Here is a 57,671-nt window from a genome sequence, read left to right as displayed (position 1 = left end):
ATTAATTTGACATTACGTCATTGATAAGGGGACTTTTTTTTGTCTTTTAGCACCTTCAGTTTTACCTGGGCGCTGTCTTTTCGCGTGTTGATTGGCAAACATAGAAACTCCTTCTCTTGGTTGCTCCTAGATTAACAGCAGATTTGCTGCATTGTTCGTGCCACTCTTTGAGCTCAAAGTAACGATAGTATAGTTGAGATATTCAATATTTACTATGTGATAAGTTTTATATGAATGCTTCATGTTTTTATGTTCGCATTATTAATTTGATTGAGTTTAGACTTCTAGACTGCTACTTTGCTTATCATGATTGAATTTAGTAAAGTAGTTGGACTGTTCACCTATAAGGATGCATCTCATGTACGAAATTCCACAATTGAACTTAAAAGACAAGGTTTCCGATGTCGAGTGGCAGACGCGAGTTGAGTTAGCGGCAGCCTATCGTTTATTCGTGATGCACGGTTGGGATGACCTGATCCATACCCATATTTCAGCTCGTATTCCTGGTACAGAAGAACTACTAATCAATGCGTTTGGGCTGGCGTTTGATGAAGTCACTGCCTCAAATCTAGTTAAAATAGATATCGATGGGAATGTCATTGATCCCGATTGCCCATTTACTATTAACCCTGCGGGATTCACTATTCACAGTGCAGTACATGAAGCTCGTCCAGAAGATCAGTGTGCCCTCCATGTTCACAGTAATGATACTGCTGCAGTTGCTAGCTTAAAAGAAGGGCTTTTGCCTTTGAGCCAATATTCAATGTTTGCGTTAGCTTCACTGAGTTACCATGATTATGAAGGTTTGGCGGTCAATCACGAAGAAAAACTGCGTTTGCAGAATGATTTAGGTAACACTAACTTTATGCTGCTAAGAAATCACGGCGCTTTGACTATGGGTAAGACTATCGGCGATGCATTTATGCACATGTACGACCTTACACGCGCCTGCCAAATTCAATTGCAAATTCAAGCAACAGGCCAGCCAGCTCAACTGGTCGATCAGTCAATTGTCGATGGAATCAAAGCTCAAGCAAATATTGTCCATTCAGGTAATACTGGCGGACAGACAGCTTGGCCTGCAATGATGAGAAAAGTGAAGCGCGCATACCCAGATTTTGATCAATAAGATAATAAATTAATACTAAAACCAGAAAGTAGGTTAGCCTCAAAATGAAAATAACTGAGATAGAAATTTTTGATATTCACTGTCCGAAAAGGCCGCCGTGGAATCCAGTGTTTGTACGCATTCATACCGATGAAGGCATATCTGGAGTTGGCGAAGCTGGCTTAGCATACGATTGGGGGCATAGTGCTGCTGCGGCGATGGTGAAAGAAATAGCGGAAGCTGTATTGATTGGCTTCGACCCTTTTAATACGGAACAACTATGGTCACGAATGCTTCGTGAGAGCTTTTGGGGCTTAGGTGGTGGACCAGTACTTTATTCTGCTATGAGTGCGATTGATACCGCACTTTGGGATATAAAAGGTAAAGCACTAGGCTTGCCTGTCTATCAGCTGCTTGGTGGTAAGACAAACGATAAACTTCGTACTTATGCGAGCCAACTGCAGTTTGATTGGGATAAAGAGTGCAAGAAGCTAATCGAACCTGAAGAGTATGCTGAAGCGGCGCTAAAGGCAGTTGCTGAAGGCTACGATGCGGTAAAAGTGGATCCGATTGTTTACGACCATAATGGTGAGTCTTCTTTTGACCGAACTAAGCTGTTTACTCAGCCCCAAATGCGTCTATTTGGAAATCGCTTGAGAGCTATTCGTGATGCTGTTGGAGAAGATGTCGATATTATATTTGAATCTCATTCTTTAATGGGTGCAGCATCAGCGATCCAGATGGGTGAAGTTATCGAGGAAGTGGGCTGCATGATGTATGAAGAGCCAGTTAACTATCTCAACTCGGCTATTCATAAGAAAGTTTCTGATAATGTGAACGTGCCTATTGCTGGTGGTGAACGTCTCTACCATCGCTGGGATGCAAGGCCGTATTTTGAAGATCAAAGTATTGACGTATTACAGCCAGACGTTGGTTTGTGTGGTGGTTTCACTGAAGCGAAAAAAGTGTGCGATTATGCGGATGTTTATGATATTCGAGTTCAAGCGCACGTATGCGGTGGGCCAGTGGCGACAGCGGCGTCATTGCATTTGGAGACTGCGATTCCAAACTTTTTGATTCATGAGCATCACACCTATGCGATTAAAGATTGGAACAGAGAGTTATGCATTCAAGATCCGCAACCAGAAAATGGCTTCTTCCAAGCCCCAGATACTCCAGGGATTGGAATCGAGTTGAATGATGAAGTGGTTAAGCGTTCACCACATGTATCGGTGAAATAAGGCTAAAACTTGTACCAGTGTAAGGCGTTGTCATGAAACAACGCCTTAATTTTATCGAAACTAAGTTCGTTAAACTGTTGCCAGTATTTCTCGTAGTTGGTTGAGAATAGGCACAATGGAAAGTTGCTCGCTAGCATGACTCGATGCTCGCCAAAAGCTGACACGCACTCGTTTATCACCGCATTTACCCATTTTGCATCATAATTACGGGCCCCCATTTCCCAACCCGAACATTTTACAGCAAGGTTACTGTTATTCGCTAGAGCGTTTAGGTTTTGTTTCCAGATCTCCCAGTCCTTATCATCCAGCTGTGGTGGAAAACCAGCGTGATTCAAAATGACAATTAATTCTGGAAGTTGTTCGATGTTTGTGAGTAAAGCATTAACGGCTTCAGTGTCAGTCAAAAACATCTGCAAATCGAATGAAAGGCCGTTCTTTGATAAATAGCTGAGATTTTCGATCACGTGTGAATTGGACAGCAACTCGTAGGCTTGTTTGTCGAAAATATGCCGTATACCGACCACAGATTCATATTCGGCGATCTTTTCTAAATCTTGCTGAAATTGACAAGGGGGCTGGGTTAGATCAGCGCTTGCGATTGCTCGAAAAGGCAGAGTTGCATTTTCTTCTAGCCATTCTATCTCTTTCCACCACTGATCATTGTCAAAACCTGCTTCGATATGGACATAGCCAGCTAACGCTTTATTAGAGCCTAAACACAAATCTTTTTCGTGAAAGTTGCGGCAAATCTTGTGCTTGTCTGGCCATGTTGGCGGATTATTAGGTTTTAACCACTGATAGTCACCTTTATCGATATCAAAAAAGTGTAAGTGAGGGTCTATGATTTTTAACATCGAGCTGCCTATCGAGTTGTATATCCGCCATCAATAACTTGGGTGCTACCAGTAATGAAGGTGGCTTTCTCGCTAGCAAGGAATAGAGCATATTGAGCCACTTCTTCTGGCTGACCAATTCTACCTAGCGGTTGCAGCTCTGCTTCACTTTTATGTTCTTCGTTAATATCGGCTCCAGAACGAGCACAATAATTCTCAACTGCCCTATGATAGAGAGGAGTTTCGATAGTACCTGGGCAAAGGGCATTCGCGCGAATATTGTATTTTGCGTAATCAATTGCTGTCGTTTTCGCCATTGAAGCAAGCGCGACTTTACTCAGGTTGTAAGCAAATGAGTTGGGTTTTGCGACCAAGGCTTGTTCTGACGATAAGATAATGATTGACCCAGAGTGTTGTTTCTTCATTGAAGGTAAAACAGCCTGTACAGCGGAATAGGTGCCTTTCACATTGATATCAAAAATACGCTGTAGCTCTGCCTCTGACGTATTTTCGATTGTGGCCGAGTAGTGTATTCCCGCACAAGTAACCAATACATCAATAGTGTGTTTTTGTGCAATGTCATAAATGTGCTTTTGCACAGCTTCATGATTGGTGATGTCGCAGTGCAGATAGTTTCCACCTTCACTTTCGTTTAAATCAAGGTTGAATACTAGGTAGTTGTTTTGCAGGAATAGCTCAACAATTGCGCGACCAATACCGGAGCTTCCACCAGTAACAATGCAGGTTTTTTTCATAGTTTTATTAGTGTTCTAGTTTCGGAAAGAAAATCATAACCGAAGTTAATCGTTAGTGATATAACGGAGTGTGAAAACATTCTAGGTAGAGGCCGCTAAAGACTATTGCCGTAGGAAATATATGATATGTAAGCAACAGCACGTATATTGGTAATAGGCAAATCATACTGAGTAAATGCAAGATAAGATTGTTTACTATTTTTCTCAAATAAACAAGGTTATAACTGGCGGGACTCCATGCTAGAATGCTTATCCAAGCTGATCTCGTCACAAAAATTTCATTGATGTAGTTGTTGTGTCGTTGACAAGCTGCGTTTATTTGCGAGTATGGATTACATGTATCAAATATCAATTAGTGATAACTGCGATCTCCTTTGTATAAATCGTATAGTCAACTTATTAACATACACCGGTGCATTAAAGGAGTAGCGCATGACTCAACCTCTGTTTAAACAATCATTTTTGCTCGATTCTCTCGATCTCTCTCAAGACATTTTGCCTCAACAAGAGAGTGTTGCTGGAGGCGTGACTCTAAAGCTACACCAACAGGGTGTGCTTGAAGTTATTCCAGCCTCTTTGGATGAAAATACCAAGCATATCGTCATTTCATGTGGTGTACATGGTGATGAAACCGCTCCTATGGAGTTAGTAGATAAAATCGTAAATGATATCTCCAGCGGGTTTCAAAAGGTTCAGCAGCGTTGCCTATTTATCATTGCGCATCCAGAAGCAACCAACATTCACAAGCGTTTTGTCGAGGAAAATTTAAATCGCTTGTTTGACATGAAAGAGCTTCCTCTTAGTCAACGTACGTCAATTACAAAAGAGAGAGTCATCGCTGAAACGTTGAAATCTTTAGTGAAAGAGTTTTATCAAAACACCGAGCAACATCAGCGCTGGCACTTGGATTTACACTGTGCAATACGATTATCTAAACACTACTCTTTTGCAGTCAGTCCGAAGTCTAGGCACCCAGTGCGAAGCAGGGCATTAGTTGAGTTTATTGAAAATAGTCATGTAGAGGCGATTTTGCTTTCGAATGCGCCATCAGGCACATTTAGCTGGTATAGTGCAGAAAATTATGCAGCTCAAGCGGTTACGCTAGAATTAGGCAGAGTGGCTAAAATTGGTGAGAACGACCTTAATAAGTTGGTAGCCTTTGATCTGGCGCTGCGTGATTTAATATCCGACAGCGTGTCAGAACACCACCCTAAGAAGCCGATTATTTATCGTGTAAGCAGAACCGTGGTTCGCTTAAATGAAGATTTTGATTTTCTATTCTCGGATGATGTCGAAAACTTCACTTCATTCAAGCATGGCGAAGTTTTTGGTCACGATGGAGATAAGCCTCTCATGGCGAAAAATGAAGGGGAAGCGGTCGTTTTTCCAAATCGACATGTTGAGGTTGGTCAAAGAGCTGCTTTGATGGTCTGTAAAGTAAAAACTCGATATGAAGATGATCAATTAGTATACGATTGATTTTCAGCTACGATCGTATGCAGAAGTCCGCTTTTTAGCAATGATATGGCTTAACCTTAAGAGTTAAGCCATTCTTATTTTTAGGCAACAGACCCTAGTATTCAGAAATTAAGTCGCGATGGATTATAGTCAGCTCATTCGTTTCAGAACCAGTCAATGGCGCAGAGCGATATTGATATTGTGTGTTCTACTGCTTTTGGCAAGTATTGCCTATGTTTCAGTAGGACAAATTTTTATTTCCCCGTTCAATCACTTAAGTCAAATCGATAAGACTCTTCTTATTGAGTTGAGGTTGCCTAGGTTGGTCGCAACGATACTTATTGGAGCTTCGTTAGCGATATCGGGTGCGGTATTACAAGTCTTGTTAGGCAACGTTTTGGCAGAACCGGGAGTTTTGGGAATATCCGGTGGAGCAAGCTTAATGATGGTTGTCGTACTGTTTTTATTGCCTTTCTGGGCAACACCAATAGGTCTGATGCTTGCCGCTATTTCAGGAGCACTGGTCTTCACTAGTGTACTCGTGTCTATGGCAAAGTTAATGCGGTTGACAACAGCAAGGCTACTATTGGTTGGCGTTGCTCTGGGTATACTGACGAGCGCGGCTATTACTTGGGCATTTTACTTTAGTGACAACATGAATCTTCGTCAGCTATTGTATTGGCTCATGGGCAGTGTGTCGGGGATGAGTTGGAGTCAACTTAGCCTCGGATTTGTGATATTGCCGTTTGTTGCTTGGTTGTGTGTGCAAGGAAACGTGCTTGATAAGTTGATGCTTGGCGAGATTCATGCCAAACAACTTGGAGTCAATGTTCATAGGATTCGGTGGAAGTTAATTTTGGCTATTTCCGTAGTTGTTGGCTGTGCGGTAGCATTAGGAGGTGTCATCGGGTTTGTGGGCCTTGTTGTGCCTCATTTAGTGCGTTTAGCTCTTGGAACAGAAAACAAGTATTTGCTTCCCTGCTCAGCTATTTCGGGTGCGCTTCTGTTGGTTTTAGCGGATTTGATAGCTCGAACTTCGATGACTGCTGGTGAGTTGCCTTTGGGTGTTGTGACAACCACGATAGGTGCGCCAGTTTTTATATGGATGCTAATTCGTAATTATGATTCAAATTAAATCAGTGAGCGTAAGCTCTAGATTATTACCCATGTCATTCGAATGTGAACAAGGAGAAGTGGTTCATCTAATAGGACCAAACGGTAGCGGAAAGAGTACGTTGTTGTCTGCTATTGCTGGAGTAGAGCCATTTTCCGGTCAAGTATTCATTGATGATATTGAGGCGAGTACATGCTCGCTCGAAGATTTAGCAATAGTAAGAGCCTATTTAAGTCAAAGCGAACGCCCAGCTTTCAATATTCCAGTTTTTCGCTACTTGGCTCTTTCAATCCCACCTAGATGCGCTGTTACTGAAGCAAAAGTGAGCGAGGCTATTAGAGAGCTTGCACGTGAAGTTCAGATAGCAGACAAGTTACACCGTCCTATCCATCAATTGTCCGGAGGGGAGTGGCAAAGAGTGCGTTTAGCGGGCATTTGTTTGCAGGTTTGGCCGTCAATAAACTCACGTGCCAAGCTACTTTTGTTAGATGAGCCAGCTGCATCACTCGATATTGGGCAAGAAAGGCTTCTTTATCAACTTATTCAAAAGGTCGCAGAAAAAGGCATTACTGTGATTATGGCAAATCACGATCTAAATAGAAGTTTAAAGCATGCAGACAAAGCTATTTTGCTCGATGGTGGTGTAGTGGTTGAGTCGGGGACAGTTTACGACGTTCTTAAACCAGACGTAATTAGTAGAGTATTCAAAACAACCGTAAGTTTAGAGCAGGCGAATGGCTCTAATGTACTGATTTTTGAATGATTATAGTGCGTAGTGCACTATATTTGGGCCTGGCTAACACAAATGAGAATATCACAAACCCTAATAAACTCTATATAAAACAAATAGATAAAAGGTGTTTATGAAGTTGGTATAAGTTTTGTATTGCATATACTTGTACATTCTCGTTCTTGTTAGACTTTGTGTCCTTTAAGTTCTAACGCGTTTTTAGCCACCTTAGTATTAAGGTGGCTCTTTTTTTGCCTTAAGCCGTAAGAGGTTCAAGATTGGCCGGACGATAGTATACTGATTTCAGTACTTTACCTTGCCTGATCGTTTTGCCTTCTGCGATGAAGTCTTCAGCGCACTTCGCAATGATGTATTCGCCTTTCTCTACCGACATCAGCTTCACGCCTTGTTTTGCGTAATGTGCTTCCGTATCAGCGTATTCCTTTGCATTACGACATACTTTGCTCATGTTGCTAGAGTGAACTTCATCCCAGCAAGGGATAAACTCGATACCAACATTTTTAGCTACATTAAGAAGCAAATCGATCAAGTAGCTAATAGCTAGGTTGTCGTCGATGTTTTTATGTCCTAGATGGACTAGGCGGCCCATTAGTACATAAACCGTATCGACAATGGCATCTGCTTTTTCAGTTTTGCTATCTGCATCGGCAAGCTCGGTCAACTCTTCAATTGCGAGTGACGTATGCAGAGTATCAGCCTGTTCATCGAGGGTATCTGGCGCGTTGACTGGAAGATCAAATGTACTGCGAAATTCCAAAATGTCTTGGTACAAATGATTAAAAATAGGCTGGGTAAGTTGGGATAAGCGCATTATTTGAGTCCGATAATAAAAAACGAATTAATCTTAACAAAGCCTATTTGGCCGTGCCACATTGAAGTGTTCAAAATGTTTGGATGTTCGACCGTTTTGTATACGATGAGACCAAGCTCATTGATATAAGTTGATGACTAGTCTTTAATATCAGTAATAACCGAAAGAATTGATCATGGACGAAAGGTCTTTAGGGGATTTATGTCAGTCATAAATGAAAGTGAAGAGCTAATTAGACGAATTTATCAAATCACCAACGATTACCAAAAGGGTTTCGATATTCAAATTAGTCAGTTACTTATTTTAGGTTTGGAACGATTTAATCTTGATATTGGTATCTTATCTAAAATAGAAGGGAACAAGTATACCGTTCTCAACTGTGTAACCCCAGAGGAAGTGCCTTTAAATGCTGGAGATGAGTTTGAATACGCCTCCACCTATTGCGAAATTACTTGCACTGCATTTGGCCCTGTCGCAATTGAACACATGGGAACTCATAATAAATACGCTTCTCACCCAGCCTATGCGGCTTTTGGTTTAGAATCTTATATCGGTATCCCGATCTTTGTTGATGATGAAGTAGTAGGTACGTTGAATTTTTCGTCAGCTAGACCTTACGAGAGAAAATTCGAAAGCACAGATATCGACGCATTGAAGCTCATGGCTTCTTGGATTGAAGTGGAAATGATTCGACGCAAGCAAGAAGAGCAGTTACAAATTCTAAATCAAAAGCTTGAATTTCAGGCTTTAAATGACCCACTGACAAAAATTCCTAACCGACGCTGTATGTTTAAAACTCTCCACGCTGATATTGAGCGCATGAAGTCTGCGGGTGGAAAGGGAACATTAGCCTTGATCGATATTGATCATTTCAAACGTGTTAATGACACTTATGGTCATCAAGTTGGTGACGAGGTACTGGTGAAAATTACTGACGAACTAAAAAAAGTAGCAGGTTCAACTGATTATTTGGCGCGTTTTGGTGGCGAAGAGTTTGTGGTTTGGATACCCGAGCGTGCAATCCGTGAACGTGAAGTAGTACTGCAGCAGCTTCATGATTGTGTGAAAGAAGTTAAGGTCAAAGGAAACTCAATCACCGTCTCAATCGGCGCATGTCATTTCGCATTTGATAATATAAATACAGAATGCCAAAAAACTGTTTTGGATGACTTTATTTCTCAAGCGGACGAATGCTTATATGAAGCCAAAAGCCAAGGAAGAAATTGTGTCGTCGCAAAACAGTTTTCTACGGTCTCTGCGTGTTAGCGATTATCAGGTAGTCGATTTTTTAGATATGGAAATAGCTGCTTGATTTGTTCTTTGGATAACTCGCGAACAGTTTCTATATTCGTTTCTGGAATGGATTCCGGATCAGGAAAGTGCTTTAACGCTTTTTCTAGGCTATCTTCTCGAATTAAGTGGAAAATTGGATAGGGTGAACGGTTAGTTAAGTTGTCCGTATCATTAGGTTGGTTACCCGCGAAACAATAATCAGGATGAAATGTAGCGACTTGAAAAATTCCTTCCAATTGCTGTTGTTTTAGTAGTGCGTCAACCCAATCCAGAAACAAATTATAGTCGTCGAACGAGCTCAACATATTTGGCGTGACGACTAAGGTCGTTTCAAGCTCGGATTCTGGCTTAGATTGGAGTTGGTTCAGCTCTTGTAATATGTCTTCAAGTAGTGGCTCTTCTCTGCTCGCTTCGCTAACTACGATTCTTATTTGTTTATTTCTTTGGGGCTTCGCTGCAAACGGACACAGATTAAGGCCGATAACAACTTTTTCTAACCAACGTTCAACTTCTTCTAAAATCGAAGTAACGTCATTTGATTTGATATCCAACACAGGCTCTCTTAGTGATTGCTTTTCGCAAGTGTACTCTTAATATGAGTGTTAGTTTCTTGCTTAAGAAGTGTTATGGCAAGCAATAATATTATTGCGACTAAAATGCCACCCCCAATCAAGACACCAAACCAAGACATTTCTTGCCAGCAATACAAGAGAAAGAATCCACCTAAGCTGCCGCCAATGTAGTAATGCACCAAGTACAATGCTGTCGCTGTAGCTTTAGCTTCTGCGACGTTCTGGCTTACCCAAGAGTATGCGAGAGAGTGAGTAAAAAAGCCGCCGAGACTAATTAATATTAAGCTTATTATCATGGCTGGGATTGTATCGAAATAGGCGATACTAAGTCCTAGCAGACAAATGATTGCGCCAAGAATAATGCCTCGAATAGGATGTCTCATCGCACTCCATTTACCAGAAAAAGTAGAGCTTATGGTGCCACCTAGGTAGCACAAGAATATTAGTGAAGCGAGGCCAATGGGCATATTGTGCGGAGAGGCGACTAACCTGAACCCCATTACAGTATAAACATTAACGAACAGAGCAAAGTTGGCAGCTCCGATAAGCATCGCAAACCAAATTTTCCGGTTTTTTAAATGTTTTATCACTGCTCGATTATGATAGAAAAATAAGCCTCTTTGCGGCTTAAATTGCTTTTGCGCTGGCAACAGCCCTAGTACAGCGATAGCTCCAACCAACGTTAAAATCGCAATATACAGCACCGCTTGCTTCCAACCAAAAAGCTCGGTTAATGTGCCTCCAAGAATTCTTCCAGCAATTCCTCCTAGAGAGTTGGCTGCAATATAAATTCCAATAGCATGTGAAAAGGCAGATGAGGTGAGCTCTTCCACCATATATGCAACGGCTACAGATGCAAAAGCAGCGATAGCAACCCCCATCATTGCGCGTCCAAGAATTAAAGCGTAGAAGCTATCGCTGGCAATAAAACTGATACCAATTATTGGCATAGAGAATAGGCCGAACAACATAATTTTTCGTCTGCCATGCGATTCAGACAAAATAGCCCACGGGACAAGACATATAGATAGTGCCAGCGTTGACGCTGCAAATATCCAATTTATCATTGTTTCTGAAATTACGAACGACTGCGAGAGCAGAGGAAGAATTGGCTGAAAGTAGTATAAATTACAAAATATTAGGAATGACCCTAAAGCTAAGCTGATGATCACTCTTTTATATTCAGGGGTGTTATGCTCAATCATTTTTCATCCCATTGACGTTGATGTGACCACGCTATCATTGTCTGTTTTATAAATGAAATATATTTAAAATATCAAGTCGATATATTTTATATATTATGGAAATCCGCCAATTAAAACATTTTATCGCCGTTTCTGAATATGGGCACTTCACCCTTGCAGCGAGATCGTTAAACATCGCTCAACCAGCGCTGAGTATCTCAATTAAAAAATTTGAGCAACAATTAGGAGTCGAGCTATTTAGTCGTACGGATAGAAAAATCGAATTGACCCAAGAAGGTCGAGTACTAATGGTTCATGCAAAAAGAATTTTGCAGCAGGTTGATGATGCAAAACTTGCGATTGATGAACTGATTGGTTTAGAGAAAGGTGAAGTAAGACTTGGGGCGCCTAGCATGATGGGCTCGTATTTTTTTCCTGAAATCATCATGGCGTTTAAGTCTCAATATCCACAGCTAAAATTGGTGCTGGTCGATGAAGGAACTCAGTCAATTCGACAAATGCTACTGAACGGTGAGTTAGATATTGGAGTGATTTTAGCGAAAGATGTCCCTGATGAACTAGAAACGGATCATTTGCTCAGCACAGAAATGCTGGCTGTTTTTGGTGAGCAGCATCCGTTAGCAAGCCAAGATTCCGTTTCTTTCTCTGAATTTTTCTCACAGGATTTAGTTATGTTTAAGAAAGGGTACTTTCATCGTGACTATATCGACAAAGCCTCCGAGAAATATGATTTGCCTTTAAAGTTGTCTTACGAAACTAACTTGCTGACTATGATTTTAAATATCGTTAAAAGAGAGTTTGCGGTAACAGCTTTGCTTGAGCTAGTGACCCAACATGAACAAGGAATTAAAGGCGTACCATTTCAAGATAGAATTTATTTAGATTTAGCGTTGGCATGGAGAAAAGAAGGCTATCAATCAAAGGCAGATAGGGCATTTATTGAATTTGTTAAGCGGTATGTTTGAAGTTGCTAAAAGTGATTTGTTATTTAGCTTTCAACCCCATAAATTGAGCATGATGCGTTTTTAGTTTTACAGAGTTTAACTTCCAGTCTTGTTTCAAATGGAGGCGAAACTGGTCGATTTCTTCTGGCTCCAAATAATCGCCCAATGGCTGACTGTCGAGTAAAAATTCCAAGTCGTGTTTCACACCTTTGAATGGTGTAGCTTTCGATTCCTTTGAATACAATATCTTGAAATTTAGAGAGGTAAGCTGGCTTTCAAACTCTTTAAACCTTAACTTGGAATAGGAAAAATTATCTATCATTCTCTCTGTGTATTCTTCAAGCTTTTTGTGCAGATACCTTTTTATATCCAACGCATTTTCAGCTAGAGAAAACCTAAGTGCTAGAACGCCTAAGGGGTTGAGTATTTGGTAACACTGAGAAAGTAACAGTTCGATATCGTTATGCCCTAGCCAATGAAAAGCAGCATTTGAAAATATGACATCATAGGATTCTTGTTCACATCTGTTAAGCCAACTGGCTATTTCTGAGCAAATGATGGTTACCTGATCGGTATTATAGTTACTATGAAAAGTTTCTAACATAGACTCATCTCGATCGATACAAGTAACAAGGGTTGAGGTTAACTTAGCGAGCTCAATCGACAGCTTACCGTTGCCGCAACCAAGATCCACCTCGCTTTTGGTATGTAATTGACAAAAATCAGCTAATTTATCGAGAAATACTTTTCCATATTGATACTGATAGTGTTTTTGAAAGCAATCATATCGTTTACCATGCCAGCCCATTGTCCTCTCCTTTAGAGGCTATAAAGTTGTATCCCATATAGGATTTTATCTACTTCACCAATTTAGTGGTTAAAAAAGCTTTATGATTGTTCTTTATTTTGTAGCTGAGCAAGTTTATCTAGTAATTTAAGTGATTCTGGGCGAACTCCATAGGAATTGTGGAAGTTAATAATCTTTGCTTTTGCTTTGTCGTATTGCTTCATATCTATCGCGATGCGACAGGAATGTATTAACGATACAATTCTATTTGGTTCATAAGCGAGTGCTTTCTCAAAGTTTGTATTGGCTTTTGAACTATCCCCTGACTTTAGATGGCATAATCCAGCGTTTTCATAGATTCCAGCTATGTGGATATAAGAAGAGGCTACTGCGGCTTGGAAGTAATCCAGTGCTTGTAAATATTGATTTTGTTTGCAGAGGAAAGCGGCATAATTATTTAATACGTGGCCATCGTTTGGAAAGTGTTTCACTGCTTTTTTATAAGTAGTGTCTGCTAGTTTTAGTTCGCGGACGCTATCGTAGTAGTGAGCTAATGCCAATAGAACAAATAGACTGTTCGGTGCAATCTGGTTCGCTTTTATAAGGTTTTCTCTCGCTTTGGTATTGTCCCCATGTTGCATGTACGAGAGCCCTAGCTGAGCTCTAGTTACCGCAGACTCTTCGAGAGTAAAACCATGTGAAGGCGTGTTTGATTGAGTTGAAACAGAACAGGCTGTTAGGAATAAACAAATAGACAGTAAATGAATCTTCATAGGCTCTATTAGGGTCTATAGACCCTACTTGTAAGGTTTGCCTATATTAATCGAGTGGACGATTATATTAAGAGTCATTAACGATCATTACGATCACATATACAAAGCAAATTGTTGTCTAAGTACTAAGTTTCAATAATTACTCGTCTACAGTAAATTTCTCTTCACTAAACTGCGCGAGGTCATAAGGTGTTTGTTGATAAACACAGTAATTTAGCCAATTAGAAAAGAGTAGGTGACCATGACTTCTCCAGCTTGCTTTTGGAGTGCTGTTAACGTCATTGTTTGGGTAGTAATTTACTGGAATGGCAGGGTCTATTCCTTCCTGCATGTCTCGAGTATATTCAGTATGTAGGCTTAACGCGTCGTATTCTGGGTGCCCTGTTACAAACACATTTCGTTTATCTTTTGTTGCAGCGAGGTAAACGCCAGCGATATCAGAAGTCGCTAAGATATCTAGGTCCGTATTTTCCTCTATAAACGCAGGAGAGAAATCAGCATACCGAGAGTGAGGAGCTAAGAACGTATCGTCAAACCCACGTAGAATAGAGTGATAAGGTTGGTGAATTTCGTGCAAGTATACTCCGGAAAGCTTTGCTTTTCGGGTTCGCTTAGGCAAGTTGTACAATAGCTTTAACCCCGCTTGGGCGGCCCAGCAGACATAAAGAGTGGAGGTGACGTGGTCACGTGCCCAATTCATGATACTTTGTAAATGCTCCCAATAGATCACATCTTCAAATTGCACTAAACCTAATGGCGCTCCAGTAATAATGAGTCCATCGTAATTCTGGTTTTTGATCGTTTCAAATTGGCGATAAAAGTTGTCTAGGTGCTCTGTCGGGGTATTTTTACTAGGTCTGTTGTCGATGCGAAGAAGTTCAACGTCTACTTGAAGCGGGCTGTTTGATAGCAATCTGAGGAATTGAGTTTCCGTCTCTATTTTTTTTGGCATCAAGTTTAAAATGAGAACCCGTAATGGTCTAATTTCTTGGCTTGAAGCTCGAGTCTCAGACATAACAAAAATATTCTCCTGCCTCAATACGTCTGATGCAGGCAACTGATCGGGAATTTTTATTGGCACGGCAGCCTTCCTTTTATTATGGACGTCTATACTTCTAAAGCTAACTCAAATGTGCAGAGTTGTCGATAGTTCCTGAATGTTTTTTAATGTAGATTAGCGGCATTGGAAAATTCGGGAATAGGGCATGCCTTCGAGATTAAAACTGATATTGATTAGAGGGTTACCGGGAACTGGTAAATCAACCTTAGCTAAAACATATAAAATCAACCATTTTGAAGCTGATATGTATTTCGTTAATGAATTTGGTGACTATGTTTTTGACGGCACTAAGCTAAAACAAGCTCATGCGTGGTGCCAATTTAAATTAGGGCAAGCACTAGCAAAAGGTGAAAGTGTCGTTGTCTCCAACACCTTTGTACGGTTGTGGGAGATAAAGCCGTATGAAAAGCTAGCAATGAAATACGATGCAGAGCTAGAAATAGTGGAATGCCATCAAATATATTCCAATATTCATGGAGTACCCACTTCTACTATTAATCGCATGAGAAGGCAGTGGCAAAGTTTAACTGAAAGCTGAAAACGTAATGCATTGGCTAGGTAGACTTAAGCAGCGTTATTCTTTTATTAATTATTATTTGATATTTTGCAGGTGCATGGTTTAGCTGGAGTTCAATATTCTCATCTATGGCGTTATTAACCGACATGCCATTGAATGGATGAGCTCCACCTATCACACAGCTAATGATAGCGATTGAAACCCAGTCATCCATTTTTGTTGATGGGTAAACGGTTTTTTTTGGTAACCCAGAAAAGCTGGGTGTGACACCTTTTGTCAGGTGCTCTGAATACAAAGTTCCTAACTTGCAATGAGTAGCAAAATCGATAAGGCATAAAGTTTGGTCAGGGCGCACTATAATGTTCGATGGTTTTATGTCGCCATGGATGTATCCAAGAGCATGTAAGCTGCTTGCTAGTTTCTCTAATTCCGCCAAATTAAACTGGGTTAGGGGTAGGCCCTCACGCTTAAGTTTTTTTGCTAAGCTTTCCCCCTCAATATATCTAAGTAGCAAAATATCTAGCGAACGAAACGAGCTGTAATCCAATAACTGTGGCCAGTTGTTGGATGGGTGCTTGTGGAGGAACTCAGCTTCACTTTTAAGAGCCATCTTTTGGATAGTTGAGTGAGCAAATTTGTAAATCACTTGCCCATATTCTGGATGAGTAGCCAGATAAACATTTGAGCTTAAATTATTTATAAACTTAACTTTTAGTTTACTCAAATATTCAATGGCGCACGTGAGTACGCCATTATTTTTGTTGGTAGGGACATTAGATTGCACTTGGCAGACTAAATGCGGAAAAGAACCCTGGGACGAACGGGTTTTCCCGGCCCTGAGTTTTTATTGCTAATCTAACTTTGTCTTTCCCATAGTCAAATTCAACTTGCGTATCTTGCGCTGTTGTGTCTTTCACTCTTGGCTCAATGAGACGGAACCAATTCCAATTGCCTTCATAGCTTTCTTTGGCAATTGTTGTCGTTTGAGCACTCACATCAATACTTAACAAGTCTTGGAGTTGCGATTCTCCTTGCCAAGACTGTTGGCTCCACAGAGTTGGCCCATGCCTATAAGTAAAGATAGGCTTATCAGTAGATATAGAGAACTCTGTAATGCCTGGGCTCATATCAATAGCTTTCATCTGGAATTGAATGGATACGTTATTAGGATCAGACAAAAACAGAGCTTTTCGAATATCTGTCGATTTATCTATCATGGTCCAAAGTTTTGGAGATAGAGCTAGTCCTGAATTTGGTAGTAGCCCAGGTAAAAATGGTGTTTTTCCTGACTCAAAGGTGAAGTTTTTCAACGTCGTACTATAGAACTTGTTTAGTATTCCTTCTGTACCAAAAAACGCTTTAACGTCCGCAACGCTCGCATCAAGCTTTGACTTCTTATCGAATGGGTAGAAAGGCTTAATTGTTTGTTGATAAGGTCGGTATACCATCGCATTCCAGCTAGAGTTTAAATAATCATGTGCCAGTGACATCACCATATCGTTGCTTTGTTGAGTTACATCTGTGAGTAAAGCATCTACCATTGGAGGTTGACTGGTTGCCTCTTTAGCAAGAATACTAATTGGATTTTCAACTTTTAACGTCGCTGACAAAGTTTGAAATGCTAGCTTTTCTGGCTCTTCGCTACTGTAAAATTTGTCTAACCAGGTTTTTGTACTAGTAATTGATTTCATTAGGCTATCAATAGGGCGAATATTCTGCGCATTTTCATTCATTATCTTGTGATAATTGCGGAAATTGATTGTAATTTGCCTTGCTGCTCGTTTGGATTCTTGATCTTGCTGCAATGCCTCTTTCGCCTCTTGTTTTTGATCAGCGGTTTTTTGTGCTTCAGGCATAACAAGCTCAACGGATGTATATTTGTTGATAACGCTTAGCAACTTAGTTAACGGGTTATCAGAGGTATCTGCAAGTAAGTTAATTGCGTTATTCAACTCACTAGGGTTGGTAATTGGTTTCGCTTTTACGTTATTGATAAAGTTGCGCCAGTAATTGATATAGTCGTTCTGATACATTTGTCTTAAGTCACGACTAATGCGGAACATTTCTAACGCGCTTGGTGCAGAGCCAGCGACCCCTTCATAAGCTTTTAGAGCGTTCTGAATGGCTGGTGAGTCAACAGATAAATCAAGGTCATTAAATCCGGTTGGAGTGTATAAGTAGGGGACGAAATAACCAACATAATTGGATGAAAATGAGAAAAGCTGGTCGAAGTTAGTTCCTAATTCTTTACGAATATCGATTCGGGTAGAGTATTTTGGCGAGTGAATGATATGGTCATAAAGCAAGGTCTCAATGCCGGTTTGATTGATGACTTTTTTCGCCAACTTTTCCAAATCCATATTTGGCTTTTTAGGTACAAGATCATTTGCAAACACATCATCTAACAACGCGCGTAATTGAGCGACGCTAACGGTATCCGAGTCGCCTTGATCTTGTAAAGCAGTAATAAAGTAGGATTTTAATTCTTGGATATTGGTTCGTTCAGGATTAAATAACAAACGATAGTCATTGAGTAACGCTAGAGTTTTCGATTGATCTTCTAAATTAACATAGACGAACAAGTCTTTTTCTAGCATGTTCTCCATAGATGGTAACAATACCGCTTGTAATTCACTGAAGTACGCTTTTTCAACTTCTTCCTTGATACTAGGGCCTAAAATCAAAGGAACCGCATACCAAGGCTCAGGTTGTCTATATAGCTCATAAATGCGATAGAGAGAGTATAAGTTAGGAATGTTTTCGTCTAGATTTTCAATGTCATAAGGCGAAGCTGCAATTGCTTCTTTATACCTTTCTAACATCATATCTGCGCGAGAGTCACGTTGGCTTTGAAAGTCAAAATCTAATTTGATCGTTGTTAATACTCCGACTAGTAGCAACAGCCAAAAAACTGTGTAGAACACCTGACTTAAGATAAGGGTGTTTTCTTTGCGTTTGTTTACCCCAGTTAATTCGTGCTCATTCAGAACAACATGACTCATTATCCGTTGGGCAAACAAGGTTTGATGAATAGGCATTTGCTGGTGTTGGGTAAAAGTCTCATTGCCCAAAGAGTGGTTGACTGTACTTGCTAGTACATCATCTTGTGGGTGTTCTTGACCGTTGTGGGTAAAGTAAAACCCTCTAAACAATAAGCCGTTGCTAAGTTGCTCACCTCGATACAAGCGCTGCAAGAATGCCCATAAGTTTTGCTTCAGTAAACCAAACTGAAATGGAGCGCTAGCAATGGAGTTTCTAAACTCTTGGTTCAATTGCCCAGAAAGAGCGTTGCTCATACTAGCGATTAATTGGCTAATTAAATGATCATATTCGTCATTAAACCAGTTGGCATCGATGCCACCATTTTTTTGAAATGGGAACGTTGCGCCAAATACATCATCACGTTTTGATTCGTCAAACGCAGAAAAAAACTGGCAGAAATCACTAATGCTGCCCATATTCGTGATGACATTATAAACAGGTAAATCTAAACCAAATGAATAGTTATAAGTTTTTATTTGAGATTTTAACTCGTCTGCTGCATGTGTGATTGTTTCGCTATTTTCAAGTAAAAATGAAGCTTCAGTGGTGACAAGTATTCCGTTGACCGCCTGTCTAGGACGCCACCTATTTAAGCATTTACAAAGTGTTTTCAGATACTCTTGTTTTTGATCTTCTTCGAGGCTGATTGATATAAGGGTTGAGTGTTCACCTAACCAGAAAAGGATAGGAAACTCTATATCGTTACCGAAGTCGTCGACTTTGTAGGCCTCGTAGCCCATTTGAGTGATGATATTCCTATCTTGGTTCGGGCTTGAGCTCAATAGCAAATATATTGGATGATCATATTTGCTTTGGAACCTTCTTTTCCTCTGCTGAAGACGTTGCATTCGGTTGAAGTGAGCAATGAGCTGTTTGCGCCTTTTGTTAATAACGGCTGCTTCATTGGACTTCTCTTGTTGATTTTTACCTTTAAACTTGTTGTAAAGCAGGTATGCCAAAAAACCAAATACTAAAGAAAACGCCAAATTGATCAAAAGCATCATGATCAAATTAGATTTCAAGGATGTTAGCATAACCGCTGCGGTGCCAGCTGTATAAAAGAACACAGATGTTAGGGCAGCGAAACCTAATGCTTTACGTCGATTGCTTTTTGAAGACTTGTCATCTGCCATAATTACTTAGACTCTTCCTTGCTATTTGTTGGAGCATCACCCCGAACTAGAATTGGTTTGATATTGGTATTATCTTGATACCAAGTTTTAATCGTACGAGCGTCATCTGAGCCGTTAGTCCTAACGATTACACGGTAATAGTTTTTATACGGGAGGATTTCGGTTTTGTAGCTTGAAGGAGCAAGCTTAGATACAAATTTCTGAGCATTTTGTTTGGTTGAAAAAGTAGCCAGTTGAACAAACCATACCGATTTACTGGTTGCAAGAGATTTAGGTGGCTCTTTAGATACGAGTTCCACCTTACTTGCTCTTTTAGGTGCAGTCGCTAGATCGTCGTCATCACTGATAAATACAATATCTTTTACTTGTCCCGACAGTACATAACGCTCGCTAAATTGAGGTAAGTAGGTAAAGTCTCGGGCGCGCTGAGGCAACGTTTTCGTATACCAAAACTTAGTGAGTCCAATACAAGTTGCTATTAAGCAGATAAAAAATAGTGAAGTTACTAGATAGCGTTTTCGTCGAGTGGGTTTACGTACTTTAGGTAACGAGACTTTAGTATGGCAGTAAATTCCACTTGTCTGCCTATATTGACTGATAATTTGCTCAAGTTGATGAACAAAGCTTTTTAGCTGCTCACTTCCAGTTTCTCGATATTGTCCTTTGAAGCCAATATTAATAAACAGATAAATTATTTCGATCAGGTCAATGAGTTTATGTGGTTGGCGAATAGCCTTTTCCGCGACCGTAAAAAATAATTCACCACCATTTCTCATTCCAAATAAGTCGCTGAGTAGTGTTTTGTTTTCCCAGCCACGTTTTTCTCCCCATTCTGTATAAATGATGAACTCATCGACGACTACTGCGTATAAAAAACAAAGTTTGTCGATTACAGCTACGGGGTAGGTGAGGCTTGCGCCCTTAGCTTTAATAGCGTTGATATCTTCAACGAGTCGACCTCTTAGTGAAGCTAAGTCATCAGGTTCAGGTAGAGTTGATATTTTTAAAATCGTTGCCAATAGCTCACTACTAATATTGATTAGTTGGTTTTCTGCTTTGTCAAAATGGCGCAGAAATTCTACCTGTGTGCTGGAGACTTTTACTCTTGCCTTTGTCGATGAGTCTATGCTTTGTTCTTGTTCGGCAAAGTCATTCTCTTTGTCATCCCAGACAAGGGTTGCTTCATCTAAGTAATCCATAACTCTATCTCAATGCGTAAAGAACAACTTCTAGTTCGGAAATCCGTGCGTCAACGTGTAGCGCTAGTGCATCTCTTGTTTCTAACATATCCAACCAATTCCGGTCTGCTGCATCTACCTCAAAATAAGCAACTCCTTGCATTGGTTTTAATTCATTCGGAGCTAATGGTAGTGGTGTTAGCGATATACCTGAGAGAGAGTTTCTAACGAGTTCCACAATTCTTGAGTTACTACTCAACTTCGCTGAAATAGGAAAAAGTTCATTTAGCTCTGTGCTACTCACATTCGACTTAACACTGAGTACAAAACGGCGATTAGCCACACTACTAGGGTCTTTGATTATTGTACGTAGTAGACGGCGTTTTTCGAATAATGCGGTATCCCAATGAAACTCAATAACGGAATCTTGTTGGACCAAGGTAAGCATGTTGCGTAAGCTTGAAAACAATGGGTTGAAGCTATTGTACAAATGGTGATATTGCAAAGGAGAACAGCTATCCGGAGTCGCAGGTGTCAATGCCATGACTTGAGCCTCAAACTGCTTTAACTTACCGTAAAGTTCATGGGTCTGTAACTTTGGGTTTGCGATAGTGAGATCAAACCAAGGAAGCCAAGTGTTTAAGGTCTGCAACCAAAGATAATCTTGCATCATTGACTGCGCACTCTTTTGCCCTTGGCCGGCACGGATCCTTTGTAATAGGTTTTGAGCTCGGTTGCTTGTTAAAGCGTGTATCTCTTTCAATCTTTCGGTTAAAAGCTGTGAAGCTCCATAGTGTAGGCAAGCTGGGATAAAGGCTCGATCTAATATCACGTCACCGGTATCGCTACTCTCAAGGATTTTTGCCACTGGTATTAAAGTAAAACCAGAGGTGTCATCGTTTTCCAGTTTCAGAGTCGTATTAAGTTGCGCAACATCGATTGCGATACTAGCGTTGGCTGATGTTGAGGCATCAAACACGTTGATAGAACGTGTTAAATAACGACTTTGGTCAGATTCATTTTCACTGTAGTCATTATTACCTTGCAATGAAATAGGGAGTGCTAAGTATGCGACGGTTTCAATCGTCCCTTGAGGAATATCGATCGCTACTTCGTGGGATAGCTCAAAATGGGTTCCATCAGGAAATAAGCCTGCACAAGATGAGATCGAGAGCTTACCTATCCTTAGTAAATCATGGTTTATAGTCAGCTCGGTAATACCATAAAAGGGAGAAAATCCAGCCAACGTTTCAACATTTTGACGGATATAGTTTTGAACATATCTGTCTTGTTGCTGAAAATGCTGGGGGGCAATGAACATACCTTCTTGCCAAACAACTTTTTTATACGCGTCCACGTTAATTTCCTATGTTCTTTGCCTAAGCCGATTAGGCTAAAAAATTTGCCACCAACTAGACTTTGGCGTCATAACTTTCAATGTCGACTTATTGCCAGTCAGGTCAAGCTCTAAATACTGATTAGACTTGGTTGGTAAAATGGTGACGGCTTTGGGCTCGCTATCTTGATAATTTGCAAACTCTACTAATGTCGCTATGTACTGAGTGTTTTTGTTGACGTCAATTTCCATATCCTTTTTAGTGTTTGGTAAGACGATGGGCAATACCTGCTTTGAAACCAAACTCGCCCCGAGTAACTGAACGTCATTACTGTACAGATCGATGAATGCTAGTTGTTTGAATACCTGTTGGTCAGTAAGCTGATAAAGCCTGACCACGACTGGGTTTGCTACCTTGTTTTGATACTGATTAATACTAGCATCAGCATTCACCACCAGTTTGTATTTTGTTATCGCTGGCGTTGGATCTGATGAGCAGCCGTAAAGAAATACTGAAAGCAATACTAGCCACTTGGTCATTTATTTTCCTTACTTTGTTTTTGCATATTTTCCATGAATAATGCTTTAAATTGCCTTTGGAAATCTCCGTTTTCCTGACGATGTTTGAAATGCTTACGATAAATGCGCCAATACTTTTTCTCTTTATTGGAAAAAACACCTCCAATGTACTCTTTAAACTGACTTTCAAGCTGATGCGGAGAAAAATGTACCAAAAACTCTTCCACTGTTTTTTCTAATGCTTCAAATAGTGCTTCATGTTGAAGTTGTGGGTTTTGCAAATACTGTTCGTTTTTTTCTGCCATCGTAATCAGTTTGTCGATGGACTCTCTTAGATAAGTTCCCCGAGCCGCCATAGAATTTACTGGAAGGTACTCTGAATCTGACTCGGTAGGGGAGAATGGGTTACTGGAATCTACGCTATTTACATCCTCGAATGGCTCGGGTTCTATGTTTGGCTCGATTTTGCTTTTATCAATATCCTCAAATGGGTCTGCCTCAAAAGGGTCATCACTCAGTACGTGATCTTGTGAGAAACTTGACTCAGGCTGTATATCTGTATCCAACCCATCGGTATCTAAAAAATCAGTGTCGTCTTCTTGCAACTCAAGAGTAAAGTTTTGCGTAAAAGTTTCCTCTTCGACTTCCTTTGGTTTGGGCGCAGTTTTAGCGTTGACTAATGTGCTAATCAATATGGTGTAATTTTCTACTTTTAGGACATCTCCATCGTTGAGTGGATACTCTTTATCTCTCAAAAGGGGCTTGTCATTCAGCATGGAACGATTTGGACTGGTGTGCTGGACTGTGTAACCATTCTCAGTAAGTTTTATTTGCCCGTGAACGCGGGAGATTCGCTTACTTTGATCGGGCAAAGCAATATCGCAAGAAGGTGCGCGGCCAAAGTTTCCTCCACTCTCAGGCAAATAGATTACGCGGGAGGCAACAACTTCTTCTTCAGGTATGGAAATCAAGTGAACGCTAATCGACACAGCTTACCTCTCGCATTTTAAGATGGCTGAATTAAAAGCTTTCAGAAAGCCAGGATACTTTTCTAAAAATCGTTTGGAAAAATACACGCCCATATTTTTTGACTCTAAAACTTCACGCTTAAAGTAATCAGTTGGGAGTGACGCTTGCTCGAGAGCTTCATTGAATACCAACTCATCTTCTAGAGCCACATCTATCTCACGATCTTTCAAAAGCTTAAGTAGAACTTTAGCATTGCGTGGCTGCTTAACCACGTTGTAGCCATGGCGCTTTAGCCAAAACCATTTATTGGAGCCAAATTTAGCAGAGAATTTTAAATTGATTTTTGATAGCTCAGTAATTTTGGGTTCAACGCCCGGAGCAAAATACCAGTCGAGTTTTTGTTCGGCAATCGGTAGAGATAGCGTCGCGTATTCGTCTCGCTCTTTAGTTTGAGTGGCAACGAAGAAACCATTTTGAGCACCACTGTGTACTTTAAGCTGAGCTTCTGCCCATTTGGTCATGGTAATTTGATAAGGTTGCCCCATCTCACTTAATGCACACTTTACTTTATCGAGAGCAATACCTTGCATGACGCCATTTTTGTACTCTTGATAAGGTGGCCAGTCTTGCGTGGTCAACAATAGCCTAGCAGGTCCGACACTTGCTTCGGCAAATGTTGAACCCGAAAAGCACAGCATACTTAACAAGGCCACCTTAATATGATGTTTTGACTGTATAAATTTCTTTAACATCAACGTTTATTCCCTAAAAGTTCAGAAATTTTTAATATGGATACAGGTGGGTAGTAGTCAAGTTGTTTCGCAGCCTCCATGTTTACGATATAAGAATATTGACTTAAAGAATCTATTGGAATGTCGCTGACTTTTTTCTTGTTATCCAATATTTGTTCAGCTTTGTATGCAGCGAACTGTCCTGCATTATAGTATCGACTTACCACGCCAAATAAAGCGTCATATTTCCGAATTGGAGTTTCTGTTGCAGAAAACGTTGGTATATTCGCACTTTGTAGCTTTTCAACTACCGCTTTTCCATTGGCAATGATATATGAATCCGGCGGTAAGTACGCGAGATCGATATGATTGCCTTTCATTGTATCTACAATGTTGTTTAGTGAACCTAGGTTCGGCTGATTCTTTATCAACCCAAGAGGGTAAAGAAACGTATTCATATTGTACTGAGAGGACAGGCTCATCATTTTTTTCGCAGTTAAAATAGAGTTGTGCTCAAGTGGGTTGTAAATTATCCCTATTGACTTTACCCCTTTTAGTTGCGATATCGCTGTGAACTGTACTGGGAGAGGTACGATGTGGCTAACACCAGTAAAGTAGCGATCATGACCGTCCGTTTTTGTTACCAATTTAGAGCCAACAGGATCCGTCACTACATTAAATACAACAGGCACTGAGTGAGTTTGTTCGAATTTAGAAGGTTCGTCATACGTACCTAATAACTGCCTTGTAATGGTTGTACCAAACGTATATACGAGATCTGGATGGTATTGCTCAATATTGTCAATATATTCTTTTAATTTCGCCTTATCTCTATTCGCATTTAAAATAATAAACTCAACATCAACCCTGGGAGAAAGGTAATCCATAAAACCTTTTTCAGCGTTTGTTACTCCTCTCCATAAAAGCATAACAACATGCTTTTTTTCTTTTTGGTCTGGAGAGACTTGCTTAGCGACGGTTATAGTTGAGCCAAGTAAAGCAAAGATACTTACCAGGATTGGTAACCATTTTATCACTTTCATTGTGCCACCCCTAAGCTACGTTGTTTGTCTTTCTTATAAAAAATAGAGTAAAAAATCAATAAGATAAATGCGCTAAACAAAAGAGCGAATCCAAATATGACGATAGTAGCGTTGTATCCTAATACGCTTAAGGCCAAACCACCCAATAGAGGGCCAGCAACATTTCCAATTCTTTCTGTTAAGCGGAATATTCCTATGACTTTGCCTTTGTCTACGCCTTGTTCACTTAACAACTCCATGACAAGTGGAATTTGAGGTGAAACGCTTACGCCATGTGCAATACCAATTAGAATCACAATGAGTAAGATCCCGAAAGAGCCGGAGAAAAAGGTGAAATTCAACATTGCTAAGGCGGATAGAAGCCCACCAAACACAATAAATGCTATCTTGTTGCTAAATTTATCGATCATCATAGCGCTAAGTGGTGAAATGATAATGATGGCTAAGCCATAGCCCATCATTATCCTGCCAGAGACGGCGCTGCTTTCTCCTAAATACTTCAAATATACAGGAACGATGTAGTACAAGAATCCAGTCAATACAATTTTGGCTGGGATAGCGCTGAAGAAAGTAATGAGTGCGAAATACTTGTTTCCCAACAGCATTTTAAAGTCATTGAGTGTGACAGGTTTACTTGAGCTGTTAACGCTACTTTTCTCAAAAAATACCGCAACCAGCCCCGCACTAGCTAAAGCAAGCAGTGAGGCCATTAAGAATGTTTCAGAGTAGCCCAACTTATCGGCAACAATGCCACCGATAGCGGCCCCACACAGCGAACCGGAGAAAAATGCCGATAAAAAGGTTGCCATTCCTTTAGTTCGGTTGGAATTGTTGGTGGCGTCAGTGACATATCCCTGAGCAGAGATAAACACGATACCGTATCCAACAGCTGTAACTGCACGAGTGATCAGGAGTAATTCTAATGTAGAAGTGAGGGCTGTGCTAAATAAGCCAAAACTTGTAATTAGTGCACCTGCTATCAAGGAAAAGCGTCTTCCTACCTTATCTGACCAATACCCTGCAAAGGGTAGAGATATCGCCCATACCAGCATAAACAAAGAGATAGGTAAGCTTGTTACCAAGTGTTCAGGTATGAAACTATTCGAGTTATCTAGAGATGCAACGTAATTTGGAAAAAATGCTAAAGAGGATGCCTCTGCGAAGACGAGCAAAAATAGAGGTAACCGAATAAATCGGCAGTCTCTGCGATCGATTTGCTGCGTTGGGTTGTTTGGGTTTAGTGTTACTACCGCGTGATTTATTTTATTCAAGAGGCGGCCAATCTCATCTCCAGAGGTGACTTTTACAACATAATTGACAATATCTCGATTGACTGCCATCAAAGCCTTTTTGAGTTGTTGCCAAGGAGACAAAATCATAAAGTGACATAAAAACAAAATTATTTCCGCCACGACCAGACTGGAAGCGACAAGGACGGTTCCCATGTCCATAAAGCTATCTTTTAATAGCTGAACAATAATAGTATTATCAGTAACTAAGTTAAGCTTTATACCACTATCCTTACCCACGTTAACTTCATGGCCAATATCTGATGAAGTCTTTGCTTGTTGTGTTTGATATTGATATAGCGGTTTGCCATCTTTTAGTAAAGAGATAGCCACTAGATCATTATGTCCTTGAACATAATGCTTGAACTCATTGTCGAGGCCATTCAGCTCAGTAACTGGGACCCCGTGCGATAGTAGCCTATCTATCATCGTAGATAGGGAGTCACCGATTAGACTGGATTTTTGTTGTAATTGAAGCTGATAGACTTTTGAAAATTTCGTCATGGATTGGTAGGACGAGCCTAGGTTGGCGACGATAGTTAGTAGTATTACCACCCCAATGATCAGAAGGGGAAAGTGCTTGAATTTGAACTTTTTCCATTCGCCTTCTGATTTAGATACGCTTATTGCTTTATGCGCTTCATTTAACTGTTTTAAATGATCTTCATCTGTCGTATCACGTGACATTATGCCATTCGCTTTTTTTACTTTGCTTAGTAGGCCATCAAGAAGGAATTTAAGGGAAACAAAGCCAACGATAACGCACACGACAATCCAACTTACGGCATAGAGCAGTTGAATTTTTAGTAGACTGTTAACAACTCGATCCAGTCTCGAAGTAGAGTAGTAGAGGCGGATTTCACCCACATCTACCCCAAAGGTATTTTTTATAGGTATTGAAAGTAATCGCTCTCCAGTAGAGGTGTGGGTACCAGAACCAAAAAGCCGTCTACCATCAGTATCTACAACGCTCAGCTCATTGATGCCATCGACGAGCTTTGTACGTCTTTCTAGAATTGACTGAATGTTACTAATTGAGGAAAGTGGTAATCCCAAGCTGATAGCTTGGGAAATATCATTATGTGTTTCGTCTACAACGGTTTGATATATAGAATCAGAAGTTTTGGTTAAACGCTTTTCAAAATTTAAAAAATTTAGAGTCGTGTTTAACCCTACAGAAAAGAGCAAAACAGAGACTATAGCCAAAACGAGTTTGACTCGTAATGATAGTGAAAATCTAGGTGTTGTATGTATAGATACAGTATCCGTCATGCTCTTCCTTGCCCTGAAATTTTATGTATCAATTAGCTTATTTTTAATTCGAAATCTTCATTGTTTGAGGATGCAGAAACCGATACCTGAGAAATCGGTTCTTGTCGGCTCAAACGCCCGATACACTCTTCAGCTAACCGTGGCATTAAAGATCGATTGATAATTTGCTCGACAGCTCGGCCACCGGTCGTTGGGTCAGTGTTTTTATCAACGACAAATTGGACAAAAGCATCGTCCCATGTAAAGCTCGCTTGATACTGCTCTGCAATCTTTTTCTTAATACGATTTAAGGAAATCTCGGTGATTTTTCCTAGTTCATCGTCATTAAGAGGGTAGTACGGGACAATGGTTGTTCGACCAAGGAAAGCTGGTTTAAAATAGCGTTGTAAATCAGGACGTATTGCCTCAAGCAGTTCATCATTGTCTATTTTGTCTTCAGACTCCTCACAAGCATCACATATCGCTTGGTCAGCAGCATTAGAGGTCATAATAATAATAGTGTTCTTGAAGTCGACATTACGACCTTCGCTGTCTTTAATATGACCTTTATCAAATATTTGATAGAACAGGTCGTGCACACCTGGGTGAGCTTTTTCCATCTCGTCAAGTAAGAGCACCGAATATGGGTTGCGGCGAATGGCTTCTGTTAATACTCCTCCTTCGCCAAATCCAACATAACCTGCGGGAGAGCCTAGCAACATTGAGATTTTGTGTTCCTCTTTGAACTCCGTCATGTTGATGATGGTTAAGTCGTTATTTCCACCATATAACTGTTCAGCAAGAGCCATGGCTGTCTCTGTCTTGCCCACACCACTTGGACCACACATTAGGAATACACCTATGGGTTTACGAGCATCAGTTAGGCCGGCTCTAGAGATTCGGATAGCTTTTGCAAGTTCTTGTTTGGCAACATCTTGACCGATAACGCGCTTATTGAGTTCATCTTCCAATGTGAGTAGACGCGCGATTTCATCACTCATCATGTTTCCAACTGGTATACCTGTCCAGCTAGCAATGATTTGCGCGATAGTGTTGTCGTCGACCATTGCATTCACTAAAGGCTCTTCACCTTGAAGTTCATCAAGTTGATCGAGTAGGGTGTTTAGCTCATCCTGCTTCGCTTTTTCTACGTTGCCCTCTAGTTGCTGATCAGTGATTTCTTGTTGCACTGCTTTAACTTGATCGACGAGCTCTATCTCTTTTTCCCATCTTTCTTGCAGGCTTGTTAGCTTCTCGGAATTGGCTTCGAGTTCTTCTGTTATTTCTTTAATTTGCGCTGCACTGTTACCAAATAACGCTTCTTCTTTTTCAAGAGCAGCTTTTTCATTTTCTTGGTAGCGAATAGTTTGTTCAAGGCTTTCTATAACTTCTGGCTTGGCCCCTTGAGTTAGCGCGATTCTGGCACTTGCCGTATCGAGTAGGCTAATTGCCTTGTCTGGAAGTTGCCTGCTTGGTAGATAACGAATCGAAAGATTCACAGCTGCTTCAATTGCCGATTCTGCTATGAATGCTCCGTGGTGCTCTTGCAAAGAAGCCGCTATACCACGAAGCATTTGCATTGCATCTTCTGCGTTAGGCTCTTCACAGGTAACAAGTTGGAAACGACGAGTGAGGGCCGGGTCTTTCTCAAAGTATTTTTTGTATTCAGCCCAAGTTGTTGCAGCAATTGTTTTAAATTCACCACGCGCCAGAGCAGGCTTTAAAAGGTTCGCTGCGTCATTCTGTCCGGCAGCACCACCCGCACCGATAAGAGTATGTGCTTCATCTATAAACACGATAATAGGAATATCTGAATTTTTTACTTCGTTGATAACGTCTTTCAAACGATTTTCAAATTCACCCTTAACACTCGCACCAGCCTGAAGTAGCCCGAGGTCAAGTGAATGTATTTGCACGCCTTGTACCGCACCTGGTACGTCGCCAGAGGCAATTCTAAGTGCTAGGCCTTCAACGATAGCTGTTTTACCAACCCCAGGCTCACCAACAATAATAGGGTTGTTTTGTCTTTTTCTGCACAAGATATCGATGGCTTTGCGCACTTCTGCATTTCGGCCAGAGATGGGATCTATTTTGCCATCTAACGCTTGTTGAGTAAGGTTTATGGTGTATTTACTTAGTGCATCATTGCCACTTGGAGTCATGTCCGTGGAAGCGCCGGATCCACCACTTGTTGTGGCTCTAGCAATAGGAGTTTTGCTTATTAAACCTTGAAGTGACTCCAACGAGACATTTTGTAGGCTTTCAAGTGTCAGGGTATTTACTCCCATAACATTCTGTTGGATAAGAGCTTGAATTAGATGCAGGCTAACAATTTGGCCGTGGCCATAATTTACTGATGCAATCATCCATGCATCTTTGATCAGCTCTGTCAGAGCGTGGCTAAGGGTTGGTTGTCCCTCATTACCTTTTACAAGCCTAGCTATCTTTGTTGTTAATTCATTAACGACTGTATCTTGCGGAATTTTCTGTGAGTCGAAAAGTGCAGTAAGTTTTTCATCATTTTGTGAAATCAACTGCAATAACCAATGTTCTACTTCAATCGCGGCTACGCCTTGGTTCATTGCGGCACCAGCTGAAGACTCTAAGGCTTGTTTCAGCTCGGGAGATAATTTTCCGACGAGGTTTGTTAGGGTTACTTGGGTCATATTAATGCTCCTTGTAGCTCGATAAGCTGTGTTTAGATTTCAATATCTATTACTTAAGCAATATTCTTACTGTTTCATTTGGGTTTCGCTCAGGAGCCAGACAATCGACTTCTCCTAATCTTGCAGCTTTCGAAGCATCTGCTGAAAGCACAGGCCGCTCCAAATAAGAGCGCTTCACTATTAAATATATTGAAATGGGTGTGTTGTCCCTTAAGTAATGCTGAGTCAGTTCTAGCATTGATTCAGCAAGAGCGCTGTCTGCTTGAACTTCTTCAAATTCCTCTCTTGTTTTTGGTGTTATAAATAATTGAAGATGGTGATACTGAGCTAGGCAAGTATTTCCGATTAAAAATCCTTGTCCGATCTTACTGTTGTAATTTTCGGAACTACCTAAGCGAGTCAAAGAACTCAATTGCAATTGGCGTCGTTCATGATTTTTGCAGTCAACTTTTGTTTCGTAAGGGAAGTAGTCGTTGATTATTTGATTCAACACTGTAAGGCTTCGACTTGGCTTGCTTAACAGCATTGCATACTGCATAAAATCATATTTAGTATCTAAGTCTGCAATATTATCTAATAGGCTCACTAGATAAGGTGTTTGTTCTTGTTCTAATAACAACCATCGTTTTATGTTAGCTCGGTAGGTGATTTCAAAGTGGCGTTGATTAAATACGTCTAAAAAGTCCTTAAGAGCATGATCTTCTCTATGTAATGCTGCTAACAGTTCCTCGTAAATATAGTTCGGTATAACGCCTTTAACGCCAGAAAGGGCACTCATGGCAAGTCTGAGTTTTGCTGTATTATTTTTGAGCGAAAAGTATTGAATTTCTTCCGGGTTGCCAGTGGGCAAAGCTTCGGCTTTGAGCTGAAGTTCAATATTACTAGGGCTATGCTTTTTCAAGCGATAAAGTAATCTCATCGCTTGTGTGAAGTTGTACCGTTTCGGCTGTATCGCTAAATCTTTAACAAAACTCATAATATACTATCCGTAGTTGGTATCGTTTTTATTACAGAGACTGCTGGCTACCGTGCATTTTTGGGTACTCTCTTGCAATTCCATCACGTCCATAAATTTTAATTCTTAATTGGACATAACGATCGAAACTGCAAAACTGTTGGAAAAAACGGTTTAATACATCGCTGAACACAAGATAAGGGCCAGAAGTGTCCAGAGTAATTTCTATCTCTGTACCAGGAGAGAAGACGTTTTGGCCTAATATCCGTATGGCTGCCACTTGTGATTTAAACTCAATGGAGCGAATCATTTGTATTTCTGAGGCAGGCACTTGCTCACGGCTGCAGAGGCTCAGCATTTGTTTTAATGTGTCTGCTGGTTTATCTGCCTGAAGTAATGAAGAAAAATTACAATTCATTAAGCCGATAAATTGCCAATGAATATTTTGATCACGTTCTCTTTCAATTGGCGCCGAAGGTGGATAGATAGTGGAAAACTCTCCTGGTAAATCAATGTTTTCTTGACAGCTAAGCATATCGTCGATACCACATGCTTGCTTACCGTTGGTACAGAGTAGTCGTGTCCCATATAGCTTATTGAACTCCATAGAAGTTTGATTATTTAGGGAAATAGATAAGCAGAACCTACCGCTAAAATCACGGCTAGCTTGCCATGAGTCGCAGGTCTTATTTGTATGATATTTCTCTCTAAAAACTGGTGTGAGAATTTTTTCTCCAGTAGGTGTAATCTCATACACGTCAAGCACTTCTACAATCTCTATATGATTGTCGCTATGCGCGTCAGCATTGACAGGAATAGTGAGTTGCCTTTGATCATAACTGACAGGTTCACCAGTATGCTCAAATAAATTGATAGCTGGAATGACATTTAACTTAAAAACATTCTTGTCAAAAAGCCTCATAAACTCCGAAGGTAGGGAAGACATGAACAAGTTAATAGTAATATCGCTAGTATGCATTTGCTTGGTGTAATCATTAAAGCCTTTAAGCCGAAAAAACTGCCGTTTTTCTTTAAAGAAAAAAAACTCGCTAAGCAATTGATAACCTGAAAATTGATTTCCATGTTCTGGTAAAAATTTGAAACTTATATCACTGATACGGTTTTTCATTCTCTGGCTGTCTACAGAGATATGTTTATTACAGTCAACATCTGAGATTGAAATACACGTCGTATTACTTAGTAACAACTCTACCAAAGAGTCGGCATTGTTTTCGAAGCCTTGGACAAAAAGGTCTAGGTCATCTAGATCTAGATGTCTAAAAAGTAGCTCAGGATCTCCGGTAGAAAGAGATATTTGGATGACCGCAGAGCTTTGTTCGGCTTCTTTAGGGCGGTTAAAGTTAAACGGAGCACTTAAGGCTGTTACCTCGGTAATAAAATAAGGCGCTATATTTAGCTCGTCGACAGTACTAAAGATACATTCTCTTTCGTTAACAACGCCTGTGAACTGTGAGCCTGAAGGCAAAACAGCGGGTTCTATAGGTTCGTCTTCCGAATTTAATTGCAGATAGGCAACGCTAGGAACAGTTTGAATATATGAAGGGTAGAGGACGCCAAGAAGGCCCTCAATCACTTCCGGAAGCTGATCGGATAATTGTTTTACGACAGTGGCATTTAATAATGCGACACCATCGAGTAGTCGTGCAATATTTGGGTCCTCAATTTTTCCTTGATGGATGTTGAGGCTTTCTGCATGTGAAGGGTAATCGTTACCAAATTGGCCCAGAGAACGGCGAACAAATGCTAACTCTTGTTCATAGTACCTCAATAGGGGATCAGTCATAACTATCTTCCTCTAGAGTTGTCGCCAAATTGTTGAGAGAAATTTTGGACTCGAAGACCAATTCATTTTCGCCAAACTCAGAAGAAATAGTTGCTAATATGTTGAATGAAATTGCATTTTCTCCAGGCTTTCTCTCTGAAAGTTCTACGGTAATATTGCTAAGTCTAGGCTCAAATGTTGCGATTAATGTTGAAAGTCTGACGGCAAGCTGAGACGCCTCAAGGCTGGAGCTTAGTAACTGTGAATCTTCTATCCCGTAGCGATAATTTGAACGGCTAATCTCAATTAGACGATCGTCAAAATCGATAAGAGAAGCTTCGCTTTCAAATAAACAGGTTAGGTTATAGCGAATATCATCAATAACCCGAATTTCCTGAGTAGATTTTGTATCTGACAAAAAAGTATTGAAAAAACTCATTTATGTCGTCTCACTTAATTCGGTGGTGAGTACCACTTCACCGTTAAAATAATCGTATTGGTACTGCGGAGCGATTGTTAATGTGCAGGAAAAGCTACCAGGCTGATTAATAGACTCTGAGACTTTGACAGAAGCAAAACTTAAAGGGTATTTCGATAGAGTCTCTTCAGTCGCAAACGAAACGTTGCTAGAAAATTTCTCAATCCAGCGACTTAAAAAGTTCTCACACTCAGAGGCGGTATTAAAGCTACCAACCATTTCTCGCACTTGAGTTTTTAGGTAATGTGCAACTCGACAGCACATCATCGTTGTCTGCAGCTGACCCAACACCTTGTTATTATCGCTGCCATTGTTAAGCCAGATAGAGTTGTTTCCGTTAAAGTAATACTTATCTGTTAGTGGACTTTTGGTTAAAGGGATAAAGCCTTGGTCCGAATAAAATGTCGATAATTGCCCAAACAAGTTAACGCTGGCTTGGGGGGATTCCAAATATTCGCAGGTGAAGTGTTTACTCTGCAAATTAATGACTGCTCCTTGCCTTTTATCATTCCAGCGTGATTTCAAAAAACCGAACCAACTGACTCTGTGATGCTCACGCATAACAGTTGATAAAAATGGGAATACAGCTTTTCCGTACAATCCAGATCCTGCTTCATTATATAAGAAACCGACCTTGGTATTTTCATATTGACTTCGGACCAAAACATCTGGCATTGCTAAGCCAATGAATTTGGAAGAGGTTTTTGAGCGTAAATCTTGCCAAACTTTATAATCAGCACTATTTAAAATCTTTTCAATACGCTCTACGTCTGAGAGCCATTCAGCATCATGGTTAACGAAAAAGTCTTTAGCGGGGGTGAATATCATCGGGCAAAGGGTCGCTTCACCCAATTTACCGATAAGCTCAAGTGTAAATAAGTCATCAAAATCGGCATCCAAACTCATTTCTAATGATATAGAGTGGGTAAAGGCAATGCAGCCAAAAGGGTGACCACCTAATGTGTTTAATTCCTTATTACCAATTTTGTTGTATAGAGAGCTGCTGCGAGCATTGTATGCTTGGTTTACATCCGAAGAGATTTCTTCCCAGCTCATATTGAGCATCTTAAGTTGTGTTTTTTGGTAGTTAATGGGTAGGGAGGCTAAACCTTTTAACCCAAGCCAATTACGTTCTAACCGGCAAAAATCAGGATGATGCAGGATACTATCAAGTTGCACCGAAAGTAATTTATCTAGTCGCGAAATGAGCCTTGCAATAGCGGACCTAGCATGAAACGGCCCATTGAGGACATTCTCATCAAGTTCAGAGAGTAAAGAAAATGCTTCATACATAAATGAGTCATCTTTACTGTCCAGTTGAACAAAAGCTTGTAACCATAGAGTATTTAGCTTCATATAAAATACGGCCGGATTGCTCCGGCCGCGTCACTTTCAGGTATTAATTAACCGCCAGGGATTTTGGCAACCATTCGAACAGAAGTCGTAAGTTCTTCAAGTTGTAACCATGGTCTAAGGTGTGCAACTGCAGAGTAAGCGCCAGGTTTCCCTGGTTGTTCAACTACAGAGATAGCAGACTCAGCCAACGGAGTTTTGGAGCGCTGTTCATTACCTATTGCCCCAGCGTTGGTATACTGATCTATCCAAGCTTGTAGTCTCTTCTTGACATCTTCAGCTTCTAAGTTAGAACCCAGCCAATCTCTCCCCATCACTTTTAAATAATGTGCAATACGACCACTAGCCATTATATATGGGAGTCTAGCGGATATTGCTGCATTTGAAGTCGCATCTGGGTCGGTATAGGTTTTGGGCTTTTGCGTCGTTTGTCCACCGATAAATACCCCGTAATTTGAGCTCTTATAATGGACTAAAGGTAGGAACCCTAGATCACTGAGCTCTTTTTCACGTTCATCAGTCAGATTGACTTCTGTCGGGCATTGTTGAACTAAGTCACCTGCGTCGGTTTTATAAGTTAAGTTAGGTAGACTCTCTACCTTACCGCCGTTATCCAATCCGCGAATCGCAGTACACCAGCCGAAAGCAGTAAACGCTTGAGTCATTTTTAAACCAAGATCGTATGCTGCATTAGACCAAACCAACTCACTGTTGTCTTTCGGCCGCGGGTTACCATCTTTATCGGTATCTAACTCCTCGAAGTCAAAAAGTTTACAGCCAAGCCCTTTTGAACCATAAGGTAGACGAGCCATGCTTCTAGGTAACGTTAGTGTGACATAGCGGGCATCATCACTTTCACGGAACGAGTTCCAGGCTGCATAGGACGGAGAGTCAAAACCGGCTGCGACAGGTTTATGTTCGTCAAATGTTGTAAAGCTATCAAATTCAAACATTTGAGGGTTTGCGGCCGCAATGAATGGTGAGTGGCATGCTGCTGCTACTTCACCCATGTAACGGAGCAATGCGACATCTTCATCTTTTGCACTAAATTCATAGTCTCCAATGAATGTGCCATAAGGTTCACCACCTGCAGTACCAAACTCGTCTTGGTATAGAGCGTTAAAAAGTGGGCTTCGATCTATCGCAGGAGCGTCTTCGAACTGCTCTAGCAACTCATCCTGAGAGAAATCGACCATTTTAATTTTAAGGCTGGCCCCCAATTCGCTTTCCTTGACTAATTTTTGTAGACCAAGCCAAGAGCCTTCAAGCTTTTGAAAATCGTCTTGCTGCATTACAGCTGAAAGTTGTTTTGAAAGCTGTTTGTCAATTTCAGCAATAGCGTTTTCAATTGTTTTAGTAACGTTATTATCCCAAGTGACCGTGCCGGATAAAGCTTGCTCTGCTAAAACAGAGAAAAGCTCTTTTGTGGTGTCAGCCGGGGTTTGGGTAGTAGCGCTAATAGCGCGATCCAAAAAACTTAGTGAGCCTTCGGCAGCTTCCGCTTGTCCTTGATTTTCGGTTTCTGCACTCATTACTCATCTCCTTCTTTCTTGATTCCAAGCTCGTCAGATAAAGCATTGATTGTGTCGGCACTTTGCAGCACCTCCTTTAAAAGCTTCTCTAGATCTCTAGAACGGTCGGATTTAGAAAGTAAAGTCTTTAACTGGTTTCTTGTTTCGACTAACTTTTTCAACGGCTCAACTTGATCGATCACAGCCTCAGGCTGAAAGTCCTTCATTGAGTTGAATTTTAAAGCAGCCTCGAATTGGCTATCGTCGTCAGCAAGAACATTGTCGACTTTCAAAGTTAATTCTGGACCGACACGCTTCATAACCGCGTCAAAGTTGTCTTTGTCAAGGTTATAAAACGTACGGTCTTCTACATCTTCTTTATCTTGCTTATGACCGGAATAGTCACCAATAACCCCAACAACAAATGGGAGCTCCTTGGTTTCTAATGCGCCATTAGTTTCAACGTCGTAAGTTATACTTACACGGTTTTTGCTTACACGTTTGTGTTGGGAGTTAAGTGCCACAATATTACTCCTTGGTCATTTATTTGGCTAATGAGGTTGCTTCAGCTGTTGGGACGTCAAATGCTACCTCTGGTCCTTTTTCGATTTTTCCAGCGTCATCCTCGATGTAATATGCTTTAGAAATTGATTTATAGACTAAACTAAAGCTTTCGTTTGGCAGTGATCCATCGGTACATCCCATGTTGTAGCTAGATATACGAGCGCCTTCTAGTGTGATTATCAACACAGGTACAACACCTTTACCGCTACGGTCGGGCTTTGTTACGATAAACTCGACTTTTTTTCCTGCATCTCCAGGAGAGTATAGGAACGAAGCGACATAAGCTGTTGCTCCATCGCAACCACGTGAAATATTTACTTCACCTAAGGCAACCATACCTTGGTCAGCGTTGTTTGCGTTACCTACATCTATTCCAACTCCCCTAATTGCAGACCAAGAGAGGCTGTCAAGAGCAAAAAGATCTTTTTTACCACCGATATCTTTTACCGTTGCAGCTCCTTTTGGTGAATACCCATCAATTCTACAGTATAGTCCAGCCATTCTTTATTCCTCTCGTTTTGGAGTTATTTACCATTCAAAATCTGCCCCGCCACTAGAAGTGGAAGAGTCGACTTCCTCCGAAGCTTCATTACTCGCTTCGAAATCTTTAGTATTTGTTTCGTTAGTTGTACTTGCACTATCGTTGCTACTAACTTTCCGCATTGGCTTATCAAATATAGAAATACCTTCTAAGTCGACAGCCTCAAGGTTATCCATACCCGTGAGTTGATTGATTTGTCCAAGAGTTGAACCTTCTGTACCAATCATTTCTTCAAATAGTTCTGGTAAAGATAGGTAGCCCCAGCGGATCGCTCTTTCAAGAAGGAACGAAATTGGGCTATGTGGCTCAGTCTCTCTGAAATATTCGGAAATTTTTCTTAACTCTTTAAAAGCATGGTCTCGGTTTATAATTTCTCCAGCAGCTACAGCGGCGACGGTAATCGTTTGCTGGCTTGTTGCTGCGTCGGGAGATGTGTTTGTCTCTGCGTCATTTGAAGGCTCTGCACCTGTGGGTTCAGCAGCAGGTTGCTCGGAGGCGATGTGATAATTTGAATCTAGTGGCCATGGTCGGATTTTGTCACCCACCAAGAACTGAATGGATTTAATAATTTCTTCGATGTTATTTTTAATAAAGCGAAAGCTAATCGCAGTAGCACCATCTTCATTACACTTTTCTGAGATCGCTTTTTCAGAGTCCTCTAGATTGACATAAGCTTCTGATAGAAAAAGTAGTGTTTCTTTGCACTCGCTGGAGAAAGAGGAGCTTGCCTCTTCTTTCAAAGCGCCAAGTGTGCCATTTTTTTCAGCTCTCAGGTAATCGCCGTAGGTAATATCACCAATCACTGAAAGCATTTGTAAGGGGACATACAGAGACGTAGATTCTTTGGATTCTCCGACAAGTTGAAGCAGTGGTTTTACTTTAAATTCAGCCCATTCCTTTTTCTTCCCATTGTCGTCGGAAGCTTTCAGCTTTTCTTCGGGCGGTTTAGGGTTAAGGTCACTCCAATAAGAAGTCGCAAAGCCGCCAATTAAGCCAACCGATTGTGCTAGGTTTTCAAAAGGAGAACTTGTAAACAGCTGGCTAGTAATAAACCACCCTAATATTTCAAGATCTTTCGTCTTTTGTAACAGCGCTTCTTCAGTTACTTCTCTTAGTTGTTCCCAACTGTTAGCGTTGTTTTCCAGTAAAGTTTCGTCATGTGCTGCATCAGGAGTTTCAACCAACTGCCTGAATGAAGATTGGGCAGCGTTATATGCGTTTCTTATTCCTCTGTAAGCACTTCTATCAAGTTTAAGGTAGCTTCCGCAAGGCTCTTCGTCTGAAATTGGAGCCAAAAAACTCTCCGCATCTATCATAGACTTTCCATCTTAAATAGTTGAACTGTATGTAAAATTGGTTACTAAAGCTAAGCTACTGCTTACCTGATTTTCATCAAAGCTTAATGATTCGCAACAGAAAGTTGCAGAAATCTAATAGATATCAATCGAAGTTTTCAGCGTTGGTTGTCCTTAACAATTGTTTTTATAATATGCCAAAAGTAATGTGTCACACTTACAATTCTATAACATTTTGCCAATGTGTAAATTACATAAATCAGTATAGCAATGTTTAGATAAATTGAATGTTGTTAGCAAACTTTATGTGCGTTTCATCATTATTTGTCAGGGTGAAACTTATATTTTTGGGATAATAATCACCGGGTTAGCTAGTTTTCGTGCAACACTTAATTTTTTATCATCTTACAATGGATATAACCGGTCACTCTTTAATACAAGAATACAATGAACCAAGTTGCATGATAAATCTAGGAGTGGCTTCAAAATAATCGAAGTTTTGTTAGTTAATTTTTGAATTGGGCAATTTAATATTATTTCACTTGCCTAAAGATACATAATATCAATTGGTTTTATAGCACTTAATTGAATATCATCCAACTAACGCTGAAAGTAGTAATAAGTTGAATATTGAAAATATCTTATTGATTCATATACACACTTATTGTTCAGTATATGAGATATTGCTGAATGAAAGGTGAGTAGATTGGGGAAAACTCGCTAAATGTTACAAGATTGCATTAAAATAAATAAAAACCCAAGTATCTATAAGGCTATTAAACATGATGTGAACCTAAAGATATCTTGGGTATTATAGCGGAGATTATCCGCCAATAAGCACTGTTGGCATACCGAGAACAATGGACCCACCATGGGCGGTGGTGTCTCCCATACGGGCTGCAGGCGTGCTGCAAAACAAAACTGTAGCACTGCCTTTTACTATTGAGTCTGGAGGACCGACACAAGTGCAAAGACACCCCATAGTTGCTGCTGGCACATTGCCAACGAGTACAGTGGGTGCTCCAGGTGCCGCGATAGGGCCACCAACGTGTGGGATAGGGGGAACAGCGGGCGTTTGCATTGGGCAAACATGCATATCTCCCAATCGAGCTGCTGGTAATGTCATGCGTCTACCTCCTTGCCATTTCCACCAGTAGCGATATCTAGTGCCATAGCGAAAGATTGTTGATAGTACTCTTTTGTCCCTTCCCACTCAGGAAGAGCTGCTGCGTGATTGACCGCGCCAGATACAGCTTTTGCATATAAGTTCGGGTCGGGCAGTACTGCTGGAAGATCTGCGGCAACAATGCTACCGGAACCATTCCAAAACACAGCCTGAGCTAACCATGAAGGTCCACAATTTTGTTCCAAGCGATTTGCAAATAGTTCTGATTTTCTGCGAAGCTCTTCGCTTGGGCTTTTCACCCACGACCTAGCGGTATCAATACAATTTTTTTGAACGGGGGACCATTCATTTTTGCGAATGTCTAAGCACAATGAAGCCCACCAAATAGATTCTCTTACGGGTAAGCCATGCGCCAAAAATTGAGTTAAGTCGAAGTGAAGTTCTGACCCTTTCAGAGCATTGATAGCGTCTGATACAGACATATCTTCACTAATGAGTTCTGTTGCTTCTTCACTTGCTTTAAATCGGTTTAATATTTGTAAGCCAGTCTTATATGGTATTTTCTTGTAAATCATTAGTTTACCTTAACTATTGCACCTTTTAGCTCACCTAAAACGCCGCCATCGAAAGTGCCTTTGAGCCCAGACTTAAATTCAGCACTCAGTGAGCCTTCGGCACTTAGCGTCGTGGAGGCTTTAATCGCAACACTCAAACCTTTGATTGAGTTTGAAGTCTGTGCTTCTAGTGCGGTGGTCGCACCTGATATTTTGTTTGAAGACGTTGCCTTACTTTCGACAGAAGTGCCTTGCATACTCAAAGCGTTACTCGCTTTGACGGTGATACTTGTTGCTTCGATAGAAATAGATGACGAAGACATAGTAATTTTGCTCGATCCAACTTTCAATTCTATTGAGCTATCAGCTTCTAACGATATGTTTTTCGCTTTTTCAGTGATATCTTTGCTGGAGGTGAGTGAATAATTATCTTCTGTAGATATGGTCATTTGCTTGGTAACAGTCTGTTTATACTCACCTTTAATGGTATCTGTTTGATTGTTTTCAATGTCTTGAGTTAAGTCTTTGGTTGCATGTAAGTAGACGAGCTCATTGTCTTTCTTATCGTCGAAATAAAATTCGTTGGTCAAACCTTGTAGTTTTGTACTCACACCCGTTTTGGTTGTGTTAGCTTCAGCGTATGGAGGGGCATTTTTACTGTTGTAAACGCTACCAGTGATGATTGGCTGATCAGGGTCGCCGTCAATGAAAGCGACCAATACTTCGTGTCCAACCCTTGGAATAAACTGGGCTCCATAGCCACTTCCAGCCATCATTTGTGCGACTCTTACGTAACAACTGGTTTTATCACCACTCGCTTCTGTGTCCCAATGAAATTGTATTCTTACACGCCCTTGTTCGTCTTGGTTGATATCTCCTGCAGTCGAGCCTGCGACAATGGCACTTTGTAACCCGTGAACTTTCTGTTTAGGTAGAACTTCCGGATAGTGTGGCGTTGAAGTAGGCATGAGCTCGACTTCACTTGAACAAGTGTTGTCTGAGTTATATTGAGTACGCATTTTTACAACTAAGAAATCTCCTAGCTGAGATTTGTCTAAGTGGGTGCTCAATGAAAATGTTGTACCTACGTAAAAGTAGTCGTTCTCAGAAGTGGCGATCACCTGGCTATAACATTGCTCGATTTGAGCAATCCTTCGTTTGACTAGGTTGCTAGCTAAATCAGAAGTATCACCAACGATGCCCAAAGTAGGATAATGGACAGAGGCTAATTTCGAGTTGTTGCCAACTGAATTGCTGGACTTACTTGCTTTACTGGAAACAAGCTTTGATTGCGAATAGTCGTAAGCACTCAGTTCGATACTTGCACCGTGAAAGTCTGATGTGGGCATCCATTTTTCTATAATTGGGTTGGAACCTGCTCTGGTCTCAGCCATATCAAACTTAGAAATATCTGATTTACTGAATGGGTTTTTGGCGTCTTGTAAAACGAGAGTATGGTCTCCGTCACTGTGCTCAAAATAGTAATGAATCCCTTCCTCAGATAGCAATCGAGCGACAAAGTCATAGTCTGACTCATTGTATTGCAGGCAGTATTCCCGTTTCGTAGAAGGTAAACTGTTAACTTTGAACGAGCCGCTAAAACCTGTAGAAGTAAAGATATCGGAAACTATGTCTTTAGTTGATTGAGTTTGATAAACCCGAAATGAGTGAGTGTGCGTTAACAGCCATAGCCAGGGCCTCAAAGTGACCTCGTAACTCGCATACTGCGCAGAAGCATCCATACCAACATGTCTTATATTGGTGATGATACCGTTGTAGCTCCGCGCTAGTTTTAGGCTACCAGACTGTTTGTCGTAGCGGTTGACTGTCAGCTTTTGCCCTATTTGAGAACTAATTTCAAACGAACTTGACACAAGAGTTAAAACGATTTCAAACGGTTTGGAAAGTTCTTCAGTGACGGTAAAACTGGTCACAGTGTGCTCTTTGCTTTTGTAATCTTTCGCGGAAATGGAACTTGCTGAAGCGGAAAACTTATCAGGCATACGTATATCCTAATGGTTATTTTAATACCCTAGAATTTCCTGCGGGTATATCACTGAAAATACTTTCTCTATAAGTTCATTATAATTGTTAGTATCTTTAAAGATCTAATTTGTTTTAATTATATAAAGGTAATCCATTTTATTAATCACAATGTAAGTTTGCGCTGTTTGAAGTTTATTTGTGTGATGCATCAAACAAATCTCCCTATCAACACTTTACCAAGTGATTCATAAAAATGCATAGATTTAAGTATTGATATACCCAACTATTTTAGTTTTTTAGTGGATCTTCACTCAAATAGCAGAATATGCGTATTCATATTTAGTTGGGTATAAGCTTAACTCAATATAATACAAGAAGGGGTTAGGGCATGAAACTCAGTCCTGGTAAAAAATTTCGAGATGAAGTGAAAAATAACGATTTGCTTCAAGTCGTTGGCGCTATAAATGCTTATTGTGCGATGATGGCAAAAAATATTGGCCATAAAGCGATCTATCTTTCTGGGGGCGGGGTGGCTAATGCTTCTTTTGGCTTGCCTGATCTTGGAATTACGACGTTAAACGATGTACTGGAAGATGCTAACCGGATCACTAACGCTTGTGAGCTACCCCTGTTAGTGGATATTGATACGGGTTTTGGTGGCGCATTTAGTATATCTCGAACTGTCAAAGAGATGGAAAAAGCGGGTGTCGCTGCTGTTCATATTGAAGACCAAGTCAACCAAAAGCGTTGCGGTCACCGTCCAAATAAGGCTCTCGTCAGTAAGTCTGAAATGATTGACCGAGTCAAAGCTGCTGTAGATGCCAGAGTAGATGAACACTTCGTTATTATGGCTCGAACCGATGCTCTTGCGGTTGAAGGCTTTGAGGGTGCGGTAGAGAGAGCTATTGGCTACGTAACGGCCGGGGCAGATATGTTATTCCCCGAAGCGATGACTTCCTTAGAACAGTACAAAACATTTTCCCAACAGGTTGATAGTGCTCTCGGTCGACATGTCCCAATACTCGCTAATATCACAGAATTTGGTCAAACACCTTTATATGATCGTCAACAGCTAATCTCCAGCGGCGTTAATATGGCTTTATATCCATTAAGTGCATTTCGCGCAATGAATAAAGCTGCAGAAAATGTCTACCAGCAACTGATGTCATCTGGAACGCAACAACAGCTTTTAGATGAGATGCAAACCCGAGAAGAGCTCTATACGCATCTCAAATATCACCAATATGAAAACAAGTTAGACGAATTGTTTTCTTCTAAATAGTACGACACGCCACAAAACTAAAATAACGACCTATTAACTTCTAAGCTAAGGAGTTTTACATGGATAAAGGACACACAAGTACAGGTCTTAGAGGCCAAAATGCGGGCACGACGGAACTCTGTACAGTAGGTAAAGCAGGAACAGGATTAACCTATCGGGGATACGATATTGTAGACCTAGCAAATCATGCTGAGTTTGAGGAAGTTGCACACCTTTTATTACGTGGATCTTTGCCAAATGTTTCAGAGCTAGAGCAGTACAAGCAAAAATTAAAATCGTTAAGAGGGCTCCCAAGTGTACTTAAGAGTACGCTCGAAAGTATACCAGCAGATGCCCATCCCATGGATGTATTAAGAACGTCCTGTTCTATATTAGGAAACTTAGAACAGGAGCACGGCTTTGACAATCAAGTGAATCATGCTGAAAGGATGATTTCGGTTTTTCCTGCAGCAGTGTGTTATTGGTATCGCTTTAGCCATGATGGCGTACGTGTTGATACTGAAAGTCAGGTTGAAGATGGTATTGCTGGGTATTTTCTTTCACTGCTCAATGATGCCAGCCCTTCGGAGCTTTTTACTCAAGTTATGAACTGCTCATTAATTTTGTACGCCGAGCATGAATTTAACGCCTCTACGTTTGCAGCTAGAGTATGCGCTTCTACATTATCTGACATTCATTCTTGTGTTACGGCAGCGATTGGTACATTAAGAGGAAACTTACATGGTGGAGCTAACGAAGCTGCCATGGCTATGATCCAAGACTGGCAGACCCCTGAAGAAGCAGAAAATCAAATTCTCGGAATGTTGGCGCGCAAAGAAAAAATAATGGGATTTGGTCATGCTATTTATAAGGAGTTTGATCCTCGCAATGAACTTATAAAAAAATGGTCTGCAAAGCTTTCCCAGCATGTTGGCGATCAACGTTTATATTCGGTTTCGGAAAGAGTTGAGTCAGTCATGAAAAGGGAAAAAGGGCTATTTTGCAACGCAGACTTTTTCCATGCTTCTGCCTACCACTTTATGAACATTCCAACCAAATTATTTACACCAATATTTGTGATGAGCCGAGTGACGGGGTGGACAGCACACATATTTGAGCAGCGTGCGAATAATCGAATTATCCGTCCAAGTGCAGAGTACATTGGCCCAGAGTTGCAGGCGTGGGTTCCTATTGAAAATCGATAGTTTTTGTAAATTGAGGAAAGATCAATGAATCAAAATGTAGACATCAACGTACGCCCATCACCAGATCAAGTGCTCGTTGATATTGCTAACTATGTGATGGATGCAGAGATAGTTTCCAATGAAGCTTTTAATACAGCGAGAAACTGTCTTATCGATGCGCTGGGGTGCGGTGTTCTTGCATTAAAATTTCCGGAATGTACGAAACACATAGGGCCGACGGTACCTGGGATTTCGCTTGAAAACGGCTGTCGAGTGCCCGGGACCAATTTCACTCTAGATCCTATTACTGGCGCTTTTAATATTGGTTGCTTAGTACGTTGGCTAGATTTTAATGACACGTGGTTAGCAGCGGAGTGGGGGCATCCATCAGATAATTTGGGTGCGATATTAGCAGTTGCAGATTATTTAAGCCAAATAGCGGTTTCGAATGGTGAAATGCCTTTAACCATGAAAGATGTGCTGGTGGCTATGATTAAAGCCTATGAAATTCAGGGAGTTTTAGCGCTTGAGAATAGTTACAATCGAGTTGGCCTAGATCACGTTTTATTGGTTCGTGTTGCTTCTGTTGCGGTAGTGACAAAAATGCTTGGTGGCAGTCGTTCTCAAGTTGTCGATGCATTGTCGCAAGCATGGGTAGATGGTTGCTCGCTACGTACCTATCGTCATGCACCGAATGCAGGATCGAGAAAATCCTGGGCGGCAGGGGACGCGACATCAAGGGCTGTGCGCCTTGCTCTCATTACGATGAAAGGAGAAATGGGCATTCCATCAGTGCTCTCTGCAGAAAAGTGGGGGTTCTATGATGTTCAGTTTAAAGGAAATACATTTGTAATTAATCGCCCATACTCCAGCTATGTTATGGAAAATATACTGCTCAAAATTTCTTATCCTGCTGAGTTCCATGCTCAAACTGCTGTTGAGTGTGCGGTTAAACTGCATACCCAAGTGAAAGATAAGCTGCATGATATCCAGAAAATAGTTATTAAAACTCATGAATCTGCCATTCGCATTATTTCGAAGCAAGGCATGCTAGCCAACCCAGCAGATAGAGATCATTGTTTGCAGTATATGGTTGCTGTTCCGCTTATTACAGGAGAGTTAACAGCCGATCACTATGAAGATAATTTCCATTTGAACCAACCTCTGATCGATGAGCTGAGAGATAAAATGGAAGTGGTTGAAGAAGCTAGATTTACTCGTGAATACCTAGAGCAAGATAAACGGTCCATTGCTAACTCTCTACAAATTTTCTTCAACGATGGCTCTACTAGTGAAGAAGTTTGTGTGGAGTATCCTATTGGACACCGAAGAAGAAGAGAGGAAGGTATTCCTGTTTTAGAATCTAAGCTAGAAAGTAACCTTTCTACATTATTTGACGCACAAAAAGTGGCACGTATTATGAGTGTATGTAAGAATCATGAAGAGTTTGAGCATATGCCTGTTAATGAGTTTATGGCTATGTTTGTTAAGTAATGAACGAGCTTTAATAAAATGACCTATACGATTGTTGCTGCGTGCTCTGTCGATTTGCCACAATTAGACCAGTTGATGTACGACTTACATCAGGAGCATCATGAACAATGCCCTGAGCATTTTAAATCTGCTTCTGAAATTGCTCAGGATAAGGATATTACGTCCTATATTAATACTCCTGAGCGAATTGTTTTTGTGGCAAAAGAACAGCAACAGATCGTAGGGTTTGTTACCGGGCATTTCTGTGAATTGGTATCTGAGGTTAGTAAACCTGTACAAATGGGCAGCATTGATGAGCTATTTGTGAAAAAAGCATACCGACAAAAGGGAGTGGCAAAGGCTTTGGTAGCAAAAATTGAAACTAGCTTTGAAGATTATGGAGTGAAGCAAGTTTTTGTTGAGGTTTGGGAGTTCAATAAGTCTGCTCAAAAGTTTTATCAGAACTTGCTTTTTTCAGATCATATTCGCTGGCTCAGAAAAGCACTTTAGTTTATGGTTTGTTGGCCTTTTGAGTGTACATTGTCGCAATCGCTGTGCAACGACAATGTACATTAGCCATTAACTGACTTATCCAAACCTGAGGTTAACTAAGGCCTACGAAACTCTAAAGAACATATTTTTCGATAATCGTCGCTACACCTTCTTGTTCGTTAGTCAGAGTTATTTCGTCTGCGACAGACTTCGTCGTTTCCATCGCATTACCTACAGCAACACCCAATCCAGCGAACTCGATCATATGATTGTCATTCTCCGCGTCGCCAATCGCGATCATTTCTTTAGGTTCTATACCAGAATGTTTAGCAATCGCTTCCAGAGCAAAACCTTTACTGCTTTTAGGATTTAAGAACTCTAAGAAATGAGGTGAGCTTCTTACCACATTAAATTTACTTTTGTGATGTTCAGGTATATGTGGTACTGCCATAGTCAGCTTAGTTTCATCTTCTACTATCATGGCTTTGATGATTGGATGGTCACCAGAAAGAGAATCAAAATCGAATTCAGTTACAGATATACCGTTCACAGTGGCTTCCAATTGAGAATATGGGTTTGATTTTGGTGTAATTGCCCCGTGGACTGTACTGAATGCGTGACAATGTAACTCTAGCTCGTTAGCAAGTGCACGAATGTCTTTCGCGCTGTCGCCATTGAGTATTTGCTGATAAATATTAGTATTCGACCCTAATTCATTGACCATACTGCCATTGAAGTAAACCACATACTCATTTTCCCCTTCTATTCCAAGCTCTTCTAAGAATGGACGAATCCCCTCAATAGGGCGGCCAGAAGCCAGTACGATCTTTACTCCTTTCTCACGCGCTAGAGATATTGCTTTCTTTGTACGAGGGGAAATCTCTTTTCGCGAGTTGAGCAACGTTCCATCCATATCGAGGGCAATCAGCTTATACATAACTTCTCCAAAACCTAAATAAGCGATAAGTATCAAGACTATTTATTCTCGAGTTTAATGATTTTAAAATCATTGAACAGATAAATTTGACCTAAGGTGCCTACTCATTTAATGTCACGGTTTTCAAATAGTATGTATGATTAGGATCGGCTCTAAATTGTATAAGATTAATGAAATGTTTCAGACAATACAGGGTGAAGGTGTGTTTACTGGCGTGCCATCTGTGTTTGTTCGTTTACAGGGTTGCGCGGTCGGTTGTGCTTGGTGCGATACTAAGCAAACATGGGATATTAACCTTGACGACGGCCAATCATTTGAATCTATCTTAAACAAAAAAGAAGATTCCCCTTCATGGGCCAATGTTACTGCTCAGGATATAGTAGACGCCTACACTTCAGCTAACTTTACAGCTAAGCATATCGTAATTACCGGTGGTGAACCGTGTAGCTATGATTTAACTTCTTTGTCTCGTGCATTTGAAGCGATAGGTTGCCTCTGTCAAATCGAAACCAGTGGAACCTCAGAAATCAGGACTACGGAAGATACATGGGTGACAGTGTCACCAAAAGTGGCAATGAAAGGTAAGTTGCCAGTTCTAAATAGTGCACTTGAGCGAGCGAATGAGATCAAACATCCGGTAGCCACAGACAAAGATATTGCTCATCTCGATGAGTTACTTTCTCGAGTATCGTTAAAACCTGACGTTCAGATCGCTCTGCAACCAATAAGTCAAAAAGAAAGAGCGACCAAACTATGTATTCAGACGTGCATTGAAAGAAATTGGCGCTTATCTATCCAATCACACAAATATTTAAATATTGCTTAGGAATAGTGAAATGAAGAAAGCAGTCGTCGTGTTTAGTGGCGGGCAAGACTCCACGACTTGTCTAGTAAAGGCATTGGAAGAGTATGACGAGGTTCATGCGATTACGTTTGACTATGGGCAACGACACAAGCTTGAAATTGAAGTCGCGAAAAATATTGCTGTTGAGCTTGGTGTTACTGCGCATAAGATTATGGATGTTAACCTTTTAGGCGAGTTGGCTGCTAGCTCTCTAACAAGAGACAATATTGAAGTGTCTCATGACTTACAAGAAAACGGTTTTTTAAATACATTCGTACCAGGAAGGAATATTATGTTTCTCACCTTAGCGAGTATTTATGCGTATCAAATCGGTGCAGATACTGTTATCACAGGGGTTTGTGAAACTGATTATTCAGGTTATCCAGATTGCCGAGACGAATTTGTAAAAGCGATGAACTCAGCGTTGGTACTTGGCATGGATAAACAAATGAGAATCGAAACGCCACTTATGTGGCTTGATAAAGCAGAGACTTGGGCCCTAGCCGATCAGTTTCAAGCGTTAACCTATGTTCGAGAGAAAACACTCACTTGCTACAACGGTGTCATTGGTGATGGTTGTGGTGAATGTCCAGCTTGTCTATTAAGAAAAGCTGGTTTAGATAATTATTTAGATAACCGTGACTCGATTTTAGAGAGTGTAAAGAAAAAACAGGGAAGTGGAGCGGTTTAGGGTAACTCTGTCGAAACAACTGTGTGGCGCCAAGAGGCGCCACGTTTTATAGAAGCTCAGTCTACGTACATTTTCGCTAACTCTTCTGGCTCTACTTCTTTACCATCAAGTTGGTCATTCCAGTTAACTCCTATCAGAACACCATCTTCTGCTAGGGTCAAAAGCCAGTCTTCCACAAAAATATCTAGTGGGATCTCTAGCACTTCAAAATCTTCCCACTCTTCAACGTTATGTATCGAAGCGTCTTCTTTGCTAGACCAAAATGGCATGACTTCGCTGTTTTCAAATTCAGTTGATTCGCAAGACAGCCAACCATCGTCATTTTTAAGCCCCCAAACTAATTGTGTTGATTTTGAATCGGTAACAAATAGCTCTAAGTTTGCTTGGATATCATCGGTAAGTTTACTCATGGGTATCTCTTTATTTATTCGTCTAAATAACAGTAGCAGTATTGGTATACAAAAACATTACAAAACTTTGCAGGCAAAGCCTTTCAAATAGAACCCTTCAGGATAAGCACTATCTGTAAGATGATCGGCAGCTTGCTCGAAACGTTCAACAAATTTGACTGTCCTATTTGCATCTAACGCCGCATCGGCAATGATTTTTTGGAATAAGCCAGTATCCATAAGCCCTGAACAGGAATAAGTCAGCAATGTACCACCAGGCTTTAGTATCTGCATGGCTAGCATATTGATATCTTTATAGCCCTTAGCGCCTGAAGTCAGGTTCTGTTTACTAGAAACAAATTTAGGCGGATCCATAATGACCACATCAAACTTTGTTTTTTGGTCTCGATATTCTCTAAGGACTTGGAAAACATCGGCATTTAAAAACACGGCTCTTTTTTTACTGATATCTAAATTGTTTTCAAGTGCATTTTGTTTTGCAGTATCGAGAGCGGGCTGTGATACGTCGACATTGATTACGCGCTTCGCATTACCTTTTAATGCGTAGAGGCCAAATGCGCCAGTATACGAAAAGCAGTTGAGAACATCTTTGCCCTGAACATATTTCATTGACTCTAGTCTGCTATCTCTCTGGTCTAAATAAAACCCAGTTTTGTGGCCATTTTTAATATCAACCAAAATCTTCAAACCATTTTCGTCAATGGTAGTGAAGTCTGGTGGTGTGTCCCCATGTAAGACACCGACTCTTTCTTTTAAGCCTTCTTTTTTGCGAACTGCTACATCTGAGCGCTCGTATATATTGCATTCAGGGAAAACTTCAAGTAATGCTTCAACTAAGGTATCTTTGTGAAACTCAGCTCCAGCACTAAGGAGTTGGCAAACAAGATAGCTATCGTACTTATCGATAGTCACCCCTGGTAGCCCGTCAGACTCTGCTGCAATGAGCCGGAACCCAGTTAAGCTTGAGCGTGCTATAGCTTCTTGGCGAACTAGGTGAGCGTCTTTGATACGTTGAACAAAGAAATCTTGGTTAACTTCTATGTTCGGCTCGGTTGTCCATACTCGCGCACGAATTTGAGAGTTGGGAGAGTATGCCGCTTTTGCTAGCCATTCACCTTTGTGAGATAACACATCGACAGTTTCACCCAGCTGGGGTTTACCTTCAACTCGCTCTATGCCGCGAGAGAAAATCCAAGGATGTTTTCTACGAACGGATTTGTCTCGGCCTTTCACTAGATAAATCGCTGGCATCGTTAATCTCTATACATTTATTCAAAGGGGCGCCATTGTCCTGCAACTGATCCCAAATTGCAATGTAATCAAGAAAAACCGTAGACCACTTGTCGCTTAGAGCGCTACTATTTTTTCTGTAGCGCTAGTTGTAAATAAAGGTATCAAAATGACAAAGAAGTGCGAAAAATTTACGGTATCAGGAATCGTGCAGGGGGTTGGCTTTCGCTATCACACTGCTCACCAAGGTATGATTCTTGGGTTAACGGGATACGCTTTAAACCTGAATAATGGTGACGTAGAAGTCGTGGTATGCGGCTCAGAAGTTCAAATTAATCACATGGCGGAGTGGCTAACCGTTGGACCAAAAACTGCGACAGTTGAAAACTTAGCTAGGGAAGCTTCAGACTATAAAGAATACAAAGGGTTTAAGATCCTGTAGTGGTTTCTACAGGATTATCGCTATCTATAAACATTTTACAGGCTTTGGTAAGCCAGCTAACTTAGTGGCTTGTTTCGCAGGCCCTTTCTTAAATAATTTGAACAGATACTTACTGTTACCTTTCTCAGGTCCGTGAGCTTTTTCCATTGCTTTGACCAGCATTCTTACGGCAGGCGAGGTGTTAAATTCTTCGTAAAAGTTTCGAACAAAATGCACTACTTCAAGATGGGCATCGGTGAGCTCGATATTTTCTTCTTTGGCCAATATTTCAATCATTCCTTCTTCCCACTCTTGGTAGTTGAGAAGGTAGCCCTGAGCGTCAGTTTCGATTGATTTACCGTTGTATACAAACATAGATAGATTGCTTTTGTTACTTGAACTAGTGGTAGGGTACGGATAGTGGTTATAAATCTCAAGAGTGAGGCATTAAAAAACCTGACAGCGTAAACCGTCAGGTTTTTTTAATCACAATATATTTACGATGCTAGTCTCTAGTAATACCAAGAATACTTAGCAAGCTGATAAAGATGTTGTAGATAGATACAAACAAAGTGATGGTCGCAGAAATGTAGTTAGTTTCACCACCACGGATAATACCTTGGGTTGTATACAAAATCGCCAGAGTAGAGAAGATGATAAACAAGCTGCTCAACACTAGGTGTAACGTTGTAGAGTGTAAGAAGAAGCTTGCAATCATGCCAACAATTAACACAACAAATAATGACATAATCAGGCCGCCAAGCATTGATAAATCGCGCTTAGTCGTCAGTGCGTAAGCAGAAGCACCGATGAACGCTAAACCAGTGCCACCAAGAGCTGTTAGGACGATATCGCCCATGCCAGCGCCTACGTACATGTTAATTAAGGGACCGACGGTATAACCTAAGAAGCCTGTAAATAGGAATGTAAATACCAAACCCATGCCATTGTTACGGTTCTTCTCAGTTAAGAAGAGCAAACCGTAGAAGCCGACAAGCATTATGATAATGCCAGGGCTAGGAAGATTCAGTGCCATTGTGACACCCGCAACCATTGCCGACCAAATGAGAGTGATCGCAAGTAACGCATAGGTGTTGCGCAAAACCTTGTTTGTCTGTAACGCACTTTGCTGTTGACTTGAAGTGCGAGTATACATAGGACTTGTCATAATATTCCTCGTTAAAGGTATTCGTATATAATTATGTACATTTATGGGGCTGAAAGTTCAGAAAATCAAGTCTTTTATGCAATCGGTTTTTCTTAATGTGTAACACGATATAACATATTTGCCCTAGCTAATCTCATGAACAGTGCCAAATAGTTAGTGATGTAAAATCTGCGCTAAAAAGTTTTGTGTTCTATCTGATTGAGGATTCTCGAAAAAATCAACCGGATTATTTTCTTCGATAATTTCACCTGCATCCATAAATATTACTCGGTCGGCGACTTCTTTCGCGAATCCCATTTCATGGGTGACGCAAAGCATCGTCATGCCTTCTTCCGCGAGTTCTACCATAACATCTAGAACTTCGCGAACCATTTCAGGGTCGAGTGCTGAAGTTGGTTCGTCAAATAACATGACTTGAGGGTTCATACATAGAGAGCGCGCAATCGCTACCCTTTGCTGCTGTCCACCAGAAAGTTGCCCTGGATACTTTTCTGCTTGGTCTGGGATTTTTACCCGTTCAAGGTATTTCATCGCTATTTCTTCAGCCTCAGACTTGGGCATTTTTTTTACCCAAATCGGTGCCAATGTGCAGTTTTCCAGAACCGTTAAATGCGGAAACAAGTTAAAGTGTTGAAAGCACATACCGACTTCTCGTCGAACCGCTTCGATATTTTTTAAATCTTCCGTTAACTCATTACCAGAGACAAAAATATGGCCTTTTTGATGCTCCTCAAGGCGGTTAATACAGCGAATCATCGTGGATTTCCCTGAACCTGATGGTCCACAGATAACGATTTTCTCACCTTTACGAACGTTTAAGTTTATGTCTTTTAATACATGAAACTCGCCGTACCACTTGTTCATGCCTTCTATTTGAATCATTGCCTCTGATGATTCTTGGTTAGCTGCTTGTGTCATAATTTTTCCTCAAATCTGAAATCATTTTGCTCATGAAACTCTTAACGCTTGTGTCCCGTGTGTAATTTGTTTTCCAACCAAATTGAGTATCGAGACATTCCGAAGCAAAAGACCCAAAAAACTAACGCGACAAACACATAACTTTCGGTAGCAAAACCGAGCCATTCTGGGTCAGTGTTAGCTGCTTGACCAATTCCTAGTACATCAAACATGCCGATGATCAGTACAAGGCTGGTATCTTTAAATAGTCCAATAAAGGTATTAACAATTGATGGGATGGTGATTTTTAACGCTTGTGGTAGAACGATTAGCCCCATTTTTTTCCAATAGCTCAGTCCAAGTGCATCTGCCGCTTCATACTGACCTTTAGGGATTGCTTGAAGGCCGCCCCGGACGACTTCCGCCATATAGGCGGCACTAAACATTACAACACCCACTAGGGCTCGTATAAGTTTATCTGTCTCGGAGCCTTCAGCCAAAAATAGCGGTAGCATAACCGATGCCATAAAGAGAACAGTAATTAATGGTACACCACGCCATACTTCAATGTAGACAGTACACATACTTCTAATTATTGGCATTTCGGATCTTCGCCCTAACGCAAGGACAATCCCTATCGGTAAAGAGACGATAATTCCTACCAATGCGATGATTAGCGTAACTAACAATCCACCCCACTTGTGGGTATCGACGACTTCAAGCCCGAATACGCCACCATATAAAAGAGCAACCATTAAGAACGGATAGATATTGACAAAAAATAGCCAAATCCAAAGCCTCTTAGGTGTTTTTTCGTATGCTAATAGAACAGTAAATATCGCGAGCGTAATGTAGAATAGCCTAGGGCGCCAAAGCTCTTCATGCGGGTAGAACCCATACATGAACTGCTCCCAACGCACATTGATAAATACCCAGCAAGCGCCAGCTCTGGAGCAATCTTCCCGTGTCGTTCCTATCCAATCTGCATTGAGTATTGCCCAATCAAAGATATTCCAAATCGCTAGTAGAGCAAAGTATCCAAGTAAAATCGTAATGATTGAGTTAAATGGCCCGTTAAATAGGTTTCTTCGAAGCCAGCCAATTACACCAACTGTATTCGCTGGTGGAGGTAAATCTGGTAAAAATTTATGCTTGCTCATATTTTACCTCTCGACCAATGCAACTTTTCGGTTGTACATATTCATTATTGCTGAGGTGGCTAAGCTCAATGTGAGATAAACAGCCATGGTCATAGCGATTATTTCAATGGCTTGACCTGTTTGGTTTAAAGTTGTACCCGCAAACACAGAAACAAGATCTGGATAGCCAATTGCCATTGCTAGGGAAGAGTTTTTCGTCAAATTCAAATATTGGCTAGTGAGCGGTGGAATGATGATTCGCAATGCTTGCGGAATAACCACAAGTTTTAATGTTTTAGTGCGTGGTAAGCCTAAGCTCATTGCAGCTTCTGTTTGACCATGACTCACGGCATTAATACCAGAGCGGACGATTTCTGCAATAAAGGATGCGGTATAAATGGACAAGGCTAACAGCAAGGCTGCTAACTCAGGTATTATGCTGATACCACCCGTAAAGTTGAATCCTTTTAGGGTTGGATATTCCGCACTGATTGGGGAGCCCATTAAGAAATAAACCACAACGGGAAGTACTACACATAGAAGCAGCCCAATACGCCCCATTGGTGTTTGTTGTCCGGTCAGTTTTTGCTTGTTGTTGGCCCATATATTTATTATTACTGTCGCGCATATTCCTGCTAATAAAGCAAGTAAGACAAAAATGCTGCCCGATTCAAATATGGGTTCTGGGAAGTAGAGTCCACGTACATTCAAAAACACCGCTTCGCCTAGGCTCATACTTTGTCTAGGTGAGGGTAGAGCCTGTAAAACAGCGAAGTACCAGAAGAAAATCTGTAGCAACAAAGGGATATTACGAAAAGTTTCTATGTATACCGCTGCAAATCGGCTTACCAACCAATTAGATGACAAGCGCGCTATACCAATAACAAAACCTAGAACTGTTGCTAAAATTATTCCTAAAAAGGACACTAGGGCGGTATTTAAAAGGCCGACTACAAAGGTGCGTCCGTATGAGTAGGTTTCGTTATAGTCAATCAGGCTTAACCCAATTCCAAACCCAGCTTCTTGGTTTAAAAAGCCAAAACCGGTCGCTATGCCTCGAGCCTCGAGGTTAGTGAGTGCGTTGTTGACGATAGTGTAGAAAAAGAAGACTAAGAGAAAGATGGCAATGACTTGAATAGCAGCAGCGCGAAACGTTGGGTTGTAAAACAGGTTTTTACCTTTTGCCCCTCTGAGCTGCGAATCAGATGTAGAATTGTCAGTAGGCTTCATACAGCAGTAACCTCTAATCTATGTAGCAAGGGCGGGGATTAACCCGCCCAGATTTAAACAAGGTTTATCGAATTGGTGGGGCGTACATGATGCCGCCAGCATTCCAAAGGGCGTTTATCCCTCGTGATATCTGCAATGGTGAGCCTTTACCTACAGTACGCTCGAAGCTTTCACCATAATTACCCACCTGCTTCACGATTTGATAGCCCCAATCGTCTCGAATTCCTAAACCTTTACCTTTTGGACCAGAAAGACCTAGGATTCTTTGAATGTTAGGATCTTTAGACTTCAGCATCGCATCGGCATTCTTAGAAGTAATCCCGAACTCTTCGGCGTTAATCATTGAGAACAAAACCCACTTAGCAATGTTGAACCACTGATCATCACCTTGGCGAACAACCGGGCCTAGAGGTTCCTTGGAAATGATTTCAGGCAATACAATCGCAGACTTAGGATCTTTTAGATTCAAACGAAGAGCATACAAGCCGGATTGGTCTGTGGTTAAAACGTCGCAACGTCCAGCATCAAAACCAGCTGAAGTCTGAGGAGCTGTATCAAATACAACAGGTTTATATTTCATGCCGTTAGTACGGAAGTAGTCGGCTAAGTTCAACTCGGTAGTCGTACCAGACTGAACGCAAATAGAAGCGCCATCTAGTTCTTTAGCACTTGTCACGCCAAGAGACTTTTTCACCATGAAACCTTGACCGTCATAATAGTTCACGCCAGCAAAGTTAAGACCTAGAGCGGTATCACGGTGAAGTGTCCAAGTTGTGTTACGAGAAAGAACATCGATTTCGCCAGACTGTAGTGCGGTAAAACGTTCTTTTGCAGTTAAAGGAACGTATTTGACTTTGGTTTTGTCACCTAGTACCGCAGCTGCAATAGCTTGGCAGTATTCAACATCGATACCTTCCCACTCACCTTTGGAGTTTGGGTTAGAAAAACCGGGCAGGCCTGCACTTACCCCACACGTCAAAAATCCCTGTTTAGTCACTTTGTCTAGTGTACTATCAGCAGCTGAAGCACTGTTTGCGACCAACGCAGTAGAAGCAGCTACGACGGAGGCAAGAAGTGTTAGTTTATTTGCCATTTGTTTCCTTCCTGTATTAACTTTGTTAAACCGTTAAATTCAGATACAACTTACTAAGTAAATTTTGCTATAACTGAGCTGGCCTCATATGAGATTTGTCCCTCACATGCAAATCAACCAGTTATAAGCGTAGGTAAGGATTTCAAATTTCTCAAATGTTTAATTTGAAAAGAATTTTGACTCACATCACACCTAAATTCCATTATTAGAATGTCTAAATGTTTCCTAAATGTAAATAAAGTGTGTTGTTTCATACGTTCAAATAAGAGAACTTAATTCGGTATACGTGAGCATCGTTATTACTTTAATTTGGGAAAAGAGGGAATGTGTAGTTGCTTAAAGCAGGTTTTTATATAAATAAAGTAAAATATAAAGAGAAAATTATTTTTGTAGTGAATGTTGATGCTAATAAGTTGCATTCAGCAGCTATATGTACCTAAGTGTGTGCTTTCAGCAACTTAACGTGTGAAGGTGATGATATTTTTGTTACGCTTGGCTATCCAATAAAGTTTTCTAATTTTAGCAGAAAGGGTTTAAATGCAATATTTTCCGTTGTTTTTCGACTTAAATCACAAACCCGTATTAGTTATTGGTGGAGGGGAGGTCGCTACTCGTAAAGTGGAAATGCTGATGAGAGCAGGGGCTTTGGTTACTATCATCTCCCCTAAAATCGAAA

Annotated in this window: 54 protein-coding genes (1 of these 54 running past the window's edge); 16 read left to right on the top strand and 38 right to left on the bottom strand. The window is 40.8% G+C overall.

Annotated elements, in window-relative coordinates:
• Positions 1 to 358 precede the first annotated feature (358 nt).
• Together ACM2FC_RS05935 and ACM2FC_RS05930 are read left to right on the top strand one after the other, a co-directional pair.
• The gene (locus ACM2FC_RS05935) at positions 359 to 1,129 is read left to right on the top strand and encodes a class II aldolase/adducin family protein (RefSeq protein WP_498479952.1); all 771 of its coding nucleotides are present in this window, start codon (positions 359 to 361) and stop codon (positions 1,127 to 1,129) included.
• 44 nt (positions 1,130 to 1,173) lie between these two features.
• Positions 1,174 to 2,349, top strand: coding sequence for a mandelate racemase/muconate lactonizing enzyme family protein (locus ACM2FC_RS05930; protein ID WP_498479950.1), 1,176 nt, complete (start codon positions 1,174 to 1,176; stop codon positions 2,347 to 2,349).
• Positions 2,350 to 2,351: 2 nt separating this feature from the next.
• On the opposite strand, the gene ACM2FC_RS05925 is transcribed toward ACM2FC_RS05930, so the two are convergent.
• Both ACM2FC_RS05925 and ACM2FC_RS05920 read right to left on the bottom strand, forming a co-directional pair.
• A complete protein-coding gene (locus ACM2FC_RS05925) occupies positions 2,352 to 3,203 on the bottom strand; it encodes an amidohydrolase family protein (RefSeq protein WP_498479949.1) in 852 nt (283 codons plus the stop codon).
• An 8-nt stretch (positions 3,204 to 3,211) separates the two neighbouring features.
• Entirely contained in the window at positions 3,212 to 3,937 is a 726-nt protein-coding gene (locus ACM2FC_RS05920) for an SDR family NAD(P)-dependent oxidoreductase (RefSeq protein ID WP_498479948.1), read from the bottom strand.
• 432 nt (positions 3,938 to 4,369) lie between these two features.
• Here ACM2FC_RS05920 and ACM2FC_RS05915 point away from each other — a divergent pair, with 432 nt between their 5' ends.
• The 3 genes from ACM2FC_RS05915 to btuD all read left to right on the top strand — a co-directional run bounded on the left by ACM2FC_RS05915 (position 4,370) and on the right by btuD (position 7,272).
• A complete protein-coding gene (locus tag ACM2FC_RS05915; RefSeq protein ID WP_498479947.1) occupies positions 4,370 to 5,416 on the top strand; it encodes a succinylglutamate desuccinylase in 1,047 nt (348 codons plus the stop codon).
• A gap of 118 nt (positions 5,417 to 5,534) precedes the next feature.
• Positions 5,535 to 6,530: a vitamin B12 ABC transporter permease BtuC gene (gene btuC, locus ACM2FC_RS05910; protein ID WP_498479946.1), complete on the top strand. Its 996-nt coding sequence runs from the start codon at positions 5,535 to 5,537 to the stop codon at positions 6,528 to 6,530.
• Positions 6,517 to 7,272: a vitamin B12 ABC transporter ATP-binding protein BtuD gene (btuD, locus tag ACM2FC_RS05905; RefSeq protein ID WP_498479945.1), complete on the top strand. Its 756-nt coding sequence runs from the start codon at positions 6,517 to 6,519 to the stop codon at positions 7,270 to 7,272. Before btuC ends, btuD begins: the two co-directional genes overlap by 14 nt.
• A 223-nt stretch (positions 7,273 to 7,495) precedes the next feature.
• Here btuD and ACM2FC_RS05900 read toward each other — a convergent pair whose 3' ends face one another.
• Positions 7,496 to 8,071 carry a nucleoside triphosphate pyrophosphohydrolase family protein gene (locus tag ACM2FC_RS05900; protein ID WP_498479944.1) on the bottom strand — a complete coding sequence of 192 codons (576 nt, stop codon included), beginning with the start codon at positions 8,069 to 8,071 and terminating at the stop codon, positions 7,496 to 7,498.
• 201 nt (positions 8,072 to 8,272) lie between these two features.
• Between ACM2FC_RS05900 and ACM2FC_RS05895 the strand changes: the two genes are divergently transcribed.
• Positions 8,273 to 9,337, top strand: coding sequence for a GGDEF domain-containing protein (locus tag ACM2FC_RS05895; RefSeq protein ID WP_498479942.1), 1,065 nt, complete (start codon positions 8,273 to 8,275; stop codon positions 9,335 to 9,337).
• Here ACM2FC_RS05895 and ACM2FC_RS05890 read toward each other — a convergent pair.
• Both ACM2FC_RS05890 and ACM2FC_RS05885 read right to left on the bottom strand, forming a co-directional pair.
• Positions 9,334 to 9,918, bottom strand: coding sequence for a DUF1415 domain-containing protein (locus ACM2FC_RS05890; protein WP_498479941.1), 585 nt, complete (start codon positions 9,916 to 9,918; stop codon positions 9,334 to 9,336). The genes ACM2FC_RS05895 and ACM2FC_RS05890 overlap by 4 nt on opposite strands.
• 8 nt (positions 9,919 to 9,926) lie before the next feature.
• Positions 9,927 to 11,141, bottom strand: coding sequence for an MFS transporter (locus ACM2FC_RS05885; protein ID WP_498479940.1), 1,215 nt, complete (start codon positions 11,139 to 11,141; stop codon positions 9,927 to 9,929).
• 95 nt (positions 11,142 to 11,236) lie between these two features.
• On the opposite strand from ACM2FC_RS05885, the gene ACM2FC_RS05880 reads away from it, so the two are divergent.
• On the top strand, positions 11,237 to 12,106 hold the full coding sequence (locus tag ACM2FC_RS05880; RefSeq protein WP_498479939.1) for a LysR family transcriptional regulator: 870 nt from the start codon (positions 11,237 to 11,239) through the stop codon (positions 12,104 to 12,106).
• 19 nt (positions 12,107 to 12,125) lie between these two features.
• Here the strand turns inward: ACM2FC_RS05880 and ACM2FC_RS05875 are convergent, their stop codons facing one another.
• The 3 genes from ACM2FC_RS05875 to metA all read right to left on the bottom strand — a co-directional run bounded on the left by ACM2FC_RS05875 (position 12,126) and on the right by metA (position 14,726).
• Positions 12,126 to 12,893 carry a class I SAM-dependent methyltransferase gene (locus tag ACM2FC_RS05875; RefSeq protein ID WP_498479938.1) on the bottom strand — a complete coding sequence of 256 codons (768 nt, stop codon included), beginning with the start codon at positions 12,891 to 12,893 and terminating at the stop codon, positions 12,126 to 12,128.
• Between the two features lie 80 nt (positions 12,894 to 12,973).
• Positions 12,974 to 13,645 (bottom strand): type IV pilus biogenesis/stability protein PilW, encoded by a 672-nt coding sequence (pilW, locus tag ACM2FC_RS05870; protein WP_498479937.1) that lies wholly within the window; start codon positions 13,643 to 13,645, stop codon positions 12,974 to 12,976.
• Between the two features lie 139 nt (positions 13,646 to 13,784).
• Positions 13,785 to 14,726 (bottom strand): homoserine O-succinyltransferase MetA, encoded by a 942-nt coding sequence (gene metA / locus ACM2FC_RS05865; RefSeq protein WP_498479936.1) that lies wholly within the window; start codon positions 14,724 to 14,726, stop codon positions 13,785 to 13,787.
• Positions 14,727 to 14,850: 124 nt separating this feature from the next.
• Between metA and ACM2FC_RS05860 the strand changes: the two genes are divergently transcribed.
• Positions 14,851 to 15,243 carry an AAA family ATPase gene (locus ACM2FC_RS05860; RefSeq protein WP_498479934.1) on the top strand — a complete coding sequence of 131 codons (393 nt, stop codon included), beginning with the start codon at positions 14,851 to 14,853 and terminating at the stop codon, positions 15,241 to 15,243.
• Positions 15,244 to 15,259: 16 nt separating this feature from the next.
• Here the strand turns inward: ACM2FC_RS05860 and ACM2FC_RS05855 are convergent, their stop codons facing one another.
• The 21 genes from ACM2FC_RS05855 to ACM2FC_RS05755 form a co-directional block, all read right to left on the bottom strand.
• The gene (locus tag ACM2FC_RS05855) at positions 15,260 to 16,006 is read right to left on the bottom strand and encodes a protein kinase domain-containing protein (protein ID WP_498479933.1); all 747 of its coding nucleotides are present in this window, start codon (positions 16,004 to 16,006) and stop codon (positions 15,260 to 15,262) included.
• The gene (gene tssM / locus ACM2FC_RS05850; RefSeq protein WP_498479932.1) at positions 15,996 to 19,397 is read right to left on the bottom strand and encodes a type VI secretion system membrane subunit TssM; all 3,402 of its coding nucleotides are present in this window, start codon (positions 19,395 to 19,397) and stop codon (positions 15,996 to 15,998) included. Before tssM ends, ACM2FC_RS05855 begins: the two co-directional genes overlap by 11 nt.
• 2 nt (positions 19,398 to 19,399) lie before the next feature.
• The gene (gene icmH, locus ACM2FC_RS05845; protein WP_498479931.1) at positions 19,400 to 20,596 is read right to left on the bottom strand and encodes a type IVB secretion system protein IcmH/DotU; all 1,197 of its coding nucleotides are present in this window, start codon (positions 20,594 to 20,596) and stop codon (positions 19,400 to 19,402) included.
• Positions 20,597 to 20,600: 4 nt separating this feature from the next.
• On the bottom strand, positions 20,601 to 21,932 hold the full coding sequence (gene tssK, locus ACM2FC_RS05840; protein ID WP_498479930.1) for a type VI secretion system baseplate subunit TssK: 1,332 nt from the start codon (positions 21,930 to 21,932) through the stop codon (positions 20,601 to 20,603).
• A 36-nt stretch (positions 21,933 to 21,968) separates the two neighbouring features.
• On the bottom strand, positions 21,969 to 22,451 hold the full coding sequence (gene tssJ, locus ACM2FC_RS05835) for a type VI secretion system lipoprotein TssJ (RefSeq protein WP_498479929.1): 483 nt from the start codon (positions 22,449 to 22,451) through the stop codon (positions 21,969 to 21,971).
• On the bottom strand, positions 22,448 to 23,419 hold the full coding sequence (locus ACM2FC_RS05830) for an FHA domain-containing protein (protein WP_498479927.1): 972 nt from the start codon (positions 23,417 to 23,419) through the stop codon (positions 22,448 to 22,450). Before ACM2FC_RS05830 ends, tssJ begins: the two co-directional genes overlap by 4 nt.
• A gap of 3 nt (positions 23,420 to 23,422) precedes the next feature.
• A complete protein-coding gene (locus ACM2FC_RS05825) occupies positions 23,423 to 24,097 on the bottom strand; it encodes a substrate-binding periplasmic protein (RefSeq protein WP_498479978.1) in 675 nt (224 codons plus the stop codon).
• 53 nt (positions 24,098 to 24,150) lie between these two features.
• A complete protein-coding gene (locus ACM2FC_RS05820) occupies positions 24,151 to 25,173 on the bottom strand; it encodes an ABC transporter substrate binding protein (protein WP_498479926.1) in 1,023 nt (340 codons plus the stop codon).
• Positions 25,170 to 27,734: an MFS transporter gene (locus tag ACM2FC_RS05815; protein WP_498479925.1), complete on the bottom strand. Its 2,565-nt coding sequence runs from the start codon at positions 27,732 to 27,734 to the stop codon at positions 25,170 to 25,172. Before ACM2FC_RS05815 ends, ACM2FC_RS05820 begins: the two co-directional genes overlap by 4 nt.
• A gap of 32 nt (positions 27,735 to 27,766) precedes the next feature.
• Entirely contained in the window at positions 27,767 to 30,379 is a 2,613-nt protein-coding gene (tssH, locus tag ACM2FC_RS05810) for a type VI secretion system ATPase TssH (RefSeq protein ID WP_498479924.1), read from the bottom strand.
• 49 nt (positions 30,380 to 30,428) lie between these two features.
• Positions 30,429 to 31,355: a type VI secretion system baseplate subunit TssG gene (locus ACM2FC_RS05805; RefSeq protein ID WP_498479923.1), complete on the bottom strand. Its 927-nt coding sequence runs from the start codon at positions 31,353 to 31,355 to the stop codon at positions 30,429 to 30,431.
• Between the two features lie 31 nt (positions 31,356 to 31,386).
• Positions 31,387 to 33,138: a type VI secretion system baseplate subunit TssF gene (tssF, locus tag ACM2FC_RS05800; protein ID WP_498479922.1), complete on the bottom strand. Its 1,752-nt coding sequence runs from the start codon at positions 33,136 to 33,138 to the stop codon at positions 31,387 to 31,389.
• Positions 33,131 to 33,556 (bottom strand): GPW/gp25 family protein, encoded by a 426-nt coding sequence (locus ACM2FC_RS05795; protein ID WP_498479921.1) that lies wholly within the window; start codon positions 33,554 to 33,556, stop codon positions 33,131 to 33,133. The genes tssF and ACM2FC_RS05795 overlap by 8 nt, the downstream gene beginning before the upstream one ends.
• Positions 33,557 to 34,951, bottom strand: a complete 1,395-nt coding sequence (locus tag ACM2FC_RS05790; protein ID WP_498479920.1) for a type VI secretion system contractile sheath domain-containing protein — start codon at positions 34,949 to 34,951, stop codon at positions 33,557 to 33,559.
• Between the two features lie 47 nt (positions 34,952 to 34,998).
• Positions 34,999 to 36,480: a type VI secretion system contractile sheath large subunit gene (tssC, locus tag ACM2FC_RS05785; RefSeq protein ID WP_498479919.1), complete on the bottom strand. Its 1,482-nt coding sequence runs from the start codon at positions 36,478 to 36,480 to the stop codon at positions 34,999 to 35,001.
• The gene (gene tssB / locus ACM2FC_RS05780) at positions 36,480 to 36,983 is read right to left on the bottom strand and encodes a type VI secretion system contractile sheath small subunit (protein ID WP_498479918.1); all 504 of its coding nucleotides are present in this window, start codon (positions 36,981 to 36,983) and stop codon (positions 36,480 to 36,482) included. The genes tssC and tssB overlap by 1 nt, the downstream gene beginning before the upstream one ends.
• A 19-nt stretch (positions 36,984 to 37,002) precedes the next feature.
• Positions 37,003 to 37,524, bottom strand: a complete 522-nt coding sequence (locus ACM2FC_RS05775) for a type VI secretion system tube protein Hcp (RefSeq protein ID WP_498479917.1) — start codon at positions 37,522 to 37,524, stop codon at positions 37,003 to 37,005.
• 27 nt (positions 37,525 to 37,551) lie between these two features.
• Positions 37,552 to 38,880: a type VI secretion system protein TssA gene (locus ACM2FC_RS05770; protein WP_498479916.1), complete on the bottom strand. Its 1,329-nt coding sequence runs from the start codon at positions 38,878 to 38,880 to the stop codon at positions 37,552 to 37,554.
• Positions 38,881 to 39,682: 802 nt separating this feature from the next.
• A complete protein-coding gene (locus ACM2FC_RS05765; RefSeq protein ID WP_498479915.1) occupies positions 39,683 to 39,985 on the bottom strand; it encodes a PAAR domain-containing protein in 303 nt (100 codons plus the stop codon).
• The gene (locus ACM2FC_RS05760) at positions 39,982 to 40,560 is read right to left on the bottom strand and encodes a DUF6931 family protein (protein ID WP_498479914.1); all 579 of its coding nucleotides are present in this window, start codon (positions 40,558 to 40,560) and stop codon (positions 39,982 to 39,984) included. Before ACM2FC_RS05760 ends, ACM2FC_RS05765 begins: the two co-directional genes overlap by 4 nt.
• On the bottom strand, positions 40,560 to 42,542 hold the full coding sequence (locus ACM2FC_RS05755) for a type VI secretion system Vgr family protein (protein ID WP_498479913.1): 1,983 nt from the start codon (positions 42,540 to 42,542) through the stop codon (positions 40,560 to 40,562). The genes ACM2FC_RS05760 and ACM2FC_RS05755 overlap by 1 nt, the downstream gene beginning before the upstream one ends.
• Before the next feature lie 371 nt (positions 42,543 to 42,913).
• Between ACM2FC_RS05755 and prpB the strand changes: the two genes are divergently transcribed.
• The 4 genes from prpB to ACM2FC_RS05735 are packed head-to-tail and all read left to right on the top strand — an operon-like array spanning position 42,914 to position 46,953.
• Positions 42,914 to 43,807, top strand: a complete 894-nt coding sequence (gene prpB / locus ACM2FC_RS05750) for a methylisocitrate lyase (protein WP_498479912.1) — start codon at positions 42,914 to 42,916, stop codon at positions 43,805 to 43,807.
• Between the two features lie 59 nt (positions 43,808 to 43,866).
• Positions 43,867 to 44,991: a bifunctional 2-methylcitrate synthase/citrate synthase gene (prpC, locus tag ACM2FC_RS05745; RefSeq protein WP_498479911.1), complete on the top strand. Its 1,125-nt coding sequence runs from the start codon at positions 43,867 to 43,869 to the stop codon at positions 44,989 to 44,991.
• 24 nt (positions 44,992 to 45,015) lie between these two features.
• A complete protein-coding gene (locus ACM2FC_RS05740; protein ID WP_498479910.1) occupies positions 45,016 to 46,464 on the top strand; it encodes a bifunctional 2-methylcitrate dehydratase/aconitate hydratase in 1,449 nt (482 codons plus the stop codon).
• A gap of 18 nt (positions 46,465 to 46,482) precedes the next feature.
• Complete coding sequence (locus tag ACM2FC_RS05735; protein WP_498479909.1) at positions 46,483 to 46,953, top strand: GNAT family N-acetyltransferase; 471 nt, start codon at positions 46,483 to 46,485, stop codon at positions 46,951 to 46,953.
• 115 nt (positions 46,954 to 47,068) lie between these two features.
• Here the strand turns inward: ACM2FC_RS05735 and ACM2FC_RS05730 are convergent, their stop codons facing one another.
• The gene (locus ACM2FC_RS05730; protein WP_498479908.1) at positions 47,069 to 47,872 is read right to left on the bottom strand and encodes a Cof-type HAD-IIB family hydrolase; all 804 of its coding nucleotides are present in this window, start codon (positions 47,870 to 47,872) and stop codon (positions 47,069 to 47,071) included.
• A gap of 136 nt (positions 47,873 to 48,008) precedes the next feature.
• Between ACM2FC_RS05730 and queE the strand changes: the two genes are divergently transcribed.
• Positions 48,009 to 48,698: a 7-carboxy-7-deazaguanine synthase QueE gene (queE, locus tag ACM2FC_RS05725; protein ID WP_498479907.1), complete on the top strand. Its 690-nt coding sequence runs from the start codon at positions 48,009 to 48,011 to the stop codon at positions 48,696 to 48,698.
• A 10-nt stretch (positions 48,699 to 48,708) separates the two neighbouring features.
• Positions 48,709 to 49,407, top strand: a complete 699-nt coding sequence (queC, locus tag ACM2FC_RS05720) for a 7-cyano-7-deazaguanine synthase QueC (protein WP_498479906.1) — start codon at positions 48,709 to 48,711, stop codon at positions 49,405 to 49,407.
• A 56-nt stretch (positions 49,408 to 49,463) separates the two neighbouring features.
• Here the strand turns inward: queC and ACM2FC_RS05715 are convergent, their stop codons facing one another.
• Both ACM2FC_RS05715 and ACM2FC_RS05710 read right to left on the bottom strand, forming a co-directional pair.
• Positions 49,464 to 49,817 carry a DUF2750 domain-containing protein gene (locus tag ACM2FC_RS05715; RefSeq protein ID WP_498479905.1) on the bottom strand — a complete coding sequence of 118 codons (354 nt, stop codon included), beginning with the start codon at positions 49,815 to 49,817 and terminating at the stop codon, positions 49,464 to 49,466.
• A 57-nt stretch (positions 49,818 to 49,874) separates the two neighbouring features.
• Complete coding sequence (locus ACM2FC_RS05710) at positions 49,875 to 51,068, bottom strand: class I SAM-dependent methyltransferase (RefSeq protein ID WP_498479904.1); 1,194 nt, start codon at positions 51,066 to 51,068, stop codon at positions 49,875 to 49,877.
• A gap of 148 nt (positions 51,069 to 51,216) precedes the next feature.
• Between ACM2FC_RS05710 and yccX the strand changes: the two genes are divergently transcribed.
• Positions 51,217 to 51,489 (top strand): acylphosphatase, encoded by a 273-nt coding sequence (gene yccX, locus ACM2FC_RS05705; protein ID WP_498479903.1) that lies wholly within the window; start codon positions 51,217 to 51,219, stop codon positions 51,487 to 51,489.
• 24 nt (positions 51,490 to 51,513) lie between these two features.
• On the opposite strand, the gene ACM2FC_RS05700 is transcribed toward yccX, so the two are convergent.
• From ACM2FC_RS05700 to ACM2FC_RS05675, 6 genes are all read right to left on the bottom strand, one after another.
• Complete coding sequence (locus ACM2FC_RS05700; RefSeq protein WP_498479902.1) at positions 51,514 to 51,843, bottom strand: TusE/DsrC/DsvC family sulfur relay protein; 330 nt, start codon at positions 51,841 to 51,843, stop codon at positions 51,514 to 51,516.
• A gap of 130 nt (positions 51,844 to 51,973) precedes the next feature.
• Entirely contained in the window at positions 51,974 to 52,636 is a 663-nt protein-coding gene (locus tag ACM2FC_RS05695; protein ID WP_498479900.1) for a Bax inhibitor-1/YccA family protein, read from the bottom strand.
• 153 nt (positions 52,637 to 52,789) lie between these two features.
• Complete coding sequence (locus ACM2FC_RS05690; RefSeq protein ID WP_498479899.1) at positions 52,790 to 53,554, bottom strand: amino acid ABC transporter ATP-binding protein; 765 nt, start codon at positions 53,552 to 53,554, stop codon at positions 52,790 to 52,792.
• 41 nt (positions 53,555 to 53,595) lie between these two features.
• On the bottom strand, positions 53,596 to 54,693 hold the full coding sequence (locus ACM2FC_RS05685) for an amino acid ABC transporter permease (RefSeq protein ID WP_498479898.1): 1,098 nt from the start codon (positions 54,691 to 54,693) through the stop codon (positions 53,596 to 53,598).
• A 3-nt stretch (positions 54,694 to 54,696) separates the two neighbouring features.
• On the bottom strand, positions 54,697 to 55,902 hold the full coding sequence (locus ACM2FC_RS05680; RefSeq protein WP_498479897.1) for an amino acid ABC transporter permease: 1,206 nt from the start codon (positions 55,900 to 55,902) through the stop codon (positions 54,697 to 54,699).
• Between the two features lie 64 nt (positions 55,903 to 55,966).
• Positions 55,967 to 56,995, bottom strand: coding sequence for an amino acid ABC transporter substrate-binding protein (locus ACM2FC_RS05675; protein WP_498479896.1), 1,029 nt, complete (start codon positions 56,993 to 56,995; stop codon positions 55,967 to 55,969).
• Between the two features lie 537 nt (positions 56,996 to 57,532).
• Between ACM2FC_RS05675 and ACM2FC_RS05670 the strand changes: the two genes are divergently transcribed.
• Positions 57,533 to 57,671: the beginning of a precorrin-2 dehydrogenase/sirohydrochlorin ferrochelatase family protein gene (locus tag ACM2FC_RS05670; protein ID WP_498479895.1), read on the top strand. The gene runs 800 nt beyond the window's last position; the window shows 139 of its 939 coding nt (coding positions 1-139); it begins with the start codon at positions 57,533 to 57,535; the stop codon falls past the right edge of the window.

The sequence above is a fragment of the Vibrio sp. A37 genome (assembly GCF_059777565.1).
Note: the sequence above shows the minus strand (reverse complement) of the source record. Positions and strands in the feature narration are given on the sequence as shown.

What these genes read in the sequence shown, in the direction of transcription:
- ACM2FC_RS05935 (WP_498479952.1), top strand. Translation starts at nt 359, where the DNA reads ATGTACGAAATTCCACAATTGAACTTAAAAGACAAGGTTTCCGATGTC.
- ACM2FC_RS05930 (WP_498479950.1), top strand. Translation starts at nt 1,174, where the DNA reads ATGAAAATAACTGAGATAGAAATTTTTGATATTCACTGTCCGAAAAGG.
- ACM2FC_RS05925 (WP_498479949.1), bottom strand. Translation starts at nt 3,203, where the DNA reads ATGTTAAAAATCATAGACCCTCACTTACACTTTTTTGATATCGATAAA.
- ACM2FC_RS05920 (WP_498479948.1), bottom strand. Translation starts at nt 3,937, where the DNA reads ATGAAAAAAACCTGCATTGTTACTGGTGGAAGCTCCGGTATTGGTCGC.
- ACM2FC_RS05915 (WP_498479947.1), top strand. Translation starts at nt 4,370, where the DNA reads ATGACTCAACCTCTGTTTAAACAATCATTTTTGCTCGATTCTCTCGAT.
- btuC (WP_498479946.1), top strand. Translation starts at nt 5,535, where the DNA reads ATGGATTATAGTCAGCTCATTCGTTTCAGAACCAGTCAATGGCGCAGA.
- btuD (WP_498479945.1), top strand. Translation starts at nt 6,517, where the DNA reads ATGATTCAAATTAAATCAGTGAGCGTAAGCTCTAGATTATTACCCATG.
- ACM2FC_RS05900 (WP_498479944.1), bottom strand. Translation starts at nt 8,071, where the DNA reads ATGCGCTTATCCCAACTTACCCAGCCTATTTTTAATCATTTGTACCAA.
- ACM2FC_RS05895 (WP_498479942.1), top strand. Translation starts at nt 8,273, where the DNA reads ATGTCAGTCATAAATGAAAGTGAAGAGCTAATTAGACGAATTTATCAA.
- ACM2FC_RS05885 (WP_498479940.1), bottom strand. Translation starts at nt 11,141, where the DNA reads ATGATTGAGCATAACACCCCTGAATATAAAAGAGTGATCATCAGCTTA.
- ACM2FC_RS05880 (WP_498479939.1), top strand. Translation starts at nt 11,237, where the DNA reads ATGGAAATCCGCCAATTAAAACATTTTATCGCCGTTTCTGAATATGGG.
- ACM2FC_RS05875 (WP_498479938.1), bottom strand. Translation starts at nt 12,893, where the DNA reads ATGGGCTGGCATGGTAAACGATATGATTGCTTTCAAAAACACTATCAG.
- pilW (WP_498479937.1), bottom strand. Translation starts at nt 13,645, where the DNA reads ATGAAGATTCATTTACTGTCTATTTGTTTATTCCTAACAGCCTGTTCT.
- ACM2FC_RS05860 (WP_498479934.1), top strand. Translation starts at nt 14,851, where the DNA reads ATGCCTTCGAGATTAAAACTGATATTGATTAGAGGGTTACCGGGAACT.
- tssM (WP_498479932.1), bottom strand. Translation starts at nt 19,397, where the DNA reads ATGGCAGATGACAAGTCTTCAAAAAGCAATCGACGTAAAGCATTAGGT.
- icmH (WP_498479931.1), bottom strand. Translation starts at nt 20,596, where the DNA reads ATGGATTACTTAGATGAAGCAACCCTTGTCTGGGATGACAAAGAGAAT.
- tssJ (WP_498479929.1), bottom strand. Translation starts at nt 22,451, where the DNA reads ATGACCAAGTGGCTAGTATTGCTTTCAGTATTTCTTTACGGCTGCTCA.
- ACM2FC_RS05825 (WP_498479978.1), bottom strand. Translation starts at nt 24,097, where the DNA reads ATGCTGTGCTTTTCGGGTTCAACATTTGCCGAAGCAAGTGTCGGACCT.
- ACM2FC_RS05820 (WP_498479926.1), bottom strand. Translation starts at nt 25,173, where the DNA reads ATGAAAGTGATAAAATGGTTACCAATCCTGGTAAGTATCTTTGCTTTA.
- ACM2FC_RS05815 (WP_498479925.1), bottom strand. Translation starts at nt 27,734, where the DNA reads ATGACGGATACTGTATCTATACATACAACACCTAGATTTTCACTATCA.
- tssH (WP_498479924.1), bottom strand. Translation starts at nt 30,379, where the DNA reads ATGACCCAAGTAACCCTAACAAACCTCGTCGGAAAATTATCTCCCGAG.
- ACM2FC_RS05805 (WP_498479923.1), bottom strand. Translation starts at nt 31,355, where the DNA reads ATGAGTTTTGTTAAAGATTTAGCGATACAGCCGAAACGGTACAACTTC.
- tssF (WP_498479922.1), bottom strand. Translation starts at nt 33,138, where the DNA reads ATGACTGATCCCCTATTGAGGTACTATGAACAAGAGTTAGCATTTGTT.
- ACM2FC_RS05795 (WP_498479921.1), bottom strand. Translation starts at nt 33,556, where the DNA reads ATGAGTTTTTTCAATACTTTTTTGTCAGATACAAAATCTACTCAGGAA.
- ACM2FC_RS05790 (WP_498479920.1), bottom strand. Translation starts at nt 34,951, where the DNA reads ATGAAGCTAAATACTCTATGGTTACAAGCTTTTGTTCAACTGGACAGT.
- tssC (WP_498479919.1), bottom strand. Translation starts at nt 36,480, where the DNA reads ATGAGTGCAGAAACCGAAAATCAAGGACAAGCGGAAGCTGCCGAAGGC.
- ACM2FC_RS05775 (WP_498479917.1), bottom strand. Translation starts at nt 37,524, where the DNA reads ATGGCTGGACTATACTGTAGAATTGATGGGTATTCACCAAAAGGAGCT.
- ACM2FC_RS05770 (WP_498479916.1), bottom strand. Translation starts at nt 38,880, where the DNA reads ATGATAGATGCGGAGAGTTTTTTGGCTCCAATTTCAGACGAAGAGCCT.
- ACM2FC_RS05765 (WP_498479915.1), bottom strand. Translation starts at nt 39,985, where the DNA reads ATGACATTACCAGCAGCTCGATTGGGAGATATGCATGTTTGCCCAATG.
- ACM2FC_RS05760 (WP_498479914.1), bottom strand. Translation starts at nt 40,560, where the DNA reads ATGATTTACAAGAAAATACCATATAAGACTGGCTTACAAATATTAAAC.
- ACM2FC_RS05755 (WP_498479913.1), bottom strand. Translation starts at nt 42,542, where the DNA reads ATGCCTGATAAGTTTTCCGCTTCAGCAAGTTCCATTTCCGCGAAAGAT.
- prpB (WP_498479912.1), top strand. Translation starts at nt 42,914, where the DNA reads ATGAAACTCAGTCCTGGTAAAAAATTTCGAGATGAAGTGAAAAATAAC.
- prpC (WP_498479911.1), top strand. Translation starts at nt 43,867, where the DNA reads ATGGATAAAGGACACACAAGTACAGGTCTTAGAGGCCAAAATGCGGGC.
- ACM2FC_RS05740 (WP_498479910.1), top strand. Translation starts at nt 45,016, where the DNA reads ATGAATCAAAATGTAGACATCAACGTACGCCCATCACCAGATCAAGTG.
- ACM2FC_RS05735 (WP_498479909.1), top strand. Translation starts at nt 46,483, where the DNA reads ATGACCTATACGATTGTTGCTGCGTGCTCTGTCGATTTGCCACAATTA.
- ACM2FC_RS05730 (WP_498479908.1), bottom strand. Translation starts at nt 47,872, where the DNA reads ATGTATAAGCTGATTGCCCTCGATATGGATGGAACGTTGCTCAACTCG.
- queE (WP_498479907.1), top strand. Translation starts at nt 48,009, where the DNA reads ATGATTAGGATCGGCTCTAAATTGTATAAGATTAATGAAATGTTTCAG.
- queC (WP_498479906.1), top strand. Translation starts at nt 48,709, where the DNA reads ATGAAGAAAGCAGTCGTCGTGTTTAGTGGCGGGCAAGACTCCACGACT.
- ACM2FC_RS05715 (WP_498479905.1), bottom strand. Translation starts at nt 49,817, where the DNA reads ATGAGTAAACTTACCGATGATATCCAAGCAAACTTAGAGCTATTTGTT.
- ACM2FC_RS05710 (WP_498479904.1), bottom strand. Translation starts at nt 51,068, where the DNA reads ATGCCAGCGATTTATCTAGTGAAAGGCCGAGACAAATCCGTTCGTAGA.
- yccX (WP_498479903.1), top strand. Translation starts at nt 51,217, where the DNA reads ATGACAAAGAAGTGCGAAAAATTTACGGTATCAGGAATCGTGCAGGGG.
- ACM2FC_RS05700 (WP_498479902.1), bottom strand. Translation starts at nt 51,843, where the DNA reads ATGTTTGTATACAACGGTAAATCAATCGAAACTGACGCTCAGGGCTAC.
- ACM2FC_RS05695 (WP_498479900.1), bottom strand. Translation starts at nt 52,636, where the DNA reads ATGACAAGTCCTATGTATACTCGCACTTCAAGTCAACAGCAAAGTGCG.
- ACM2FC_RS05690 (WP_498479899.1), bottom strand. Translation starts at nt 53,554, where the DNA reads ATGACACAAGCAGCTAACCAAGAATCATCAGAGGCAATGATTCAAATA.
- ACM2FC_RS05685 (WP_498479898.1), bottom strand. Translation starts at nt 54,693, where the DNA reads ATGAGCAAGCATAAATTTTTACCAGATTTACCTCCACCAGCGAATACA.
- ACM2FC_RS05680 (WP_498479897.1), bottom strand. Translation starts at nt 55,902, where the DNA reads ATGAAGCCTACTGACAATTCTACATCTGATTCGCAGCTCAGAGGGGCA.
- ACM2FC_RS05675 (WP_498479896.1), bottom strand. Translation starts at nt 56,995, where the DNA reads ATGGCAAATAAACTAACACTTCTTGCCTCCGTCGTAGCTGCTTCTACT.